The 55581-nt window shown below is 63.8% G+C and carries 56 protein-coding genes and 1 other RNA gene (1 of these 57 only partly in view); 17 read left to right on the top strand and 40 right to left on the bottom strand.

From position 1 onward, the window contains the following. Positions 1-161 carry the 3' portion of a hypothetical protein gene (locus JQ641_RS32415; RefSeq protein ID WP_212000208.1) on the top strand. It extends 34 nt beyond the left edge of the window, so only the last 161 of its 195 coding nucleotides appear in the window; the start codon falls outside the window, past its left edge; it ends in the stop codon at positions 159-161. A 26-nt stretch (positions 162-187) separates the two neighbouring features. Here JQ641_RS32415 and JQ641_RS38205 read toward each other — a convergent pair whose 3' ends face one another. Together JQ641_RS38205 and JQ641_RS32410 are read right to left on the bottom strand one after the other, a co-directional pair. Beyond that, positions 188-289, bottom strand: coding sequence for a Cir/Yir/Bir family protein (locus JQ641_RS38205; RefSeq protein ID WP_249150952.1), 102 nt, complete (start codon positions 287-289; stop codon positions 188-190). Positions 290-302: 13 nt separating this feature from the next. Continuing rightward, on the bottom strand, positions 303-527 hold the full coding sequence (locus tag JQ641_RS32410; protein ID WP_212000206.1) for a response regulator: 225 nt from the start codon (positions 525-527) through the stop codon (positions 303-305). A gap of 189 nt (positions 528-716) precedes the next feature. Between JQ641_RS32410 and JQ641_RS32405 the strand changes: the two genes are divergently transcribed. Continuing rightward, positions 717-1484, top strand: coding sequence for a Crp/Fnr family transcriptional regulator (locus tag JQ641_RS32405; RefSeq protein WP_249150950.1), 768 nt, complete (start codon positions 717-719; stop codon positions 1482-1484). A 50-nt stretch (positions 1485-1534) separates the two neighbouring features. On the opposite strand, the gene JQ641_RS32400 is transcribed toward JQ641_RS32405, so the two are convergent. The 3 genes from JQ641_RS32400 to JQ641_RS32390 all read right to left on the bottom strand — a co-directional run bounded on the left by JQ641_RS32400 (position 1535) and on the right by JQ641_RS32390 (position 2814). Then, the gene (locus tag JQ641_RS32400) at positions 1535-1777 is read right to left on the bottom strand and encodes a hypothetical protein (protein ID WP_212000205.1); all 243 of its coding nucleotides are present in this window, start codon (positions 1775-1777) and stop codon (positions 1535-1537) included. A gap of 11 nt (positions 1778-1788) precedes the next feature. Beyond that, positions 1789-1971, bottom strand: coding sequence for a hypothetical protein (locus JQ641_RS32395; protein ID WP_212000204.1), 183 nt, complete (start codon positions 1969-1971; stop codon positions 1789-1791). A 144-nt stretch (positions 1972-2115) separates the two neighbouring features. Further along, the gene (locus JQ641_RS32390; RefSeq protein ID WP_212000203.1) at positions 2116-2814 is read right to left on the bottom strand and encodes a TetR/AcrR family transcriptional regulator; all 699 of its coding nucleotides are present in this window, start codon (positions 2812-2814) and stop codon (positions 2116-2118) included. Between the two features lie 111 nt (positions 2815-2925). On the opposite strand from JQ641_RS32390, the gene JQ641_RS32385 reads away from it, so the two are divergent. After that, positions 2926-3549, top strand: coding sequence for a hypothetical protein (locus JQ641_RS32385; RefSeq protein WP_212000202.1), 624 nt, complete (start codon positions 2926-2928; stop codon positions 3547-3549). Between the two features lie 33 nt (positions 3550-3582). Here the strand turns inward: JQ641_RS32385 and JQ641_RS32380 are convergent, their stop codons facing one another. Together JQ641_RS32380 and JQ641_RS32375 are read right to left on the bottom strand one after the other, a co-directional pair. Beyond that, on the bottom strand, positions 3583-3822 hold the full coding sequence (locus JQ641_RS32380) for a hypothetical protein (RefSeq protein WP_212000201.1): 240 nt from the start codon (positions 3820-3822) through the stop codon (positions 3583-3585). 7 nt (positions 3823-3829) lie between these two features. Further along, a complete protein-coding gene (locus JQ641_RS32375) occupies positions 3830-4681 on the bottom strand; it encodes an SDR family oxidoreductase (protein WP_212000200.1) in 852 nt (283 codons plus the stop codon). 572 nt (positions 4682-5253) lie between these two features. Here JQ641_RS32375 and JQ641_RS32370 point away from each other — a divergent pair. Beyond that, positions 5254-6378, top strand: a complete 1125-nt coding sequence (locus JQ641_RS32370) for a DUF2336 domain-containing protein (protein ID WP_212000199.1) — start codon at positions 5254-5256, stop codon at positions 6376-6378. A gap of 101 nt (positions 6379-6479) precedes the next feature. On the opposite strand, the gene ilvC is transcribed toward JQ641_RS32370, so the two are convergent. From ilvC to miaA, 7 genes are all read right to left on the bottom strand, one after another. After that, complete coding sequence (gene ilvC, locus JQ641_RS32365) at positions 6480-7499, bottom strand: ketol-acid reductoisomerase (RefSeq protein ID WP_192737974.1); 1020 nt, start codon at positions 7497-7499, stop codon at positions 6480-6482. A 146-nt stretch (positions 7500-7645) separates the two neighbouring features. Further along, complete coding sequence (locus tag JQ641_RS32360; protein WP_192737975.1) at positions 7646-8248, bottom strand: LysE family translocator; 603 nt, start codon at positions 8246-8248, stop codon at positions 7646-7648. A gap of 104 nt (positions 8249-8352) precedes the next feature. Continuing rightward, entirely contained in the window at positions 8353-9051 is a 699-nt protein-coding gene (locus JQ641_RS32355) for a class I SAM-dependent methyltransferase (RefSeq protein ID WP_212000197.1), read from the bottom strand. 3 nt (positions 9052-9054) lie between these two features. Then, positions 9055-9597 (bottom strand): acetolactate synthase small subunit, encoded by a 543-nt coding sequence (gene ilvN, locus JQ641_RS32350; RefSeq protein WP_192737977.1) that lies wholly within the window; start codon positions 9595-9597, stop codon positions 9055-9057. 19 nt (positions 9598-9616) lie between these two features. Continuing rightward, complete coding sequence (locus JQ641_RS32345) at positions 9617-10603, bottom strand: threonine dehydratase (RefSeq protein WP_212000195.1); 987 nt, start codon at positions 10601-10603, stop codon at positions 9617-9619. Positions 10604-10756: 153 nt separating this feature from the next. Then, positions 10757-12532, bottom strand: a complete 1776-nt coding sequence (locus JQ641_RS32340) for an acetolactate synthase 3 large subunit (protein WP_192737978.1) — start codon at positions 12530-12532, stop codon at positions 10757-10759. A 427-nt stretch (positions 12533-12959) separates the two neighbouring features. Next, positions 12960-13889 carry a tRNA (adenosine(37)-N6)-dimethylallyltransferase MiaA gene (gene miaA / locus JQ641_RS32335; RefSeq protein WP_212000290.1) on the bottom strand — a complete coding sequence of 310 codons (930 nt, stop codon included), beginning with the start codon at positions 13887-13889 and terminating at the stop codon, positions 12960-12962. On the opposite strand from miaA, the gene serB reads away from it, so the two are divergent. Both serB and atzF read left to right on the top strand, forming a co-directional pair. Next, positions 13888-14781, top strand: a complete 894-nt coding sequence (gene serB / locus JQ641_RS32330) for a phosphoserine phosphatase SerB (protein WP_212000192.1) — start codon at positions 13888-13890, stop codon at positions 14779-14781. The genes miaA and serB overlap by 2 nt on opposite strands. 97 nt (positions 14782-14878) lie before the next feature. Next, positions 14879-16237: an allophanate hydrolase gene (atzF, locus tag JQ641_RS32325; protein WP_212000190.1), complete on the top strand. Its 1359-nt coding sequence runs from the start codon at positions 14879-14881 to the stop codon at positions 16235-16237. Positions 16238-16352: 115 nt separating this feature from the next. Here atzF and JQ641_RS32320 read toward each other — a convergent pair whose 3' ends face one another. The 4 genes from JQ641_RS32320 to JQ641_RS32305 are packed head-to-tail and all read right to left on the bottom strand — an operon-like array spanning position 16353 to position 20489. Then, positions 16353-17543: an ABC transporter permease gene (locus tag JQ641_RS32320; protein WP_212000188.1), complete on the bottom strand. Its 1191-nt coding sequence runs from the start codon at positions 17541-17543 to the stop codon at positions 16353-16355. A 2-nt stretch (positions 17544-17545) separates the two neighbouring features. After that, entirely contained in the window at positions 17546-18706 is a 1161-nt protein-coding gene (locus tag JQ641_RS32315) for an ABC transporter permease (RefSeq protein WP_212000186.1), read from the bottom strand. Continuing rightward, positions 18703-19383 (bottom strand): ABC transporter ATP-binding protein, encoded by a 681-nt coding sequence (locus tag JQ641_RS32310; RefSeq protein ID WP_212000288.1) that lies wholly within the window; start codon positions 19381-19383, stop codon positions 18703-18705. Before JQ641_RS32310 ends, JQ641_RS32315 begins: the two co-directional genes overlap by 4 nt. 50 nt (positions 19384-19433) lie before the next feature. Next, the gene (locus tag JQ641_RS32305) at positions 19434-20489 is read right to left on the bottom strand and encodes an efflux RND transporter periplasmic adaptor subunit (protein ID WP_212000184.1); all 1056 of its coding nucleotides are present in this window, start codon (positions 20487-20489) and stop codon (positions 19434-19436) included. A 228-nt stretch (positions 20490-20717) separates the two neighbouring features. Between JQ641_RS32305 and JQ641_RS32300 the strand changes: the two genes are divergently transcribed. Next, entirely contained in the window at positions 20718-20912 is a 195-nt protein-coding gene (locus JQ641_RS32300) for a hypothetical protein (protein ID WP_212000182.1), read from the top strand. Between the two features lie 229 nt (positions 20913-21141). Here JQ641_RS32300 and JQ641_RS32295 read toward each other — a convergent pair whose 3' ends face one another. The 16 genes from JQ641_RS32295 to JQ641_RS32220 form a co-directional block, all read right to left on the bottom strand. Then, entirely contained in the window at positions 21142-21867 is a 726-nt protein-coding gene (locus JQ641_RS32295) for a Crp/Fnr family transcriptional regulator (protein ID WP_212000180.1), read from the bottom strand. Between the two features lie 66 nt (positions 21868-21933). Beyond that, positions 21934-22806, bottom strand: a complete 873-nt coding sequence (locus JQ641_RS32290; RefSeq protein ID WP_249150933.1) for an ABC transporter ATP-binding protein — start codon at positions 22804-22806, stop codon at positions 21934-21936. Beyond that, a complete protein-coding gene (locus JQ641_RS32285; RefSeq protein WP_212000178.1) occupies positions 22803-23549 on the bottom strand; it encodes an ABC transporter permease in 747 nt (248 codons plus the stop codon). The genes JQ641_RS32290 and JQ641_RS32285 overlap by 4 nt, the downstream gene beginning before the upstream one ends. 3 nt (positions 23550-23552) lie before the next feature. Next, complete coding sequence (locus JQ641_RS32280) at positions 23553-24554, bottom strand: NrtA/SsuA/CpmA family ABC transporter substrate-binding protein (RefSeq protein ID WP_212000176.1); 1002 nt, start codon at positions 24552-24554, stop codon at positions 23553-23555. Positions 24555-24952: 398 nt separating this feature from the next. Beyond that, the gene (locus JQ641_RS32275) at positions 24953-26461 is read right to left on the bottom strand and encodes a Do family serine endopeptidase (RefSeq protein WP_192737987.1); all 1509 of its coding nucleotides are present in this window, start codon (positions 26459-26461) and stop codon (positions 24953-24955) included. 162 nt (positions 26462-26623) lie between these two features. Further along, entirely contained in the window at positions 26624-26824 is a 201-nt protein-coding gene (locus tag JQ641_RS32270) for a DUF2065 domain-containing protein (RefSeq protein WP_212000174.1), read from the bottom strand. Between the two features lie 91 nt (positions 26825-26915). Then, complete coding sequence (gene hflC / locus JQ641_RS32265; RefSeq protein ID WP_212000172.1) at positions 26916-27824, bottom strand: protease modulator HflC; 909 nt, start codon at positions 27822-27824, stop codon at positions 26916-26918. Then, a complete protein-coding gene (gene hflK, locus JQ641_RS32260) occupies positions 27821-28969 on the bottom strand; it encodes an FtsH protease activity modulator HflK (RefSeq protein ID WP_212000168.1) in 1149 nt (382 codons plus the stop codon). The genes hflC and hflK overlap by 4 nt, the downstream gene beginning before the upstream one ends. Positions 28970-29138: 169 nt before the next feature. After that, a complete protein-coding gene (locus JQ641_RS32255; RefSeq protein WP_212000166.1) occupies positions 29139-29666 on the bottom strand; it encodes a dihydrofolate reductase in 528 nt (175 codons plus the stop codon). Continuing rightward, positions 29666-30151: a GNAT family N-acetyltransferase gene (locus tag JQ641_RS32250; protein WP_212000165.1), complete on the bottom strand. Its 486-nt coding sequence runs from the start codon at positions 30149-30151 to the stop codon at positions 29666-29668. The genes JQ641_RS32255 and JQ641_RS32250 overlap by 1 nt, the downstream gene beginning before the upstream one ends. A gap of 8 nt (positions 30152-30159) precedes the next feature. After that, positions 30160-30954 carry a thymidylate synthase gene (locus tag JQ641_RS32245; RefSeq protein WP_192737993.1) on the bottom strand — a complete coding sequence of 265 codons (795 nt, stop codon included), beginning with the start codon at positions 30952-30954 and terminating at the stop codon, positions 30160-30162. 170 nt (positions 30955-31124) lie between these two features. After that, on the bottom strand, positions 31125-32111 hold the full coding sequence (locus tag JQ641_RS32240) for a tripartite tricarboxylate transporter substrate binding protein BugD (RefSeq protein ID WP_502755016.1): 987 nt from the start codon (positions 32109-32111) through the stop codon (positions 31125-31127). Between the two features lie 128 nt (positions 32112-32239). Beyond that, on the bottom strand, positions 32240-33805 hold the full coding sequence (locus JQ641_RS32235; RefSeq protein ID WP_212000164.1) for a tripartite tricarboxylate transporter permease: 1566 nt from the start codon (positions 33803-33805) through the stop codon (positions 32240-32242). 7 nt (positions 33806-33812) lie between these two features. Continuing rightward, positions 33813-34313, bottom strand: a complete 501-nt coding sequence (locus JQ641_RS32230) for a tripartite tricarboxylate transporter TctB family protein (protein WP_212000163.1) — start codon at positions 34311-34313, stop codon at positions 33813-33815. A 105-nt stretch (positions 34314-34418) separates the two neighbouring features. Then, positions 34419-34952 carry a chromate transporter gene (locus JQ641_RS32225; RefSeq protein ID WP_212000161.1) on the bottom strand — a complete coding sequence of 178 codons (534 nt, stop codon included), beginning with the start codon at positions 34950-34952 and terminating at the stop codon, positions 34419-34421. After that, positions 34949-35569, bottom strand: a complete 621-nt coding sequence (locus JQ641_RS32220) for a chromate transporter (protein ID WP_212000159.1) — start codon at positions 35567-35569, stop codon at positions 34949-34951. The genes JQ641_RS32225 and JQ641_RS32220 overlap by 4 nt, the downstream gene beginning before the upstream one ends. A 78-nt stretch (positions 35570-35647) precedes the next feature. On the opposite strand from JQ641_RS32220, the gene ssrA reads away from it, so the two are divergent. The 5 genes from ssrA to JQ641_RS32195 all read left to right on the top strand — a co-directional run bounded on the left by ssrA (position 35648) and on the right by JQ641_RS32195 (position 38976). Beyond that, positions 35648-36005: a transfer-messenger RNA gene (ssrA, locus tag JQ641_RS32215) on the top strand. 224 nt (positions 36006-36229) lie between these two features. Then, positions 36230-36757: an SspB family protein gene (locus tag JQ641_RS32210; RefSeq protein ID WP_212000157.1), complete on the top strand. Its 528-nt coding sequence runs from the start codon at positions 36230-36232 to the stop codon at positions 36755-36757. A gap of 79 nt (positions 36758-36836) precedes the next feature. Beyond that, a complete protein-coding gene (fumC, locus tag JQ641_RS32205) occupies positions 36837-38255 on the top strand; it encodes a class II fumarate hydratase (protein ID WP_212000155.1) in 1419 nt (472 codons plus the stop codon). Positions 38256-38530: 275 nt separating this feature from the next. Next, complete coding sequence (locus JQ641_RS32200) at positions 38531-38719, top strand: DUF4169 family protein (protein ID WP_212000153.1); 189 nt, start codon at positions 38531-38533, stop codon at positions 38717-38719. Then, a complete protein-coding gene (locus tag JQ641_RS32195) occupies positions 38716-38976 on the top strand; it encodes a ribbon-helix-helix domain-containing protein (RefSeq protein ID WP_192738002.1) in 261 nt (86 codons plus the stop codon). Before JQ641_RS32200 ends, JQ641_RS32195 begins: the two co-directional genes overlap by 4 nt. 78 nt (positions 38977-39054) lie before the next feature. Here the strand turns inward: JQ641_RS32195 and JQ641_RS32190 are convergent, their stop codons facing one another. Further along, a complete protein-coding gene (locus JQ641_RS32190) occupies positions 39055-39648 on the bottom strand; it encodes a tetratricopeptide repeat protein (protein ID WP_349628656.1) in 594 nt (197 codons plus the stop codon). A 245-nt stretch (positions 39649-39893) separates the two neighbouring features. On the opposite strand from JQ641_RS32190, the gene JQ641_RS32185 reads away from it, so the two are divergent. Continuing rightward, positions 39894-41468 carry an ABC-F family ATP-binding cassette domain-containing protein gene (locus JQ641_RS32185; RefSeq protein WP_212000151.1) on the top strand — a complete coding sequence of 525 codons (1575 nt, stop codon included), beginning with the start codon at positions 39894-39896 and terminating at the stop codon, positions 41466-41468. Here JQ641_RS32185 and JQ641_RS32180 read toward each other — a convergent pair. Both JQ641_RS32180 and JQ641_RS32175 read right to left on the bottom strand, forming a co-directional pair. After that, positions 41465-45190 (bottom strand): AsmA family protein, encoded by a 3726-nt coding sequence (locus tag JQ641_RS32180; RefSeq protein ID WP_212000145.1) that lies wholly within the window; start codon positions 45188-45190, stop codon positions 41465-41467. The two genes, JQ641_RS32185 and JQ641_RS32180, sit on opposite strands and share 4 nt — an antisense overlap. Before the next feature lie 170 nt (positions 45191-45360). Next, on the bottom strand, positions 45361-46593 hold the full coding sequence (locus tag JQ641_RS32175) for a cytochrome P450 (RefSeq protein WP_212000143.1): 1233 nt from the start codon (positions 46591-46593) through the stop codon (positions 45361-45363). Between the two features lie 141 nt (positions 46594-46734). Here JQ641_RS32175 and JQ641_RS32170 point away from each other — a divergent pair, with 141 nt between their 5' ends. Beyond that, the gene (locus JQ641_RS32170) at positions 46735-47355 is read left to right on the top strand and encodes a TetR/AcrR family transcriptional regulator (RefSeq protein ID WP_212000141.1); all 621 of its coding nucleotides are present in this window, start codon (positions 46735-46737) and stop codon (positions 47353-47355) included. A gap of 9 nt (positions 47356-47364) precedes the next feature. Here the strand turns inward: JQ641_RS32170 and JQ641_RS32165 are convergent, their stop codons facing one another. The 3 genes from JQ641_RS32165 to JQ641_RS32155 all read right to left on the bottom strand — a co-directional run bounded on the left by JQ641_RS32165 (position 47365) and on the right by JQ641_RS32155 (position 51766). Then, entirely contained in the window at positions 47365-48648 is a 1284-nt protein-coding gene (locus tag JQ641_RS32165; protein WP_212000137.1) for an MFS transporter, read from the bottom strand. A gap of 73 nt (positions 48649-48721) precedes the next feature. After that, complete coding sequence (locus JQ641_RS32160) at positions 48722-49699, bottom strand: NAD(P)-dependent oxidoreductase (RefSeq protein ID WP_212000135.1); 978 nt, start codon at positions 49697-49699, stop codon at positions 48722-48724. Between the two features lie 24 nt (positions 49700-49723). Continuing rightward, a complete protein-coding gene (locus tag JQ641_RS32155) occupies positions 49724-51766 on the bottom strand; it encodes an adenylate/guanylate cyclase domain-containing protein (RefSeq protein ID WP_212000130.1) in 2043 nt (680 codons plus the stop codon). Positions 51767-51975: 209 nt separating this feature from the next. Between JQ641_RS32155 and JQ641_RS32150 the strand changes: the two genes are divergently transcribed. From JQ641_RS32150 to JQ641_RS32140, 3 genes are all read left to right on the top strand, one after another. After that, complete coding sequence (locus JQ641_RS32150; protein ID WP_212000128.1) at positions 51976-52707, top strand: cytochrome c biogenesis CcdA family protein; 732 nt, start codon at positions 51976-51978, stop codon at positions 52705-52707. 147 nt (positions 52708-52854) lie between these two features. Next, positions 52855-53319, top strand: a complete 465-nt coding sequence (locus tag JQ641_RS32145; protein ID WP_212000127.1) for a DoxX family protein — start codon at positions 52855-52857, stop codon at positions 53317-53319. A 246-nt stretch (positions 53320-53565) separates the two neighbouring features. Next, the gene (locus JQ641_RS32140) at positions 53566-55359 is read left to right on the top strand and encodes a thioredoxin domain-containing protein (protein WP_212000126.1); all 1794 of its coding nucleotides are present in this window, start codon (positions 53566-53568) and stop codon (positions 55357-55359) included. The last annotated feature ends 222 nt before the right edge of the window (positions 55360-55581 follow it).

Here is a 55581-nt window from a genome sequence, read left to right as displayed (position 1 = left end):
TCGACCTCGAAACCGAAGCGCTGGCCGCGCTTGAAGCAGCCCGCACGATGGCTCCCGGCCCGGAGCGCATCGAAGCAATGAAGCGCGCCGGCATTCTGCAAAATGCCGTGGACATGCAGGGCATGCTGTTTGCGAAGCGGGGCCGGCCACCGAAGACCTGAGCCAAGCCAGACCGCCATGGAAGGCGTCAACCCGCCCCGAGGAAGAACAGGATCGCGAAGAATATCGAGACGGCGATCGCGACGGTCCACACAGAGGCGCCTGCGACCCGGATCGCGATCTCCGTCAAGCTCAGGTCTTCGTCAAACCGGCGGCCGGACATTGGTCGTCAGCCGCACGACGGCTTCCGATTTCAGCGGGTCGGCAACCGTCCTGGTCTCGATCGCGTTGCATTTCGGGCATTCGAACGTCCGCTCCTCCGACCCGTCAGGCAGCGGCGCGATACGCCCCAGCATCATCCGGGTGAGGCACCGACCGCAACGCGGCCGTTCGATCGAGGAAAGGGGGACGTCCGGTATTTTGGACATGATCCTTCCTTCATGCATATCTCGCCGGCTGGTTTGATCGGGCCCTGCTCGTCGCGGCGCGCCAAACGGCATCCTGCAAAATGGAGGTTCGTGAGCCCGTTGTAAGCCTGTCGGATCGTTCGCCGAATGAGTTCCGGCGTCTGTCCGATACCCGACATAGTGGGATTATTTTCTTGCTATGTCCGGTAGTTGACGTACCGTCCGGCAATTATCGGGTATCCCGCGAAGGCACCGATAGCTGAGAGTAGTTCGCGCTCCCGCCTGTCAGCAGGAACGCATTTCATGAACAATCAATTGCTCAGCCTTTTCCCGCCGTCCGACATGAAACTTCTCGGTCCGCATTTGAAGGCCGCGCAATTCGACCAGCACCGGGTGCTGTTCGAGGCGGACCAGCGAATCCGCCACGTCTACTTTCCGACCAGCGCCGTGGTGTCGCTCGTGATCACGCTGTCGACCGGCGAAATGGTCGAAGCGGCCATGATCGGCAAGGACGGTGTCGTGGGTGCTTCCGCAGCGCTTGACGGGAAGATAGCGGTGAGCCGCGGCATCATTCAGCTCAGCGGTGAAATCGTCGTATGCGACATCGAAGCCCTGAAATCGGTCGTAATACAAAGCCCGAAACTGCTTGCCCTGCTGATGCGGCACGAACAAACGGTCTACGCCCAGGCCCAGCAATCCGCGGCATGTTTTGCCACGCACCAGGTGGAAGCGCGGTTCTGCCGCTGGTTGCTGCGCGCGAGAGATTTGTCCGATAGTGACTACCTGCCATTCACGCAGGAATATCTCGGAGAGATGCTGGGTGTCAGACGAACGAGTGTGACCGCCGTGGCCAGGACATTGCAGGAGACGGGGCTGATCAAATATGCCCGCGGCAAGTCCAGATCGTGGATGCAGAAGCGCTGCAGGCGAGTGCCTGCGAATGCTACGGTTCGGTCAAGACGCATTATGAAAGGCTGATCGGACCTCTCAAGAAGTAACCGGCAGGCTGATGCGGTGCGGCTGCCGCTCTATTGGTTGCATGGCTTCAGCGTCCTGACGGCGGTTTCCGCCTCGGCCCGCGTTTTGTAGATCGTGTCGCTGGCCACCGTGATGTTGGGTGTATCGGTGCGAGGGGTCTTGTCGACCACCGTGCAGGTCTTCGTCAGCGAGTTCAGCACGATGTAGAATGCGGGGACGTTTCCCGCAGGCTGGGCCAGACCGGCTCCGTTCAGGGTCAGCACGAAGATCGCGCAGAACAGGCTTCGTTTCATGGCTGTCTCCGTTAGCCGCTTCCGAGGCGGACAAGGCTCAGGACGAGCACCAGCAGGATCGCGCCGATAAGCCCGCCAAAGAAGATCCACTTTCTGAGCGGCGTATTGAGGATCACCTCGGCGCCCCGCGCCTTGTCGGCGGGATAGGGTTCTTTTGGCGGTGGTGCGGGTTGCGCAGGACCTTCTCTGACCACGGGCGTCCTCCCGGTTCAGGATGCAGTCTTTAAATTGTGCAGCAGCGAACGGTGGCGGAACGCCTTGCCGCGTCTGTCAACGCGCGGCGAGATGGCCGGTTCCGGCTTCGCGGGTTACGCGCAGCGGAATGCTCCTCAAACGCATCAAGCGGATTTGCTGGGAACTTTGGCGATCCCTTCGATGAAGAGATCGAGGATACCTTCCGCGGTTCGCTCGGCGTCCGCGCCGGCGACGCCCCAGCGCGGAAAATGACCGTCGATATTCATCCGGGCGAAGCCATAGACCAGCGCCCGGCCGGCGATCTGCACCTGTTTCAGGTCCGCCGGGCGCAGTTGCCCCTGCGCAAACGCCTCCGCCAGCGTGCGCTCGGTAAGGTCGATCAATTCGGCATTGTCCTGCGAGACGCCGGCCGCCTTGTCGTGATCAAAGAAGCGGCGGCTGGAAATGATCTCGAAATGGGTCGGGTTCTTCATCGCCCAGCGCAGATAAGCGAGCCCCAGGCAGCGGAACCGGCCCAGAGGATTGTTGGCCGGTGCCTCGGCCAGCAACGCTTCGATCTCGGCCCGGAACCTGCGCTGCGCCTCTTCGGCAACCGCGTTCATCAGGGCGTCGCGGCTGGGAAAATGCCGGAACGGCGCCCCCGGCGACACCCCGGCGCGGCGGGCGGCCTCGCGGACACTGACCGCGTCAGAACCGCCCTCGCCGACCAGTTGCAGCGCGGCGTCGATCAGGACCCGGCGGAGATCGCCATGGTGATAGGGCTTTGGCGCCGGCGCGCGCGCCGCGCGGCGGCGCGGCTTGGCCGGCAGTGTGGCGGACGGAGGCTTGGCCGAGGAACGCATCGTCCCTCCTAACATCACCCCCTTGTGAATGTAAGCATCGATTACACGGATTGACGATGCGTAGCGCGCATATGTAACTGGTGATTACATTTACATGCAGGGGAGCGCGCGATGTCGGGAAGCCGTCAAAACTGGTTCGAAGGCTGGCGGCTGTTTGCCGTGCTGGTGCTGACCCTGCTCGCGCTTAGCATCTGGATCGCCGGCATGCGGCAATTCGAGGTCGATGGCGTGCGCATGGTGATCCGCTTCACGGCACGGACATCTCTGCTGTTCTTTTGTCTCGCCTTCAGCGCCGCCGCCCTGGCGCGGCTCTGGCCCAACGCCTGGACGCGATGGCAGCGCCGCAACCGCCGCACCCTCGGCGTGACCTTCGCGGCCTCGCACGGCATTCATGCGATTGCGATCGCCGCCTTCGCAATGATGGATCCGGCCGGCTATGCGGCCGCGACCTCGCTCGCCTCCTACATTTTCGGTGGCATCGGTTATGCCGTCATCATCGCAATGACGGCAACGTCATTCGACCGGTCAGCCAAGGCCCTCGGCGCGAGCGCCTGGCGCAGGCTGCATCTGATCGGCGGCTATTATCTGCTGTTTCAGTTCACGGTCTCGTTCGGCAAGCGAATTCCCGACATGCCGCTATACGCGCTGTTCCTGATCCCGCTGCTGGCGGTGTTCGCCTTGCGGATGATCAGCATGGCCGCGGCGCGAACGCCGCGCACGGTGCAGGCGGGATGACGGCCAAAACGCCTGCGCGCTCGTACGGTGATATCAGATCAGATGAAACGTGCGGCCCAATCGGCGATGAATCGTGATCACGGCGCGATCGACGTCGCTGATCAGGCTGTCGCCGAGCGCGACGCTCGGGATTTCCCAGTTGCGGCCGCCGCGGACGCCCGGCACCGGTTGAAGGCCGGTGATGCGCGCAGTTTCGCATCCCGGTTGATCGCCAAGCGCCTCGTTGACGAGTTCGGTCAGCTCCGCGTGGGTCTTGCCAATTGTTTCTGTCAATGCGTCGTCACACCTGTGGCGTCAGGCCGAGGCGCCTGGCGATGATCTTGTCGACGGTGCGCTTGGGCAGCAGCGCCGATACCGCCACCTGAAGCGGATCGGGCACGATCGAATAGCGAACCTTGGGGTTTGGCAGCGTCAGCGCCTCGAAGATCTTCGCGGCGATTTTCTCCGCGGGCAATCCGATCGAACCGAGCTGCAGCATGTAGGCGCGGACCTTTTGCAGCGCCGGAAAGAACGGCGAGTTCTTGTAACCGGATATGTCGACTTCCTCGGCCTTGCTCCAGATCGGCGTTTTTACCGCACCGGGCGCGATGATGACGACGTCGATCCCGAACAGCATCAATTCGCGGCGCAGGCTCTCCGACAGCCCCTCGATCGCGTGCTTGGAGGCGGCATAGGCCGACGTCATCGGGACGCCATTCTTGCCCGATACCGAGGAGATCATGACGACGCGCCCCTTTGGTCCCTTCAGGGCCGGATCGGCGCCGAGCAGCGGGCCGAACGCCTGGGTGGCGACAACTGGCCCGATCACATTGACCTCCATCTGGCGGCGGAATTCGTCGGCCGCGAGTTCAAGCACCGGGCCCGCCACCGCGATGCCGGCATTGTTGACGAGGCCGGCGAGCGTTTCGCCGTTCAACTGGCTGCGCACCTCGCGCGCGGCGGCCAGCACCGCGGCCTCGTCGGTGACGTCGAACCGCAACGGCGTGAAATTGGCACCGAACTCAACCCTGAGGCGGTCCGCGTCGGCCTGCTTGCGCACGCTGCCGAACACGCGAAAGCCACGATCGAGCAGCAGTTTCGCGGCAGCCCAGCCGATGCCGGTGGATGCACCGGTGATGACGACGGATCTCATGATTGTCTCCCCTCCGTGAGGCGGGGTTGATGTAATCCGGATCGAGAGAAGTGCAATGCGCGGCGGCGGCGGCCAAAATTCCCGTCACGACGGGTGCACGCGCCCGCCCCGTTCTTGCAGGATGGGTTAGGAACGCAAGTCCGGCAGCCTTAACAGAATTCATCGTGAAAGAATCCTTAGCGCCGCGCGTCATGGACCACCTCCTCGGCAGCGGACCACGCTCGATGGCCTGTTGTCGGAGCGCTTCGCCTGCGAGTTTTTTCCGCAAAGGTTTGGGGAGGATAGCTGCCGGTCAAAATACCGGAAACGGCGCAAATCATGCGAATGCCGGCGGTTAGGCGCTGGTCACGGCGCAATATAACGGCATGCAGCGTCGCGTGCGTGGTAAAGCAATCGGGAATGCAAAGCGGACAATGTTCTGCGGCGAATTCGCGACAATGGTTGCGAATTTCGCAATTGCCTGTTTTCGGTGCTGCCGTTCCGCATTTCTACGGGCTTTCGCCTTAACGCTCGCGAAAGACCACGTTCGCCATTGTGCGTGCTGAAGTTGAAACAACAAACAGGCCGCCACAATGGCGCAACAGCCGGCTCACTCGATCATCGCCGAACTCGAAGATGCCGTAAGGGGTGGATCCCCAGCCCGGCGCGTCGAAACCCTGCGTCAGGTCACCGATCTCTTCCTCAATGACGGCGAACGCCTCAGCGAAGACCAGGTCAAGGTGTTTGACGACGTGCTCTGCCTCTTGATCGCACGCGTCGAGACGCGGGCGAGAACCGAGCTCAGCAAGCGGCTGGCGCCGCTCGACTATGCGCCGTTCGAAGTCATCCAATACCTCGCATGGGACGACGAAATCGCGGTCGCCGGCGAGGTGCTCACCCATTCCAGCCGCATCAGCACCGAAGCGCTGGTCGAGATCGCCAGCAGCAAGGGGCAGGACCATCTGCTCGCGATTTCGGCGCGCGACAATTTGCCGGAGGCCGTCACCGACGTGATCGTCGATCGCGGCCAAACCAAGGTCATTCGCAGGCTTGCGAAGAACGCGACCGCGCGGTTCTCCGAAGCCGGCTATTCCGGCATGGTGGCCCATTCCGAAGCTGACGACGAACTGGTCGAGATCCTCGGCCTGCGCCTCGATCTTCCCGTCAAGTTCCTGCGCGACCTGCTGCGCCGCGCCAAGGACGCCGTTCGCGCGAGGCTTCTGGCCCTTGCGCCCCCCGCACTCCAGGAAGAGATCCGGCGGGTGATCGAAGACATCGTGCGCGAGGGACCCCCGTCCGGACGCGACTTCCGCGTGGCCGAAGAACTGGTCAGGCTGATGATGGAATTGAAAGAGCTGGACGACGCGGCGGTCTATGGTTTCGCCGAGAGCAAAAAGTTCGACGAGGTCATGGTCTCGCTCGCGGTCCTCAACGACGTGCCGGCCGAAATGATGGCGCGGCTGATCGAAGGGCCGCGCGCCGACCTCATTCTGATCCCGTGCCGCTCGGCGCGCCTGAACTGGCCGACGGTCGAAAGCATCCTGCGCAACCGGCCGGCGCGCGTGAAGATCGACGACCAGACGCTGGCTGTCGCCGAGCGCGATTACAGGAAACTGTCGATGGAGACCGCCCAGCGCACCGTGCGCTTCTGGCAGCTTCACAACAGGATCGAGAAGCAGCCGCACGTACCGCCCGCACCGGATGGCGCGCGTCCGTGATCGAAAATGGTGGGCACGCTTGCGCTTTGCCTACCCTACCGATCCTGCGAATGAAAAAGGGCCGCGCAACGCGCGGCCCTAATTCGTTTGACTTTGAACGATCAGTTCTTGGTCTTGTCGACCAGCGCGCCCTTCTTGATCCACGGCATCATGTCGCGGAGCTTGGCGCCGACTTCCTCGATCGGATGCTCGGCGAGCTTGGCGCGGGTGGCCTTGAACGAGGTCTGGTTGACCTTGTTCTCCAGCATCCAGTCGCGGGCGAACTTGCCGCCCTGGATGTCGGCGAGCACGCGCTTCATCTCGGCCTTGGTCTCGGCGGTGACGATGCGCGGGCCGGTGACGTATTCGCCGTATTCTGCGGTGTTGGAGATCGAGTAGTTCATGTTGGCGATGCCGCCTTCATAGATCAGGTCGACGATCAGCTTCACTTCGTGCAGGCACTCGAAATAGGCCATCTCCGGCGCGTAGCCGGCTTCCACCAGCGTCTCGTAGCCGCCCTTGATCAGTTCGACCAGGCCGCCGCAGAGCACCACCTGCTCGCCGAACAAATCGGTCTCGCACTCTTCCTTGAACGTGGTCTCGATGATGCCGGCCCGGCCGCCGCCGATCGCCGACGCGTAGCTGAGGCCGAGGTCGTGGGCATTGCCGGAAACGTCCTTTGAAATCGCGATCAGGCAGGGCACGCCGCCGCCGCGCTGATACTCCGAACGCACGGTGTGGCCGGGGCCCTTCGGCGCGATCATCAGCACGTCGAGATCGGCGCGCGGGTCGAGCAGGTTGAAATGCACGTTGAGGCCGTGCGCGAACACCAGCGCCGCACCCTTCTTCATGTTGTCGTGCAGATGCTCGCGGTAGATGTCGCCCTGCAGTTCGTCGGGGGTGAGCATCATGACGAGGTCGGCCCATTTGGCGGCTTCGGCGACTTCCATCACCTTGAAGCCAGCGGCCTCCGCCTTCTTGGCCGAAGCCGAGCCCTTGCGCAACGCAATGGCCACTTCCTTGACGCCGGAATCCTTCAGGTTCAGCGCATGAGCGTGGCCCTGGCTGCCGTAGCCGACGATGACGACTTTCTTGCCCTTGATCAGGTTCAGGTCGGCATCACGATCGTAATAAACTCGCATAGTCGTTTCCTCATCGGTGGCCAGAATGGGCCGGTTAATCAGGCATTTGGGTTAAGATGGAGCGCCGGTCGCCCGCGAATTTCCGGCGTTGTCTAGAGCATTTTCCGCTTCAGGGGAAACCCGTTTCTGCATGGCGCGGTGCGGCATCATGCGTCCATGAAGACCGGGTAGAGCGAGGCCAGCAGCAGCACCGCCATCACGATATTGAAGGCCCGCACGGCCCTCGGCGAGGTCAGGACCGGCCGCAGCGCGCTGCCGAACAAGGCCCAGGCGGTGCACGAAAGCACCCCCAGCAACAGGCTCAGGACGACCTGGATCGCAATGTTCCAGGGATAGGCAGCGATCGCCGCATAGGCTGTGATGGTGCCGATCACCATAACCCAGCCCTTGGCGTTGACCCATTGGAACATGGCCGCGCCCCAGAAGGTCATCGGCCCGCGGCGGTTGTCCTGGTCGGCCGAAACCGGCCCGGACATCGCGATCGCGGCGGCAAGATAGATCAGGTAGACGACGCCGGCATATTTCAGGATCGTCTGCAGCACCGGATAGGCGATGAAGATGGTGCCAAGGCCAAGCCCGACCGCGCCGACCATGAAGGCAAAGCCGACCGTGATCCCGGCGATATGCGGGATGGTCGGACGGAACCCGTAAGTCAGCCCCGAGGACAGCAGCATGATGTTGTTCGGCCCCGGCGTGAAGAACATCACGGTGGCGAACAGGACGAAGGCGATCAGCAGCGAATGTGACATGGTGGCCTCACGCGATCTTTGGCAGAACTGTTCTTTGAGGAGGCTTGCGAACGCTTCGCCAGCGGCATCACGGCGATGCAGACATCAGCCGGTTTCATTTTTTTCTAGCTCTGTTGGTGGTCCGGCTTCGGTTTGCGCAAAAGATAAGTGCCGTGCAGCGGCGCGTGGTAGTCGACCGATTCCAGCGTGAAGCCGACATCGGTCAACATGCGTTCGATCACCCAGCCGAAGGTCGAGTACTCGTCGCGCATATGGGTGACCACGCTCTCGCGCTCGAAATCGTGGTTCTTGATCGAGAAATCCGCCCACGCCTCGACGTCGCGATCAACGCCGTCGGGCATGCTGACGAAGACGATGTCGCGTAGGTAGAAATTCGCACCCGGCTTCAGCGCGGCAAAAATCCGCGCCAGCGCCACCGCCTTCCAGAAATCCGGCAGATGATGCAGCGTGAACTCGCTGACGATCAGGTCGTAGGAATTCGGCTGATAGGCGAAGCTCAGCATGCCCGCCGGCTGGGTGCGGACCGCGACCTTGCGGTCGCGCGCCTGGATGTTGGCGAGCGCCAGCATTGCGGGCGAGATGTCGATGGCATCGACCTCGGCGCCCATCAGCGCCGCCTCGACCGCCAATACGCCGTTGCCGCAGCCGATGTCGGCCACCCGCCAGCCGTTTTGGACGCCAAGCATGGTCAGCGCCGCGCGGGCGCGGATGTCGCTGTCGTCATGCCGGTCGTAGATCGAGGCGACGGCGGAATCGAGCCCGAGTTGCCGCCGTTGATTGTAATACCAGTCGCGCGCCAGCATGGTTCACATCCCCTCAGGCCCGCGTCCGATCGCGGCAACGCCGGTGCGCGACACTTCGACAAGGCCGATCGGTCGCATCAGGTCGATGAATTGACTGACCTTGGCGGAATTGCCGGTGATCTCGAACACGAAGCTTTCGGTGGTGGCGTCGATCACGCGGGCGCGGAACGCGTCAGCCAGCCGCAGCGCCTCGACACGGTTGTCGCCGCCGCCGCGCACCTTCACCATGGCGAGCTCGCGCTCGATGGAGCGGCCGGTCAGCGTCATATCGACGACGCGATAGACCGGAACCATGCGGTCGAGCTGGTGCTTGATCTGCTCGATCACCATCGGCGTGCCCGTCGTGACGATGGTGATACGGGAGAGATGTTTCTGGCTCTCGGTCTCCGAGACGGTGAGGCTTTCGATGTTGTAGCCGCGGCCGGAGAACAGCCCGATCACGCGCGCGAGCACGCCCGGCTCGTTCTGCACGAGCACCGAGAGCGTGTGCGACTCGGTCGGATCGTGGCGCTCTTCGAGGAAATAGGCGGATGCGGGCTGGTTCATTGTCGTTCCCAAATCTTGGCTACGCCAGTGCCTTGGCGGCGGTGACATTTTCGTTGCGGGCGATCCATTTCCAGAACAGATCGAAATCGATATTGCCGCCGGACAGGATCAGCCCGACCCGCTTGCCGCGGAGCTTCGGCTTCTCCTGCAGGGCTGCGGCGAGCGCTGCGGCGCCGGCGCCCTCGGCGAGATTGTGGGTATCGGTCCAGTAGGCCCGCACCGCGTCGGCGATTTCGTCGTCGGTCACCTGCACGATGTGCGAGGCACCCTTGCGAATGATCGCCAGCGCCTCGGCGTCGGGGACGCGGGTCGCCATGCCGTCGGCCAGCGTATTGCTGCTGTTGGTCTTCACCACGGTGCCAGCCGCAAACGACAGCGCATAGGACGGCGCCTCCGTCGACTGCACCCCGACGATTTCGGTCTTTAGCCCGAGCAGATCACGCGCCAGGATGCAGCCGCAGATGCCGGAGCCCTGCCCGATCGGCACATAGAGCACATCGATATCATCAGCAGCGCGCAGCAATTCCAGCGCGTAGGTGGCAACGCCCATCACGAGGTCGCGGTGGAACGACGGCACCAGCTCGAGGCCCTCGCGTTCGGCGTGACGCACGCATTCCTCGCGGGCGGACTGAAAATCCTCGCCATGCTCGATGAGGTTGGCGCCGAGAGCGCGCATCGACTGGTTTTTCTCGACCGAATTGCCGTGCGGCACATAGATGGTCGCCGGCACGCCGAAACGACGTGCGGCGAAGGCGAGACTCTGGCCGTGGTTGCCGCGGGTCGCCGAGATAATTCCTGAGGTCTGCGCCCGCTCGCGTTGCAGCCGCTCGACATAGACCAGCCCGCCCCGCACCTTGAAGGCGCCGATCGGGGTGTGGTTCTCGTGCTTGACGACCACGTCAGCGCCGAGCCGCAGCGCCAGCAGCGGCCAGGCATGCGCTGGCGTCGGCGGCATCGCTGCCCCGACGATCCTGTGCGCGTGCTCGAGTTGCCCGAGATCAAACATTTGAGCGTCCTGTCGCCCTACTCGCACCCTCGTCATCCCCGCGAAGGCGGGGACCCAGTATTCCAGAGACGCCAGACAGCAATCGAGAGGCCGCGGCGTACTGGATCGCCCGGTCAAGCCGGGCGATGACAGCGGAATTTGTGTGTCTCATCCTCACACCAGCGCCTTGCCGCCGGCAAAGGCCGCCGCGGTCGCTTCGTCGGTCGCTTCCGCCGGCAACAGCATTTCATTGTGCGCCTTGCCGGACGGAATCATCGGGAAGCAGTTTTCCAGCGCCGCGACGCGGCAATCGAACAGCACCGGGCGCTTGATCGAGATCATTTCCTTGAGCGCGCCGTCGAGATCGCCGGGCTTGATCGCCTGCAGGCCGACGCAGCCAAACGCGTCCGCCAGCTTGACGAAATCCGGCAGCGCCTCCGAATAGGAATGCGACAGCCGGTTGCCGTGCAGCAGCTGCTGCCACTGCCGCACCATGCCCATATACTGGTTGTTCAGGATGAAGATCTTGATCGGCAGTTCAAACTGCACCGCCGTCGACATCTCCTGCATCGTCATCTGCACCGAGGCATCGCCCGCGATGTCGATCACGAGGCTGTCCCGGTGCGCGACCTGCACGCCGAGCGCGGCCGGCAGCCCGTAGCCCATGGTGCCAAGGCCGCCCGAGGTCATCCAGCGGTGCGGCTCCTCGAAGCCGAAGAACTGCGCCGCCCACATCTGGTGCTGACCGACTTCGGTCGTGATGTAGGTGTCGTGCCCGCGCGTCGCCTCGAACAGGCGCTCGATGGCGTATTGCGGCAGGATGACTTCGCTGTTCTTCCGGTAGGCCAGCGAATTGCGCGCCCGCCACACGGCGATCTCCTGCCACCACGCCTTGATGTCAGGCTTTTTCGCTTCCGCCTTGAACACCTGCAACAGGTCGCCGAGCACGTTGCCGCAGTCGCCGATGATCGGCACGTCGACGTGGATGTTCTTGTTGATCGAGGACGGGTCGATGTCGATGTGGATCTTCTTCGAGCCCGGCGAGAACGCGTCGGTGCGGCCGGTGATGCGGTCGTCGAAGCGCGCGCCGACGCACAGCATGACGTCGCAATCATGCATCGCCATGTTGGATTCATACGTGCCGTGCATGCCGAGCATGCCGAGCCAGTTCTTGCCGGTCGCAGGATAGGCGCCGAGGCCCATCAGGGTCGAAGTGATCGGAAAGCCGGTGACTTCGACCAGTTCGCGCAGCAGTTTCGAGGCTTCGCGTCCGGAATTGATGACGCCACCGCCGCTATAGATCACCGGGCGCTTTGCGCCGGCAAGCAGCGCCACGGCTTTGCGGATCTGCGTCGCATCGCCCTTGACCCGCGGCGTGTAGGAAACATGCACGTCGGATTTGCGCGGCGGATGATAGGTGCCGGTCGCGAACTGCACGTCCTTTGGCACGTCGACCACGACGGGGCCGGGACGGCCGGTCGTGGCGACGTAAAACGCCTCGTGCAACACTTTCGCGAGATCGTTGACGTCGCGCACCAGCCAATTGTGCTTGGTGCAGGGCCGCGTGATCCCGACGGTGTCGCATTCCTGGAACGCATCATTGCCGATCAAATGCGTCGGCACCTGCCCGGTGATGCAGACCAGCGGAATCGAATCCATCAGCGCGTCCGTCAGCGGCGTCACCATGTTGGTGGCGCCGGGGCCGGAAGTCACCAGCACGACGCCCGGCTTGCCGGTCGAGCGCGCATAGCCTTCGGCCGCGTGGCCGGCGCCCTGCTCGTGCCGCACCAGGATGTGCTCGACCTCGCTCTGCTGGAAGATCTCGTCATAAATGGGCAGCACCGCACCGCCGGGATAGCCGAACAAATGCTGGACGCCATGATCGATGAGCGCGCGCACGATCATCGCGGCACCGGTCATCTGGTTCGGATCGTGGCTCTTGTCGGTCATGACGTTTTCCTTGGCTTGCTCCGGATGCGCTGTGTCTGCGCGGCTTCGTCGGCTTGGATTCGGGAAATAAAAAAGGGCCCCAGAGGCCCTATGCACACCGCCTGCAACTGGATGGCCTCAGCCATCCCGGGCGGTGCGCCAGGGTACGACTACGATAAGGAGTTTGGTAATAATATTACGCATCGGACGGTCCAGACTTCCCGAAGATTACGCGGGTTATAGCGACCGGACCCCGGAAGTCAAGGGAATGACGCTTTCAGCCCGATTAAGGCAGTGTAACGGGGTTCCGGCCGTTCGGCGAGTGCGAATTTACTGGTTGCTGCCATGCAAACCACTCCTCGTCATGCCCGGCCTTGTGCCGGGCATCCACGTCTTGCTTCCTTGCGGCAAAGACGTGGATGGCCGGGACAAGCCCGGCCATGACAGCCTAGAGAGGGATCTGCTCGAGCCACCCCCGCGCCGCCTCCGGCGCCACCCACTCAAACTCCGGCAATTGGTGCCGGAACCAGGTGAACTGCCGCTTGGCGTAGTGGCGGGTGTCCGCACGGCTGGTTTCGGCGGCCTCCGCTTGGCCGATCTCGCCCTTCAAATGCCGGATCAGCGCCGGCACGCCATGGGCCTTCATCGCCGGCAGCAGCGGGTCGAGGTGTCGGACGGCCAGTGCGGCTACCTCCTCCAGTGCGCCTGCCGCCAGCATGGCGTCGAACCGCGCGTCGATCCGGGCATAGAGCTGGTCGCGCTCCGGTGCCAGAAATAGCGCGTGAAACTCGCCTTGCGGCAGCAGCGACGGCAGACCTTCGCGGTGCCAGTCGGTCAGCGCGCGGCCGGTGGCCTCGACCACCTCGAGCGCCCGCGCGATGCGGGCGCGGTCACGCGGCTTCAGGCGTTCCGCCGTTGCCGGGTCGCGCAGCGCCAGTTCGGCGTGCAGCGCTTCGACGCCATCGCGGTCCAGCCGCGCCCGCACGCTGTCGCGCACTTCGGCCGGGATCGGCGGCACCGCCGACAGGCCGCGCGTCAGCGCCTTGAAATAGAGCCCGGAACCGCCGACGAAGATCGGCAGGCGTTTTGCGGCCTGTGCTTCCGACAGCATTTTGGCGGCGTCCGCGACCCACGCGCCGGCGGAAAAGTTCACGGCGGCATCGACATGGCCATAGAGCCAATGCGGCGCCTGCGCCTCTTCGGCCGGCGTCGGGCGGGCCGTGATGACGCGGAGATCGCGATAGACCTGCATGGAATCGGTGTTGATGACGACGCCGCCGGTCTTTTGCGCCAGCTCAAGGGCCAGCGCCGACTTGCCGCTGGCGGTCGGCCCTGCGATAAGCACGGCCTTACTCCCCAAACGCGAATTCGCCTGCATGTCCCTCGTCGCCACGCTCATCTGCAATCCCGTCAACCCCGCGCTCGACTCCACCATCGTCGACGGCGCGCTGGCCGTCCTGCCCTCGCCCGGCACGGCCCAATGGCTGTTCGACGAAGTCGCGGTCGATATCCCCTTCACCGGCAGCGAGGATATCAAGGCGATCGAGGCCCGCTTGCGCCAGGCGCGCGGCGACCTGCCGATCGACATTGTGGTGCAGCCTGCCGCCTTCCGGCGCAAGAAGCTTTTTCTCGCCGACATGGATTCCACCATGATCGGCCAGGAATGCATCGACGAACTGGCCGATTTTGCCGGACTGAAGGCGCACGTCGCCGCCATCACCGAGCGCGCGATGCGCGGCGAGATCGAGTTCGAGCCGGCGCTGCGCGAGCGCGTCGCGCTGCTCAAGGACATGCCGGTCGGCGTGGTCGATGAGGTCCTGAAAAAGCGCATCACGGCGACACCGGGCGGCCGCGAACTGGTCATGACCATGCGCGCCAACGGCGCCTACACCTGCCTGATCTCGGGCGGCTTTACGCTGTTCACCAACGCGGTCGCAGCTCAGATCGGGTTCCAGGAAAACCGCGCCAATGAATTGAAGGTGTCAGGCGGCAAGCTCACGGGCGAAGTCACCGAGCCGATCCTCGGCCGCGCCACCAAACTCGCGACGCTGATCGAACTCACCGAATCCTTTGATCTCGACGACATCGACACGCTGGTGACCGGCGACGGCGCCAACGATCTCGGCATGATCGAGGCCGCGGGCCTTGGCGTCGCCTATCACGCCAAGCCGGCGGTGGCGGCGGCGGCCGCCGCCCGGATCGACCACGGCGATCTCACCGCCTTGCTGTATGCGCAAGGCTATCGGCGCGATGAATTCGTGACGGCGTGAACGACCGCGGCACCTGAACACGAAGCATTTAATTGCTTGTTCGTGACGACCCACTCGCCCAGTTTTGCCGAAAGCAGCGCGGGTGGAGTTCTTTCAGGTGAACCAAATCAATCTACGATTCGCAACGTCCTCCCCTGCCGGGAGTGACCCGCGGCAGGCCATCGAGACGGCCTATCGGCGGATCGAGACCGAGCGTGACCGGAACTGCTGGATCCATGTCCGCCCGATCGCGGAAACGCGGGATCATTGCCGCACGCTGATGACACGCGCCGCTTCCGGCGAAACCTTCCCCCTGCTCGGTGTCCTGTTCGGCGTCAAAGACAATATCGACGTTGCGGGCATGCCGACGACGGCCGCCGTCCCCGCGTTCAGCTACATGCCGGCACGTTCGGCCGAAAGCGTCGAACGCTTGATTGCGGCCGGCGCGATCTGCATCGGCAAGACCAATCTCGACCAGCTCGCCACCGGCCTCTCCGGCGCGCGCTCGCCCTACGGCTCCTGCGCCAGCGTCGCAGACCCGCGCTATGTCTCGGGCGGCTCCAGTTCGGGCTCGGCGGTCGCGGTCGCCGCCGGCCACGTCACGTTCGCGCTTGGCACCGATACCGGCGGGTCGGGCCGCATTCCCGCCGGGTTCAACGACATCGTCGGCATCAAGCCGACGGTCGGACTGGTGTCGTCGCGCGGCCTGGTGCCGAATTGCCCGACGCTGGATTGCGTCTCGATCTTCTGCAATTCGGTACAGGAAGGCGCCGCGATCCTGGACGTCATGGAAGGCTTCGATCCCGAGGATCCGTACAGCCGGCCCGCGCCGGCCTCCGTCAGCACCCGCGCCGCCGGCAAGTTCAGGTTCGGCCGCCTCATGGCCAAGGATCTCGAATTCTTCGGCATGCCCGAATGCGGCGCGCTCTATGAACAGGCCTGCGAGCGATTTTCCGCTCTCGGCGGCACCGCGGTCGAGATCGACTTTGCGCCGTTCGCCGAGGCCGGCGCGATGATGTTCGCTGGCCCCTGGGTCGCGGAACGGCGCGCGTCGATATCGTCGCTGATGGAGGTCGATACCGATCGCCTGCTCGATGTTACAAAAACCGTGCTTCGGACGGCCACCAGCTATTCGGCGATCGACGCTTTCACCGCGATGCACCGGTTGTTGCGGCTGCGCCGGCAAACGCAAGGCCTCCTCGCCGGCGTCGATGCGTTGGTGGTGCCCACGGCGCCGCGCCCATTCCTGCTGGATGAGATGCACAGCGATCCGATCACACTGAACAACCGCCTCGGCCACTACTCGTACTTTGCCAACTTGCTCGACCTGTGCGCGGTGGCGATCCCGAACGGCGAGCTGCCGAACGGTATCCCCATGGGCGTGACGCTGCTGGCGCCGGCCTGGTCCGACCGGGCGTTGATCACGCTGGCGGGGCGGCTCGACACAAAATCGCGAAAACAACCCCATGCAAAGTAAGAATGGGGCCGGGCCTAGAGCCTTTTCTGTTCCGATGGAATCGGAACGGGCTCTGGATTCCTGATTTGACGCGTCTTCTTGACGCGAACCGGTTTCCACTTTGCTGGAAAACGCTCTAATGCGCGTACAGGCCTTCGACGATCGGTAATCGCGCGGCCCGCAGGGCCGGAAACAGTCCGCCGATCAGGCCCACGATCAGCGCCAGCCCAACCCCCTCGGCGATCAGCCAGGGACTGAGCTTGAAGTCGAACACCACCTGGGTGAAGTTCCCGCCAAGGGTGGACGCCGTGACGCCATCGAAAATCAGATAAGTGGCGGCGGCGCCGAGCAAGCCGCCTATGACGGCGAGCACCAGCGATTCGGCGAGCGTCCCGACGAACGCAGGAAAACCGCCGAAGCCGATGGCGCGCAGCGTTGCTATTTCCGTCGCGCGGCTGGCAACCGACGAATACATCGTGTTGAGCGCGCCGGCGACCGCGCCCAGCGCCATCGCGATCGCCAGCGGCCAGCCAAGTTTCTGAATCAAATCGGAGGTCTGCGAGGCCTGTTCCGCGAAGTAAGCTGCTTCGGATTTGACATCGAGCTTCAGCCGCGGATCGTTGTCGCTATAGCTTTTGAGCTCATTGAGGGCGGCCGGCCCGGCGAGGCGCGCGCGCACGATCTGTACGATATTGTTGCGATTGAACAGGCTCTGCACCACGTTGAGATCGGCCCAAATCTCGGATTCGAACACGCTGCCGCCGGCCTCGAACACGCCGACCACGGTCCAGCGCGTGGCGCCGAAGGCCACGGTGCTGCCGAGGTCGAATCCCTCGAATTCCCGCAGCAGGGCCTTGCCGACCACCACCTCGTTGCTGCCCCGATTGAACATGCGGCCTGCGGTGATGGTGATGCCGTTGCGCAGCGCGGCGCCCTGTTCCCCGATCCCGCGCAGCGGCAAATTGGCCTTGGTCCCGGTCGAGCGTTTGATGCCGTCGACCACCAGATAGAGTTCCGGCGAGATCAGGGGCTTGCCGTCGCTGCCACGCGCGATGCCAGGACCGTCCTCGATCAGTCGTACCTGGTCGCGGCTCACGGTACTGTTGATTTCGGCCTGCGAGCCGGCCCGCAGCACGATCGCGATGTCATCAGCACCGGATCCCGCGATGGTGCGCTGGAATCCGTTGGCCATCGCCAGGAATGCGAGCAGGACGATCACCACCAGCGCGATCGCGATCACCGTCGAGAGCGAGAGCCAGCGCCGCTGTGCTATGCTCCTGAGGTTGATGGCGGTGACGGCGGCCACCTGAAGCCAGAGCGAACGCATGTCTATCCCCGTCCAAGCGCGGTTGCAATTTTGAGCCGCATGGCGTTGAGCGCCGGAATGATCCCCGTGATCAGCCCCAGCGCGATCATCAACGCCAGGCCTTGCATGATGATGGTCGGCGACACGGCAAAAGCGGGCGCGATGTTGGAGAGGCTTGTGCGCAGGGCCATGGCGATCAGCGCTGCAATCGCCAGCCCGGGAATTCCGCCGAGCAGCGCCAGCAGTACGGATTCGCCGAGCACCATCCCAAGGATCCGCGGCCCGGAAAAGCCGAGCGTCTTCAGCACACCGATCTCGCGGGTGCGCTCCCGGATCGACAGCGCCATGGTATTGCCGACGATCATCAGGATGGTGACGAAGGCGGCGCCGACAACCAGCAATACAATCAGCGCGATGTTGCCGAACTGGGCCGCGAACGCCTTGCCGAACGCCTTTTCGGTGTCGGTCGAGGTCTCGGCGGTGGAATTGGCGAACATCGCGTCGATCGTCTTGGCGACGCGCGGGTTGCTTTCGGGAGAGGTGGTCTGAAGGATCATCCAGCCGATAGTGTCCTTGCCGAACGAGCGGGTCTCGTCGAAATAGGCGTACTGAAACAGCAGGAAGTTGGTGTCGACGTGCTCGGCCTTGCCCTTGACGATGCCGGCAATGGTGAGATCCCAGGTATGCCCGCCGCTCTTCTGGCTGAATATATTGCTCGCAACCGGGATGCGATCGCCGATCTTCCAGCCCCACTTCTGCGCCAGGCTTTCGCCGACCACCGCGCTGCCGCGATCTCGCATGAAGGCTTGAAGCTGTTCGGGCGGAACTTCGAATTCGCTGCGGTAGACGTCGAAATAGGTGCTCGGCTCGATCGCCAGCGACATCAGGAAATTCTTCGGGTCCTGATAGTAGCCGCCGAACCAGTTGGCGAAGGTCACCTGCCGCACGCCTTCCACCGCTCGCACCCGATTATAGTAGGCGATCGGCAGCGGCTGGGTGAAGTTTATCTTGTTGACGGTGATCATGCGGTCCGCGGCGGCGGCATCTTCGCCGGCGGTGAAGGCGCGGTAGAATCCAGCGAGCACGCCGAAGATCATGAAGGCGATCAGGATCGACACGATCATCAGCGCGGCGCGCAGTTTGCGGCGGAACAGATTTTTCCGGACCAGGTCGAAGTCGTTCACGCGGCGAGCTCCCGTTCGACGAAGCGGCCCTTGTCGAGATGCAGGACGCGCTTGGCATAGTTTGCCGCCGCCGGATCATGCGTTACCATCACGATGGTCTTGCCCAGTTCGCCATTGAGCAATTGCAGGATTGAAAGGATCTCGTCGGCGGATTGCCGGTCGAGGTCGCCGGTCGGTTCGTCGCAAAGCAACAGGTTTGGGTCCGAGACAATGGCGCGCGCAATCGCCACGCGCTGCTGCTGGCCGCCCGACATTTCGCGCGGACGGTGCTTGACGCGGTCGGCTAGGCCAACCACGGAAAGTGCGGTGTGAACGCGCGCGGCGCGATCCTTGCGGTTCAACCTGGTGAGCAACAGCGGCAGCTCCACGTTCTGCGCCGCGGTCAGCATCGGCATCAGATTGTAGAACTGGAAGATGAAGCCGACATTGGCCGCCCGCCAGGCGGCAAGTTCACCTTCGGAGAGACCGTCGATGCGCTGGTCCGCAACCGAAATTTCGCCGGCGTCGACGCGATCGATACCCCCAAGCAGATTGAGCAGCGTCGTCTTGCCCGAACCGGACGGTCCCATGACGGCGATGAAGTCACCGCGCGGAATCGCAAGGTCGAGATGATCGAAGATCGAGATTGTTTCCTTGCCCTTGGTGAAACGCTTGGCTACGCCGGTAAGGCGAACCATCGGATGCTCGGCTGTCACGCTTTTCTCCTCTCAAGGTTTCCGGCCGGAAGCTAGTTCGCGGCGGTGGTCTTGGTGGCGTCCTTTACATCGGCCAGGAAATTCACTTTCACCGCCATGTCGGGCAGGATGCGCGGATCCTTCTTGTCGAAGCGGATTCGCACCTTCACCGTGGCCTTCTCGCGGTTCGCCGTCGGCACGATGGCAATCACCGAGGCGGGAATCGTCCAGTCCGGATACGCATCCAGCATCGCGTTCACGGCGCCTCCGGCGACGACCCGGCCGATGAAGGCCTCATTGACGTCGACTTCGATCTCGATCGAATCCATGTCGACGATGGTGCAGATGCCGGTGCGCGTGTAGCCGCCCACCGACATCGGCGAAATCATCTCGCCGGGCTGTGCGCTGCGGTCGATGACGACACCGGCGAACGGCGCCCTGATCTGATGCTTGTCGAGCATCGAGGCGCTGCGCCTGGCGTCGATCTTGGCGGTCTCGAATTGCGACTGCGCCTGGCGCATTTGCGCGTTGAGCACGCCGACCCGGGCCTGCGCCTTGGTCAGATCGGCTTCGGTCGCAAAATTCTTCTGCGAGAGTGTTTGCACGCGCGTCATGATCCGGGTCGCGTCCTCCAGATCGGCGGCGATCGCGGCGATCGCCGCATTGGCCGTCTCGGCGCGCGAGCGGGCCAGCTCATAGTCCCTTTCAGCAAGCACGCTGTCGAGCCGCGCGACGACCTGCCCCTCGGTCACCGTCATGCCTTCGTCGATGAACACTTCGACCACCTTGCCGGTGATCTCGGCGGCAACGGTTGCCTTGCGGCGCGCCACCACATAGCCGGAGGCCGCCAGGCTGCCGGTCGCCTTGCTATTCGTTGGCGGCTGCTGTGGCGCCTGCGGTTGTGCGGCGGGCTGCTGCGCGGTGTGCGATGCGGTCTCTTTGGTCGGGCTCTGCCTGCGGAACTCGAATGCGGCAAAGGCGGCCAATCCGACGACGCAGATGATAATCACCGCCGAGATCGGCAACCAACGGCTGCCCGATCGCTCCGCCTTGCCGGCGCTGCGATCGATCGTAAGCGATCTCAGCAGTTTGCTCTTGTCTTCGGTCATTATTCATTTCCATCCACCTGCTCGCTGCCGTTCCTGCTCGGGCGGCATCGTTCTCGCGCCAGTGGTCTCGCTCACAGCCGGTCTACGCGTCGCGTCATCGTTGGGGCGAGCCCTGCGCTTTCGGCGAGGCGGCAACCCCGGCTCGGTTGTAAATCCCCGTTCAGCTCGCGCGAGCGCCAGGCGGCGCCCGTTTTTTCGACGAAGCGAATAGCCAGAATTTAAAGCTTAATGGCAGCGGAAGCAATTGCTGGAAGACCAAGAGTTGCATGTGGCCAGATGCTGCCATTTTTGGTAAGCGGCGATTCATCCAATGGCGATCGCCACTTTGCCGAAATGCGCGCCGCTCTCCATAAGGGCGAACGCAATGGTCTTGTCGATTACCGGTTCCAGCGATTGGCCGAGATGGCATCCGCCATGCCTTGATGTCCTCGACCGATCAGCCGTCGGGTCTTCTTTGGCGCGGTCTGGGCGTTTGGCGTGCCTGTGATGATTGGTTCCACGGTCTTCGCCAGCAACCCGCGCCAGCGCCCGTTCGCGAATGTCATCCGAATAGGATCGCATGATCGATGCTGGCCCCCCGTCTCCAGCATGGAGTTTGAATCAGAAAATCGCCCAACTTGGAATCCCGATTCCGGGAAAACGACGACGTGCTTTAGACCACTTCAAGGTCCAGCGCCGGCATGTTCAGGATCGAGATCAGCCCGCGGTGATAGCGGATGATGCCGCGCTGCTGCATGCGTGCGAGCTGGACGGTGACCCATTGCCGGGTTGAGCCGATCAGATTGGCGAGGTCGCCATGCGTAAACGGCACCGCGATGGTGGTTTCGCGGCCGCTCCGGATGCCGTGTATCCGCGACAGGAAGATCAGCAGGCGATGCAGCCGCTCGGTGACCGAGCGCGTCCCCAGCATCTGCGCCATCGCCGAATAGCACCGCGCCTTGAACGCAAGCGCATCCAGCAGCGCCACCGCCAGTGCGGCGGACTCCAGCGCGACTTTCTTCAGCGCCGGTCCCGGCAGAAATGTCAGTTCGCTCGCCTCGACCGCCATCGATGTCCACATATGCGGTCCGGTGCCGAACAAATCCGGGCCGCCGACGAAGTTGCCCGGAAACCAGTAGGCCAGCGTCACCTCGCGCCCTGACGGCGCGACGTAGTAGCTGCGAATGCGGCCGGATCGGATCAAATAGATTCCGGTCTGACCATCGCCCTGCTGCCAGACGAACTGGCCGGTTTCGAGAGGCTTGTCGCGGCCTATACCGCGCAGGCGCCGCTGATCCGCCTCGCACAGTTCGTCCAGCAGGCCCGGCAGCGGGCGGACGAGGCTGTCCGATTCCGCCAGCATGATTCCGGCCGCGGCTCTCGCATGTGCTGCTGTCATGGTCGCCTCCTTGAATTGAGCTAATCAATTCAAGACTCGTGCCAACAAGGCCGCAATTTGGCGCCGTTAGCCGGCACTCGACTGATCGAAGGCGCGACGGCCTTCGGACCGGATCAGGTCGAGACAATCCTTCTTCAGCGCGAGGTAGGCGGGATCGAGCATGATGGCGTTGGAACGCGGCCGCGGCAGATCGACGCCGAGATCGCGCAGGATACGCCCGGGCCCCGCGCTCATGATCAGGACCCGGTCCGCCAGCAGAATGGCCTCGTCGATGTCGTGGGTGACGAACACGACCGTGGCATCGATGCGCTCGCGCAATTCGAGCAGGCTGTCCTGCATCACGCTGCGGGTCTGGGCGTCGAGCGCCCCGAACGGCTCGTCCATCAAAAGCACGCGCGGCTGGTTGGCAAGCGCGCGCGCAATCGCAACGCGCTGCTGCATGCCGCCGGAGAGCGTGTGCGGATAGGCGTCAGCGAAACGATTGAGCCCGATCATCTCGATCAACCCATCGGCAATCGCCCGGGCCTCGCTCCGCGACTTGCCCAGCATGCGCGGACCATGGGCGATGTTCTTGCGGACGGATTTCCAGGGAAACAGGTGCGGCTGCTGGAACACCATGCCGACGTCGGGGCGCGGACGCTGCATCGGCCTGCCGTCCACGGTCACCGCGCCGCTGTACGGCGTCTCCAGGCCTGCGATGGTGTTGAGCACCGTCGACTTGCCGCATCCGGATGGTCCCACGATGCAGACGAACTCGCCGTGAGCCACGCTGAACGTCACCCGATCGACGGCAATCACCTGCCCCTGCGGCGTGTCGAACACGATGCTGAGATCGGCGACGCTGATGATGGTGCGGGCCGCAGCGCGCTCTCCTTCAAGGGACGGCTGCGGATGTGCAAGCGCCAGCGCCGGCTCGGACCGATGTACCATCTGCTTCATCGCCACCACACCGTACGTTCCGCGACCGCCGCAAACAGGCGGTCGGCGACAAAGGACATCAATCCGAGCGCTGCCAATCCGCCCATCACCTGGCCGGTCTGCAGATTCTGCTGCGCGATCTCGATCCGGTAGACGATGCCGGCAAAGGCCCCCGCCAGTTCGGCCGCCACCAGCGTGTAGAACGAAATGCTGATCGCGGTTCGAAGCCCGACCACGATGTAGGGCAAGGCGCCGAGCAGCACGATCTCCTGCAGCATCTGGCGCCGCGGCGTCCCGAGCATCTGCGCCGCCCGGATCAGGCCGCGGTCGACCTTCTGCACGCCGATATGCGTGGACAGCCACACCGTGAAGAAGACGCCCCAGACCACCAGGAACAGCTTGCCGGTTTCAGACAGGCCGAACCAGAGGATCACGATCGGAACGAACGCGATCGGCGGTATCGGCCGCAGGATATGAAACAGCGGCGACAGCAGGCTTGATACCAGCGCAAACTGCCCGGTGAGAACGCCGAGCGCTATGCCCAGCGCCGCCCCCACCACGAACCCGGTCACGACGCGATAGAGGCTCGCCCCGAGATCGAGGAAGAACTGCCCGCTTCGCACCCACTCGACCAAGGCGACCGCGACGACCGACGGCGGCGGAAACAGCACGGCGTTGACGATTCCCGACCGCGCGATCACTTCCCACGCCACGACAAAGAGCGGGATCGAGAGCGCGCCGACCAGGATATTGATCCGCTTCATCTGCTATTTGGCCGAGACGGTCACGCGGCCCGCGTCGATGCCGCGTAGCGGCTCGAGCGCAAGCACCTTGGCGAAGTCAGGCATCGTCGCGCCCGGCGGGTGGTTGCCGCTCTCCAGCCGCCACGCCGCATGCAGCTTGAGAATGCCGAGCAGCTGGTCGTCGATACGGACGCGGTAGACGTAGTCCTGCCAGATGGCAGCGAGTTCGTCGCGCTTCATGCCGACGATATCGGCGATGGTCGTGATCGCCTCGTCCGGGTTCGCCTTCAGCCAGGCCTCGGCGTCCAGCAAGGCCCGCAAGAATTTCTGCACGACCGCACCGTTGGCGTCGAGATAGGGCCGCGTCACCACGATGTTGAAGGTCTCGGAGTACAGACCCTTGGTGTCCAGCAGCACCGCGTTCTCGCCGAGGGCCTTCCTGGCGTTGGCGATATGCGGCTCCCAGGTATCGAACGCGTCGATGCTGCCGGCCGCCATCGCCGGCAGCATTTCCTGCGGCCGCAGGTTGACCAGCGTCACGTCGCCCGGCGTCAGGCCCGCGGCCTTCAGCAGCGTCGCGGTGTAGACCTCGCTGCCGGTGCCCGCGGTGAAGCCGATCTTCTTGCCGCGCAGATCGGCCTTGGTCCTGATCCCGGCCTTTGCCGCCGTCATGGTCTTGAGATCGGAGTATTCCATGCCGGCGACGAACGCGATCGGCTGGTTGGCCATCGCCGCGGCGGTCACCGGCGCTTCGGCCGTGGTCGCAAAATCGGCGCCGCCGCCGAGCACGGTATCCAGGCATTGCTTGCCCGAGGTGAAGTTGGCGACGGTAATGTCGAGCCCCTGCTTTTCGAACATTCCCTTCGCCTTGGCGACGATGACGAGGCCCGATATCGGACCGAGATTCTGCGCCAGCCGCGCTTTCACAAGATCCTGTGCCGCCGCCATCGTGGGCGCGACGATCGACCAGCAGAGCACGGCACATGCCGCAAACGCGGCGGCGGGGATGGATGTGGTGCGCGGCATGAGTGATCTCCATGGGCCGCCAGGGGTTCTGACGGCATGCTTGGTGACAATGATGGTGCCGGCCCCTGACCGGTCCCACCCGCAAACCCCGCGCCCTCCCTTTGGACCTCCCGGTCAGCCTGTTGGGACCGTTGAGGTGATCCCGCTGTTTTCCGAGATGCAGATCGTCGGCCATGGCCCCCGTCCAAGGAAGCAATTAATCGACATTGGACGCGGGCAGGCGCGACGTGACGCAGGGGTGCTTGCGCACCCCTGCCACGAGGTCGGGTCATCGCTTGATTGGATTTGGCTTGATTGGGTTGCGGTCAGGCGGCCGGTCGAAACGCCGTCCGCCAACACAGCCGGCCCAGGAAAGGCGGCGGGAAAGGCGGCGAAAAGCGCCGCCGCTTCCAAGCTTCTTACTGCACGAGCAGCGGCACGAAGCGCAGTTCGCCTTCGCCGTTGGCAACCATCAGCAGGACCGACTTGCGCCCGTCCTTCTTGATCTGATCGACCCGCTTCTTGACGTCGGCGGTGTTCGTCACCGCCTCCTGCGCCACCTCGACGATGACGTCGCCGGCGGACAGCCGCTTCTCGGCGGCATCGGATGCATTGTCGACGCCGGTGATGACCACGCCCTTGACGCTGTCCTTGATCTTGTACTTGCCACGCAAATCCTTGCTCAGCGCGGCCAGATCGAGACCGAGCACCTTCTGCGTCACCGGCTTCTCGGCGGCCGGCTCGTCCTTCTTGGCGGCGGCCTGCTGCACCTTCTCGTTATCCTCGAGCCGGCCGAGCGTCACCTTCTTGGTTTCCTCCGCGCCCTTGCGGATGACGACGACTTCGACTTCCTTGCCGACCGCGGTGTCGGCGACCACGCGCGACAGGTCCTTCGGATCCTTGACGTCCTTGCCGTCGAACTTGACCACGACGTCGCCTGGCTCGATCCCGGCGGGCTTGGCCGGTCCCTTGTCGTCGATGCCGGCGACCAGCGCGCCGCGCGCCGGCTTGATGTTGAGGCTTTCGGCGATCTCGTCGGTGACCTGCTGGATGCGGACGCCGAGCCAGCCGCGGCGCAGTTCGCCGAACTCCCGGAGCTGATTGACCACGCCGATCACGGTCTTCGAAGGCACCGCGAAGCCGAGACCGATCGAACCGCCGGTCGGCGAGATGATCAGCGTGTTGACGCCGACCACTTCACCCTCGAGGTTGAACAGCGGACCGCCGGAATTGCCGCGGTTGATGGAGGCGTCGGTCTGGATGTAGCTGTCGTAGGGCCCCTGGCTGATGTCGCGGTTGCGCGCCGAGACGATGCCGGCCGTCACCGAGCCGCCGAGGCTGAAGGGATTGCCGATCGCGATCACCCATTCGCCGAGACGCAGCTTGTCGGACTCGCCGAACTTGACCGCGACCAGCGGCTTCACCGGCTTGAATTTCAACACCGCGATATCGGTCTTCTTGTCGACGCCGACCAGTTCGGCCCTGATCTTGGTGCCGTCGTTCATGATGATGTTGATCTCGTCGGCATCGGCGATGACATGATTATTGGTGACGACGACGCCAGCGGTATCGATGATGAAACCGGAGCCGAGCGAATTGGTCTTGCGCGGCTGCATCTCGCTTCGCTCGCCGCCCTTGGGAGCGCCGCCGCGCCGGTTCTTGAAGAAGTCGTCGAAGAATTCCTCGAACGGCGAACCCGGCGGCAATTGCGGCGTGGCCTGCCGCTCGCCGCCACCACCCTTGGCCTCGACGTTCTGCGAGGTCGAGATATTGACGACGGCGTCGATCACCTTTTCGGCGATGTCGGCAATGCCATCCGGGCCCCGCGCAAAAGCCGGCGCTGAAGCCAGAGCGCCGGCGGCGCCGAGTGAAATCGCAGCCCCCATCATGCGCAGGCGACGGCTCAAAGCGGGTCTGGCTCCGGTCATGTCAGCTTCTCTCCAGCGGGTCGATTTGGGGTCCACAGTGCGCCCGAACGGGTCTGAGGCGCAAGCATTTGAACCGGGCATTTCGGCGAAAAACCGGCCATCGGCGCCTCACGATTTCGTTGATTCCGCAGGCGATTTGCCAAGATCGGCACGGCCGGCGCGCTAGCGGCGAACCAGCCAGATCAGGAGCAGGCCCACGACCGCCGATCCGATGCCCACCACGCGCAGAATGTTGTCCGGCGTCGTCATCGCGCTCTTCATCGCCCGGCGCATCCAGGCCGGGCTTGCCGCGAACATCAGGCCTTCCAGCACAAACAGGATTCCCAGGCCGATGAGGAAGTCGGCAAACGCTATGGACCTCATCGGATGGCAACCTCCCGCTGAACGCAGTTCTTGCTTTTGTCGCAGGCGAAGCGGGGTCCGCTTCGCCTGATATGGTGTGGCCGGCCGAGAGCTATTGCTTCGGCGCGGCTGGCGCGGCGGCGGCCGGCGGGTGGCCGGCCGAATTGGCGAAGAAGCGGAAGAACTCCGAATCCGGCCGCAGCAGGAAGCGGGTGTCGTTGCTGCGAAGCCCGGTCTCATAGGCCGACATCGAGCGATAGAACGCGAAGAAGTCGGGATCCTTGCCATAGGCCTCGGCGAACAGCCGGTTGCGCTCGGCGTCGCCGGCACCACGCGTCTGTTCGGCCGTCGAATTGGCTTCCGCGATGATGACGGTCGCCTCACGATCGGCCTTCGACCTGATTTCCTGCGCCTTCTGTCCGCCCTGGGCGCGGAACTCGGCGGCTTCACGCGCACGTTCGGTCTGCATGCGCTGGTAGACCGCCTGGCTGTTTTGCTCGGGAAGATCGGCGCGGCGGATTCGCACGTCGACCACCTGGATGCCGTAACCGTCGGCTTCCTTGTCGAGCTGTTCGCGAATACGCAGCATCAAGGCTTCGCGCTCGTCGCGCACCACCGTGATGAAGGTGACCTCGCCCAGCACGCGGCGCAGCGCCGCGTTCAACAACGTCGTGAGCTGGACGTTGGCGGCCTGGATCGAGCCGATGCTCTGGTAGAAGCGCAGCGCGTTCTTGATGCGGTAGCGGGCGAAGGCGTCGACCACCAGCCGCTTCTGGTCCGAAGCGATCACTTCCTGCGACGGATTTTCCAGATCGAGGATGCGCTTGTCGATCGAGATGACGGTGTCGATGAACGGCGCCTTGAAGTTCAGGCCCGGTTCAGTGACGACGCGGATGGGTTCACCGAGCCGCACCACCAGCACTTGCTGGGTCTGGTCAACGGTGAAGACGGAGCTGTAGCCGAGGATGACGACGATAAACAGCGTGATCAGGAGGACAATGCCTGTGACGGGAGACCTCATCGGTTGCCTCCCTGCTGCTGCTGCTGACCGGTGGCGGGCGGCGCCGGCGTTCGCCGCGGCGACAACTCGTTGAGCGGCAGATACGGCACCATGTTCTGCGCATTCGGACCGCCGTCATAGACGAGCTTCTCGGCGTTGGCGAGGATACGCTCCATCGTCTCAAGATAAATTCGCTGCCGCGTCACGTCTTTCGCCTTGTTGTATTCGTCATAGACTTTGAGAAAGCGCGCGCTCTGGCCCTTGGCCTCGGCGACCGCCTGTTCCTTGTAACCTTCGGCGACCTGCAGGATCTGCGCGGCACGGCCGCGCGCGTCCGGAATGACCCGGTTGGCGTAGGTCTGCGCTTCGTTCTGCAGACGCTCAAGGTCGGCGCGGGCGGCCTGCACGTCGCGGAACGCGTCGATCACCTGCGCGGGCGGATCGACCTTCTGCATCTGCACCTGTGTGATCTGAACCCCCGAACCATAGCTGTCGAGCGTCTTCTGCATCAGCTCCTGCACGCCCGCCTCGTTGAGGGTGCGGGCGCCGGTCAGGATCGGCTGGATGTTGGAGCGGCCGATCACTTCGCGCATCGCGCTTTCGGCAACCGCCTTCACGGTGCCTTCGGGGTTCTGGATGTTGAAGAGGAAATTGCCGACGCCGTCGGGCTTGATCCGCCACAGCACCGTGAAATCGACGTCGACGATGTTCTCGTCGCCGGTCAGCATCAGGCTTTCTTCCGGCACGTCGCGCATGGTGCGGCCGCGTCCGCTCGGATCGCTGATCAGCGTCATGCCGATCGAGATGGTGGAAACGCGCAGCGCCTTCGGCAGCAGCACGGTCTCGATCGGATACGGCAGATGGTAGTTCAGGCCGGGCTGCACCGTCTTGATGTGCTTGCCGAAGCGCAGGATCACACCGAGTTCTTCCGACTGAACGCGGAAGAAGCCCGACAGGAACCAGATCGCCAGCGCGCCGATCAGAACCAGCGCGATGCCCATGCCGCTGAAATGGCCGCCCGGCAGGAGGTTCTGCAGCTTGTCCTGGCCGCGACGCAGAAGGTCCTCAAGATCGGGCGGGCGCGGCCCAACCGATTGAGGTCCGTTGCCCCACGGTCCCTTCGGACCCGAGCCCCACGGGCCCCCGCCTTGATTCTTCCACGGCATATAAAAGTCTCCTCCGCGGGCCCGGGTCCGCCTGATTGGGCAAAATGCCCGGCCTCGCACATCCGACCGGCTTTATAGGGGACCGCCCGGGCCCTTACAACGCAAGCTTATGGTCTGAAGCAGCTATGATTGGGGCCATAATTGTCAATGCAAACATTGGCTAGCGAGGTTAATGCGACAATTGACACGGGCCGCGCCGACGATATGTCACATAGGAGAAGTCGGTGCTGTCGTCGGGACCGGCCGGATTCCGCACGCGCGCGACCTCTTCCCAATCGGAAGCCGCAATTGCGGCGAAATGCGTATCGCCGTCGGGCCGGGCATGCACCTCGGTGATTTCGAGGCGATCGGCACTCGCCATCCATTGCGCATAGATTTCAGAGCCGCCGATGATCGCAATCTCAGTGGCGAAACGTCGCAGCGCGTCGCCGATGGCAATCGCCCGGGCGTCGGCAACAGACGTGGTGACCACGGCGCCGGCCGCACGCCAGGCGGCGTCGCGCGTAACCACGATATTGGTCCGTCCGGGAAGCGGTCCGCGAGGAAACGACTCGAAGGTCTTGCGGCCCATCACGATCGGCTTTCCCATTGTCAGCGCCTTTAACCGCTGCATGTCGGATTTCAGCCGCCACGGGATGGCTCCGCCAGCGCCGATCACGCCGTTCTCGGCAACCGCGACAATGAGCACAATCTCCATCAGCGCGCTCCCTGCGCCAGCGCCGTCAGCGCCGGACCGCTCACCCGGCATACCGTCCACTCGTCCATCATGACTGCACCCAGCGATTTGTAGAATTCGATCGACGGCGTGTTCCAGTCCAGTACCGACCATTGCAAGCGCGACCAGCCGTTGGCCACACATTGCTTCGCAAGCTGCGACAGCAGCGCCTTGCCGATGCCTTTGCCGCGCTGCGCCGGACGGACGAACAGATCCTCAAGATAGATACCGGACCGGCCGCTGAACGTTGAGAAATTGACGAACCAGACCGCGAAGCCGACCGGCTCCCCTTCCCACTCCGCAATCTCGCAAAACAGCCGCGGATCGCTGCCGAACAACGCGGCGTCGATGTCAGATTCGGTGGCCTCGACCTCGTGGAGCAGCTTTTCGTACTCGGCGAGTTCGCGAACCAGGGACAAGACAAGCCCGGCTTCATCGGGGCGCGCGCGGCGGATAGCAAGGGCCATTCAATCGCTCACACCGCGACCGCAGCCTTGATATGCGGGTGCGGATCGTAGCCTTCCAGCACGAAGTCCTCGTAACGGAACGCGAAGATGTCCTTGACGTCAGGATTGATCTTCATGACCGGCAGCGGCCGCGTCGGTCGCGTCAGTTGCAGCCGGGCCTGTTCGAGATGGTTGGAATACAGATGCGCATCGCCGAGCGAGTGCACGAAATCGCCCGCCTTCAATCCCGTCACTTGCGCCACCATCATCGTCAGCAACGCGTAGGACGCGATGTTGAAGGGCACGCCGAGGAACACGTCGGCCGAGCGCTGATAGAGCTGGCACGACAGCTTGCCATTGGCGACATAGAACTGGAACAGGCAGTGACAGGGCGGCAGCGCCATCTTGTCGACGTCGGCCGGATTCCACGCGCTCACGATCAGGCGGCGCGAATCCGGGTTGCGCTTGATCATGTCGATCAGATTGGAAATCTGGTCGATGCGGCGGCCATCGGGCGCCGGCCAGGATCGCCATTGCGAGCCATAGACCGGGCCGAGATCGCCATTGGCGTCGGCCCATTCGTCCCAGATCGAAACGCCATTATCCCTGAGATATTTGATGTTGGTGTCGCCGGCCAGAAACCACAGCAATTCGTGCACGATCGCCTTCAGCGGCAGCCGCTTGGTAGTCAGCATCGGAAACCCGGCGCTCAAGTTGAAGCGCATCTGGTGACCGAAGATCGACAGCGTACCGGTGCCGGTACGGTCGTGCTTCTCCGCGCCGTCGCTGAGGATCCGTTCGAGCAGGTCGTGGTACTGATTCATGGCGTTGGTCTGTGCCTTTCGAGGAAGGCGAATTTAGCGGCCGGAGCCGGCAATCGACAGCATCGATTCGGCCAGCCCGTGATTATACCCCGAAAAATGATGATCATCGCCTAAACGACAAGGGGCGGAACCTGCGTTCCGCCCCTCACCTATCTACCTGATCGGATTGATTAACCCGCCGGCTTGAGGACCGGCGTCCACTTCGCGATCTCGCTCTTCACCAGTGCGGCCAGCGCTTCCGGCGTGCGGTCCGCGGGGCCCGGGATCACGCTGCCGAGTTCGAGCAGGCGCTTTTTGACGTTGTCGTCGTTGAGCGCCTTGACGATCGCCTCGTTCAGCTTGGCGACGATCGGGGCCGGCGTTCCCTTGGGCGCGAAAATCGCATTCCACGCCTGGGCCTGGAAGGCCGGCAGGCCGGCCTCCGCGGTGGTCGGAACATCGGGCAGCGACGGATTGCGCTCGGCAGTTGCAATCGCATAGGCCTTGATGGTGCCGCCGTTGATCTGCGGCACGGCGTTGACGATCTGGTCGCACATGTAGTCGACCTGTCCGGCCACCAGCGCGTTCATCGCAGGACCGGTGCCGTTGAAGGGCACGCCAACCGGCTTGACCCCCAGCACCGAGTTCAGCAGTTCGCACGACACGTTCGAAACCGACCCGACGCCGGCATGCGCCGCGTTGACCTTGGTTTCGTTCGCCTTGACGTAAGCGATGAATTCCTTGAGGTCCTTGGGCGCGAAATCCTTGCGCGCCAGGATCAGGATCGGCGTGCCGGCGAGCAGCCCGACCGGCTCAAAATCCTTCTCGGGATGATAGGCGAGTTTGGGATAGAGCGGCACCGACGCCGCATGCGTGCCCATGTGCCCGGTGATCAGCGTATAGCCGTCATTGGCGGCCTTCGACGCGCGGGTCGTGGCGGTGGTGCCGCCGGCGCCGACCACGTTCTCGATGATGATGGCCTGGCCGAGCGTCTGCGCGATATGGCCGGTGACGATGCGCGCGATCACGTCGGTCGGACCGCCCGCCGCAAACGGCACGATCATGGTGATGCTGCGCGTCGGATAGTTTTGCGCCTGGGCCGGCGCGGCAAGCGCGACCAGCCCGGCAAGGATGGCCAGGCAACCACCCGCCACAGAGCGACGACCATACAGTTTCATCTAATTCTCCCAGCTAAAGCCATTGAAGCAAATGCCGGCCCGACCGGCCGGCATTTCCATGTCACGAAATAACGAGCGAAGTCGAGTCGACTTCGGGCTGTGGCGAGCCGACGCAGGTCAGTTCCAGGTCAGTTCTCGGACTCCACGAACACCTGATCGCGTTTCTTGCGGAGCGATGGCAGCACCGCCAGCACCAGCAGGCCTGCCGCGATGGCCATCAACACCGCCGACAACGGACGCGTCAGGAATACTGACCAGTCACCGCGCGAGATCAGAAGCGCCCGGCGCAGGTTCTCCTCCATCAGCGGTCCGAGCACCATTCCGAGCAGCAGCGGCGCCGGCTCGAAATCATGCTTGATCAGCCAGTATCCGACCAGCCCGAACACGCCGGCGAGCACCACGTCCGTCGGCGCATTGTTCACCGAATAGATGCCGATCGCGCAGAACACCACGATCGAGGGGAACATCAGCCGATAGGGCACGCGCAACAGCCGCACCCAGATTCCGACCAGCGGCAGGTTGATGATCAGCAGCATCAAATTGCCGACCCACATCGAAGCGATCATGCCCCAGACGAGGTCGGGCTGCTTCTGCATCACCTGCGGTCCCGGCACGATGCCGTGAATGGTCATCGCGCCGACCATCAACGCCATGACGGCGTTCGGCGGGATGCCGAGCGTCAATAGCGGGATGAACGACGTCTGGGCCGCCGCGTTGTTCGCGCTTTCAGGCGCCGCGACACCTTCGATCACGCCGTGACCGAATTTCTGCGGATGCTTCGATACCTTCTTTTCCAGGGTATAGGCGGCGAAGGATGCGATGACCGCGCCGCCGCCCGGCAGAATGCCGAGGATCGATCCCAGCACCGTGCCACGCAGGATCGCCGGCGTGGAATCCAGCAGGTCTTTCTTGGTCGGCATCAGGCCGGTGACCTTCTGCTGCACCAGCTGGCGGTCTTGTTCACCGCCGGAATCGAGATTGCGGATGATCTCGGCGAAGCCGAACAAGCCCATTGCGACGGTGGCAAAGCCGAGGCCGTCCGCGAGTTCGGGGATGTTGAAAGCCATCCGCGATGCGCCGGTCTCGATGTCGGACCCGACCATCGACAGCAGCAGGCCGAACACGATCATCGCGATCGCCTTCAGCACCGAGCCCTTGGCGAGCACCACCGCGAAGATCAGGCCGAGCACCATCAGCGAGAAATATTCGGCCGGCCCGAACGCCAGCGCGAGTTTTGTGAGTGGCGCACCCAACACGGCGATCAGGACGGTCGCGACGCAGCCGGCAAAGAACGAGCCGATTGCCGCGATCGCCAGTGCCGGACCTGCGCGTCCCTTCTTGGCCATCTGAAAACCGTCGAGCGCGGTCACCACGGAGCCCGCCTCGCCTGGAATGTTGACCAGGATCGAGGTGGTCGAACCGCCATATTGCGCACCGTAGTAGATGCCGGCGAGCATGATCAGCGCGCCGACCGGCGGCAGGCCGAAGGTGATCGGCAGCAGCATGGCGACCGTGGCGATGGTGCCGATGCCCGGCAGCACGCCGACCAGCGTTCCGACCAGTGCACCAATCAGGCACAGCAGAATGTTGACGGGAATGGGAATGGACACGCCGCCGAGAAAAGCGGGGGTCCACTGCACCAGCTGGAATACGACGCCGAAGCCGAGGCCAAGGTTTGAAAAAACGTCACCCATCACACCCTCACCGGATCATAAATTTGGGCAGCATCTGCAAGGGCAGACCCAGCGCGTAGGGAAACAACAGGCTGCAGAACGCCGTCAGGCACACGGCGACGATGATGGTTTCCGTCCATTTCGTTTCCGGCGTGCCCAATGCCGCGATCAGGAAGCTCGAGAACGCCGTGACGATCAGGCCCATCGGGCGGATCATGAGCGCAAAGGACAGGATCGCCAGCGATACGAACAGCGGGCCGCGCCAGTGGTATTTCGCCAGGTGCGTGCCCTCGGTGAGGAGGCCGACGACCATCACCGCAACGCCGAGGCCAAGCAACAGATAGGCGAACATCCGCGGCGCGGTTCCGGCCCCGAACGAGAACCCACGCATGCCCTGCAAATCGCTCGACGCCCACAGGGCGAACAGCGCGATCGCGATCAGCGCGACACCGCCGACGAAGTCCTGCGGGCCGCGAACCCATTTCGGCATGATCGATTTGACCGGCCCGTGGCTCGGCGTATCACTCATCGATATCTCTCCCCCCGACAGGGCTTCCCGCCCGTTCTGATTGGATGGCGTTTCTGATTGGATGGCGTTTGTGCACAGTCCCAAGGTCTTGCCTAGCGATTTTCCTCAGATAACGCCAGCAAAACCCAAAGCACCTCCGGCCAGCAATATCCAGACCGGATTGAGCCGCGTCGCAAAGGCCAGAACCGCGGCGGCCGCCGTAATCAGGCCGGCCACCCAGCCAAGGTCCGAACTCAGCGCCAAAATCAGGCCACTGGCGCCCATCAGGCCGATCGAAAGCGGAACAAGGGCCGCCTGGATAATGGCGGGCCAGCGGGATTGGCTCGACCGCTGCAAAATGCGGCTTACATAATAGGCAAGGACGGCAGTCGGGCCGCACATCGCCAGGGTCGCCGCCAGCGCACCGGCCACCCCGGCGACGGAATAGCCGATCAGGGTCACGATCAGCACGTTCGGCCCCGGCGAGAGCTGGGAGATGGCGAAGATGTCGGCGAATTGCTTGTCATTCATCCAGTGGTGAACGTCGACCGCGATCCGGTGCATCTCGGGTATGGCCGAATTCGCGCCACCAACCGCAAATAGCGACATCAAACCGAAAGTCCAAACGAGCGTTGAAATCGGATTGCCGTCCGAATTCATGCGGCCACCCGCTGGCGCAGAAAATAGGTGATGCCGAGGCTGAGCGGGACCGCCACCAGCAGCACCGTCTGCAGCGGCAGCCGCAGCAGGCCGATGGCAATGAAAACCGCGAGCAGGATCACGAGCCCGACCAGGTCGCGCTTTTTGATCAGCGGCATCATCATCTTGAAGACGACCGCCATCAGAAGCCCGACCGCTGCGCAGGAGACGCCGGCCAGGATCCGCCGCAGCGCGTCGATTTCGCCGTAGCGCGCATACAGCGCCGCGAGGATCGTGGCGATCACCATGGGCGGGCCGACCAGCCCGGCAAAGGCCGCGATGCCACCGGCAACGCCACGAAAGCGCGAGCCGAACACGACCGACAGGTTGACGATATTGGGCCCTGGCAGAAAATGGCACAGCGCAAAGGTCTCGTTGAATTCTTCCGCCGTCATCCAGCGGTGCTGGTCGACGATGCCGCGCCGGGCCCAGACCAGCACCCCGCCGAAGCCGGCCAGCGACATTTTGGCGAACGCCACGAACAGCTCGAGCAGGCCGGGCTGGTTTGGCGGGTGCGATGCAGGAAGATCCGGCGCCGGAACGGCGGCCGGCGGGGATTCCGAAGCCGGGGATTTCATGGCCCAAAACCTAGAACGGCGGCACCGCCAGGGCCAATCCCAATTCGGCCGGTTCCCGCGCTTTCCACGCCTATCCCGGCACTATTTTTCTCTCTCTTTGCCCCCTATATTAGGGGTGCCGGTTCGCCGGCTATGGAAATAAATTGCCGTCGCAATAAACCATTCGGACCCGGGGGCAGTACCCGGCGCCTCCACCCAAGCCCACCCCTTGAAGGCGGGTTTCGGCGGGGGCGAAACAGGATCGACGAGGGCGTAAAGGGCGTGTTTTTTCTCGGTATGGTTCCGCCGTTATCGGGCTATGCAATAGTTGCAAACGACAACTATGCTCCGGTTGCTCAGGCTGCGTAACGCAGTTTGAAAGACCAAGTCTAAAGTCCTAGTGGGTTAAGCTCCGCTAGGCGGGGTTCGGAGGCACCTGGCAACAGAAGCCTCCACTTTATTTGCTCCCGCTTTTCCTGCGAGATTTCTTCTAAGTTTTCTTGCCGGTTTTCTTGCCGGTTTTCTTGCCGGTTTCTTGCGATTTGCCGCTCGGCGGAACGCTGCTGCCGGAAATTCGATCCATGACGCCTGCTGACCTGCGGCCCACGCCGGAGTAGCATGGGTCAAAATGGCGAGTCGGGCGACCGGCAGTGCCACCCATCTCAACCTGACAGGACCACCATGGCGACCGACCACATCCGTTATGACGTGCTGGCGCGCGACGCGCTGCGCGGGGTGCTGCGCCGCGTGCTGACCGACGCCGCCGAACACGGCCTGCCCGGCGAGCATCATTTCTTCATCACCTTCCTGTCCACCGCCGACGGCGTCAAACTGTCGCCGCGGCTGCTGGCGCAATATCCGGAAGAGATGACCATCATCCTGCAGCACCAGTTCTGGGATCTGGTGGTGAGCGAGGATCGCTTCGAGGTCGGCCTGTCGTTCGGCGGCATCCCCGAGCGGCTGGTCGTTCCGTTCGCGGCGATCAAGAGCTTCCTCGATCCCTCGGTGAAGTTCGGGCTGCAATTCGAGCCATCCGACGAGGCTGCCGAAACGCCCACCGCCAACCTGCCCGCCGTTCCCGCGGCCCCCAGCCTGTCCGTTCCTGCACCGGCCACAGCGGCCGAAAGCAAGGACGAGAGCACGGATGAACCGGCCAAGCCGAGCGAGGGCGCGGAAGTGGTGCGGCTGGATCGTTTCCGCAAGAAATAACTGGAGACAATCTACGCGCGGGAAAATCCGCGGCGCGCTAGAATGACCGTTCCGCATCCAAGCGTAACGGAATTCATTGATGGCCCGACCAGCGACACCCAAGCGATCCAAATCCACCCGCAGCGAAACCGACAGTTTTGGGCCCATCGACGTCCCCGCCGATCGCTATTGGGGCGCGCAGACCGAGCGCTCGCGGCAGAATTTCCGCATCGGCCATGACCGCATGCCGACCGCGCTCGTCCATGCGCTCGGCATCGTCAAGCTCGCCGCCGCGCAGACCAACCGCGACCTCGGCCTGCTCGACGCGCGCCGCACCACCGCCATCACCCGCGCCGCGCGCGAAGTGATCGAGGGCAAGCTCGACGATCATTTTCCGCTGGTGGTCTGGCAAACCGGTTCGGGCACCCAGTCCAACATGAATCTCAACGAGGTGATCGGCAACCGCGCCAACCAGATGCTCGGCGGCGAACTCGGCGCCAAGAAGCCGGTTCATCCCAACGATCACGTTAATATGAGCCAGTCGTCGAATGATTCATTCCCGACTGCGATGCATATCGCCGCCGCCGGACGCATCATTGACGATCTGATCCCGGCCCTGAGCGAACTGCATCGCGAACTGCGCAAGAAGGAAAAGGCGTTCGCCAGGATCGTCAAGATCGGCCGCACCCATACCCAGGATGCGACGCCGCTGACGCTGGGTCAGGAATTTTCCGGCTACGCCGCACAGGTGGAAAGTGGCATCGCACGGCTACGCGTGGCGGTGAAGGATCTGTTCCCGCTGGCGCAAGGTGGCACCGCTGTGGGCACCGGCCTCAACTCGAAACCGAAATTCGCGAGGACCTTCGCAAGGCACGTCGCCAAGATTACAAAACTGCCGTTCACGAGTGCCGCCAACAAGTTCGAGGCGCTGGCTTCCAACGACGCCTATGTGCTGGTGCATGGCGCGATCAACTCGGTGGCGACCGGCCTGTTCAAGATCGCCAACGATATTCGCCTCTTGGGATCGGGCCCGCGCTCCGGCCTCGGCGAATTGATCCTGCCCGAAAACGAACCGGGGTCGTCGATCATGCCGGGCAAGGTCAACCCGACCCAATGCGAAGCGCTGACGATGGTTTGCTGCCAGGTGTTCGGCAACCAGACCGCCGTGACCGTCGCCGGCAGCCAGGGCCATTTCGAGCTGAACGTGTACAAGCCCGTGCTGGCATATTGTATGTTGAATTCCATCCAACTGTTGTCGGACGTGGTTCGCTCCTTCACCGAGCACTGCGTGGTGGGAATACGCGCCGACGAAAAGCGCATCCGCGATCTGATGGAGCGTTCACTGATGCTGGTGACGGCGCTCGCGCCCAAGATCGGTTACGACAACGCCGCCAAGGTCGCCAAATCGGCGCATGCGCGCGGAACCACGTTGAAAGAAGAGGCTGTGCGGCTTGGGTTCGTAACGGCGGCCGAGTTCGATCGCCTGGTTCAGCCTGACAAGATGACACACCCGGGCTAATGGTCTCGCGCCCCCCCGGTAAACTACGGACATGCATGACTTGATATAGATCATAACTTCAAAGAATGAGTTTGCTCATCTATCGCCATCTCGCGGACACATGGTACGAGCACAAGATATTTAGTTTTCGCAGAGCGAAGCTTATTTATTGATGCTATCAGAGAGCGCTACACGGGGATTCTGATGACTATCGATTTTGCACGCGCGCGGCGTGATCACGTTTGCATACGTAATGGATTTTCACACCTTCAAGTCGCCGGATGATGGAGGCGAGCATGGGGGACGTGGTCAACCTGAAGCGCTTCAAGAAGCGCAACGAGCGCGAAGCCTCGGCCAAGCAGGCCGACGCCAACCGGGCACGGTTCGGCCGTACCAAAGCCGAACGCGCGCTCGACGAGCAGGCAAAGGATCGCGCCGGGAATTTGCTGGATCAACATCGCATCGACGGCGGAGATGCATCATGAAGTCGCCGGTCGTCAAACGCTCGATCGTGGTCGCCGGCCACAAGACCAGCGTCAGCCTCGAAGAGGCGTTCTGGAACGGCATGAAGGAAATCTCGGGCCTGCGGAACATGACGCTGTCCGAACTGGTCGGCGAGATCGACAGCAACCGCCAGCAGGGCAATTTGTCCTCGGCGATACGTCTGTTCGTGCTGGACTATTTCCGCACCCGCGCGATGCCGGCGGCCGCAGTTGCTCCTGAGGCCAGACCGCAGAGCTAGAACGCATTTCGTCGGGCTCAAACTAGCCGCAGGCGCTTCTCGCAAGCGAATACGCCCGCGGCGATCATCTCGCACACCTCAGTAGACGAGGCTCGAACCGGGCGGCTTCTCAAGCGCGGCCGCGAGCGAACGATACTCCGTGCAATCCGTGCCGCAGATCGCAGCAATCCGGCTCAAATGATATTGCGCAGAATCACGGTTGCCCTGCTCGATCTGCCAGAGGCCGTAGTACTGCCAGGTCAGCACGTGGTTCGGATCCGCCTTGAGCGCGCGCTCGTACCAGGCTTGCGACAGTTTGTAGTCGCCGAGCTTGCGATAGGAGTAGCCGATCAGATTGGCCACGTTGGGATGATCGTCGTGGCCGAGCGCCTTCAGCTGCTCGATGGCGCCGGCGTATTCGTAGCGGTCATAGATCGTCGCATAGGCTGCGCGATAGCCCTGGATAAACGCGGGGTCGCCGAGGCTGGTTTCCTTGGCTTTCTTCTTGGCCTTCTGGGTGCTGCTTCTGGCGGGCCGCGGCGCCGACCTGGTTTCCGGCGGTGGGGTCGTCGCCATCGGTGAATCGGCGCCGCCGCCACCTCCGGCGGCAAAGGCTGGAACCGGCGGTGATGCAACGGCCAGCGCCGTCAACGACATTGCCAGTGTTACTAACCTGATCACGGATTTGATCACGCGCGCCTCCTGCTCTCGAGGGTAGGAATTCCTCCAGCCGTATCCTTCAACCCCGCTTTGCACCGTCCATTCCCCAGGCTTCGTCGGGGCCTCCTCACAAATCGGAGAGACCGGCGAGGACACCCTTGCCTTGGGGCCGGCAAGTTTCTAGGAAATGCCGATCCAGCCATACGGACCCATGGAGAGAGCAATGGACATCGCAATGCACACCGCGCCGCGATCCCTGTCCATTTCGGAAGCTCTTCATGCCCGCCTTTCTCATTCTGGATTCGATTTCTCTCAATACACCTGACGGCCGGCCACTGTTCGACGGACTGACGCTGGCGCTTGGGCGCGAGCGGACGGCGCTCGTCGGCCGCAACGGCTCCGGCAAATCCACACTGCTGCGCCTGATCGCGGGCGAGAGCGAACCTGCCGGCGGATCCGTGCAACGCATCGGCTCGATCGGTATGCTCGCGCAGCTGGCGGATGACCGGCAGACGGTCGCGCAAGCGCTCGGTGTTGCCGGCGCCCTCGCCCGCCTGCGCCGTCTCGAACGCGGCGAGGGTTCGCTCCACGATGCCGCGGATGCCGACTGGACGCTGGAAGCGAGATTGCAGACCGCGCTGGTCGAAACCGGCCTGCCCGCGATGCCGCTCGATCGCGGGGTCGCCTCGCTGAGCGGCGGTGAACGAACGCGCGTCGCGCTGGCGCGCCTCTTGATCGAGGCGCCGGACCTGCTGTTGCTCGATGAGCCCACCAACAATCTCGACGCCGATGGACGGCAGGCGGTGGCGCAACTGCTCGAACGGTGGCAGGGCGGCGCGCTCGTCGCCAGCCATGACCGCGCGCTGCTGGAGCGCGTCGACCGCATCGTCGAACTGACGCCGGTCGGCATTACCGTGTTTGGCGGCGCGTGGTCCAGCTTCGCCGAGGCGCGCGATGCCGCCCGGGCACGCGCGGGAGCCGAGCTGGAGCGCGCGTCGGGCGCGCTACGCGACACCGAACGCTCGATCCAGAAGGCACGCGAGAAGAAGGCACGCCGCGACAGCGTCGGCCGCGCCTACGCACGCTCGGGCAGCCAGGCGAGGATATTGTTGGGTGCCCAAAAGCAGATCGCGGAAGCGAGCAGCGCCCGCGAGGGTCGTCTTGCCGATCGCCTGCTCGGCGACCGCACCGACGCGCTTGAAGCGGCCCGCGCTAAAGTGGAAGTCCTGACGCCGCTCGCGATCGACCTGCCCGAAACCAACCTGCCCGGCGGGCGTGAGCTCATCGCCTTCAGGGACGTGATGATGTCCTTTGAAGGCCGCGCTTTGTTCGGCCCGCTGTCATTCGAGGCGCGCGGGCCCGAGCGGATCGCGATCCGCGGCGCCAACGGCTCCGGCAAGACCACGCTGTTGCGCCTGATCACAGGCGAACTGACCGCGGTGAGCGGCGACATAACCCGCCTGACCGATCGCATCGCCGCGCTCGACCAGCATGTTGGGCTGCTCGATCCGGCTTCATCGATCCTTGACAATCTGCGCCGCCTCAATCCGGAGCTGACCGCGAATGAAGCGCACGCCGCCCTCGCCCGCTTTGCCTTCCGCAACCGCGCGGCGCTGCAGATCGCCGGCACGCTGTCCGGCGGCGAGCGGCTGCGCGCGGGAATGGCCTGCGTGTTCGCAAGACCTCAACCGCCCTTCATGCTGCTGCTGGATGAGCCGACCAATCACCTCGATCTCGCCTCGATCGAGGAACTGGAAGATGCGTTGAAGGGTTTCGACGGCGCGCTGATCGTGATCAGCCACGACCAGGCGTTCCTGCAGTCGATCGGAATCCAACGCGAGATCGTGCTCTAGTTATTCTGCAGCGCCGGCCGCTGCGGCGGTGGATTGGCGACCTGCGGCGTCAGCGACAGCGGCGGCTTCGGCCTCGGCTTGGCTACCGGCGCCGCACCGGGCGCCGGCCTGACTTCGATCGGCGGCGGCAGCGGTGCAACCTGTTGCTGGGTCGTGACCGGTGCGGGCGCGGGCGCAGGTGCCGTCGCAATCGGCGCCGGCGGGCGCGGCGGTGTGGCGGCCTTTGGCTTCGCTGCCGGCGGCCGGCGCGGATCGCGGCCGGGCACCGGCACTGGCGACAGCGCCTCGCTCGGCGACGCCGCTTCCGGCGCTAACGGCACCGCCGCATCCGGCGGCAACGATATCGGCGCCGGCATCGGCGGCGGCGGTTCACCACGCTCGATCGCATCCAGCCTTCGTGTTTCGTGGTCGATCGTCCGCACCGCCAGCCAGGACGACAACGCCGTCACGTCGACGCTGCGGTTGAGCGCATCGGGCGTGCCCACGGCAAACAATTGAATTTCGGGGCGGCCGGTCGCGGGTCCCACCATCGTCAGCGCCAGCGCGGCGCGGATGTCGGCCTGGTCGGCCGGAATGTCATAGCCGCCGGAGACGGTGGCGCGCACACCATTGGCGTCGAGCGTAGTGGCGCCGACGCGCAGCCGGCCATCCCTTATGTTGAACGGGATTTGCGCCGAGCCGACCGCCAATGCGCCGGCCAGCAGCGCCGGTTCGACGATTTGCTTCAGCCGCGCATCGTCCTTGGCCTGGCCGCCATCGCTGGCGCGAACCGCCACCTCAAAGGCGCGCGGATCGAGCCCGGCAATCCTTGCGGCTTCCAGCGTCACGGTTCCGCTGCCGGACAGTGCGCCGGTCAGCGCCGCCGCGCTGCGGCCCTGGCTTGCCAACGCCATCTGCAGCGACGCGCGGCCCGCGGGCATCGCGAGATTGCGATAGCGCAGCGCCGTGCCATCGACGCTAACGAGCTGCACGCTCGCGTTCAGCGCAATGCCATTTGGGCCCTGCCTGGCGTCGATCGTGGCCGTGGCCTCGCCGCCGCCGATCTTCCCCTTGATGGAATCGAAGGTCAGCGACTGGCCGTCGCCCTTCACAATCCCGCTCACCGGCTGCAATTCGCTGCCGCCCGGCAGCAAGCCACGCAATGCCTGGAACGCGATCTTGCCGCGCCAGCCCTTGACCAGCCCCGCGGTCAGCGGCTCCGCCGCATCGTGTCCGGCAGCCCCCATTGCCAACGAAAAGGCCGGCGCCAGCGCGATTTGGTCGAGGCCGATTTCACCTTCGATATTTTTTTCATCGCCGAGGGTAATCGCGACGTGTCCGCGCAGCCGTGAACCGGCAATGCTGCTGTCGAGGTCGTCGAACGTAAGCTTGTTGCCTGCGAGCGACACGCGCGAGGACAGCCCGATATTCTGTGCCAGCGTGTCCGTCGGCTTGAGGTCGAGCAGCGGCCCGAAATCGGCGCTGCGAACTTTCAGGGAGAAACTGCCCTTCGCCTCCTGCGCCCATGGCTCCGCCGTACCGTCGGCATCGGCGTCCAGACCCTTCCCGGAAATCTTCGCCTTGAGCCGCAGCGATCCACCCCAAGTCCCCGTCGCCGAGCCTTCGAATTGCGCCGGGCCGTCGGCGGCGGTCATCGCGCGATCCAGCCCCAGCAGCGCCAGCAAGGCACGGCCCTGCCCCGACGACATCTTCGACTCGATGCCGACCTCGCTGCGCCCGAGCGCCTGCAGATCGATGCCCTGGATCGCCGTCACTGCCGGCTTTGCGGTGATCGTGGTGATACCCTTGAGCTGCGGCGACTCGATGTCGAGCACCGCGCGCGCGTTGGCAAGATCGGCCTGCCCGGCGCTCTTGTTGAGTTCGAGCGCAAATTTGACGCGCGCTGGTCCGGGACTCGCTCCCATCGCGTTGAGCCGCGCGGCCAGCGACGGCGCAAACGGTGCCACCAGCGCGGTGATCTGGCCAAACGACGACGCCGTCGAATGAAGTTCCAGCTTCCCAATCGAAGCGAAGCGATCGAAACGGCCGATGCCTTCCAACGCGACCTTGTCAGGCTGGCCAATATTCAACTGGTCGAGCGAGAACGCTTTCGGTCCATAACCAAACCTGGCCACCAGCGGCCGCAACTCCTGGCCGGCGGAAATGGCGCGGCCGATATCCAGTGACAGCCGCCCTTCGTCCGGCCATTCGGCCTGCGGACCGGCTAGCGAGCGCGCCAAGGCCGTGGCCGCATCGAGGTCGAGGCGCTCGGCCTTCAACTCTGCCGTGATCTTCGAGCCGCTGCCTGGCTGCCGGTGTGACACCGCGATGCGGCCTTCAACGGCGCCGCCATCGATCTCGGCCTTCATCGCATCGATGGCAAATCCATCCGGCGCGATGGTGACGTCGCCGCGCAGCCGCAACGGCTTCTGGCTGCGAAAGCCGATGTCGCCGCGGCCCTGCAGCCAGGTCATCAACGCGTCGGGATCCGACGATTCGACGTTGAGCGCGGCCTTGAACTGATCCGGCGACGCGCCTTTTGCGATCGCCTCGCTCAGCGAGACCCGCGTCGTGCCCGGCGCGCGAAACTCCAGCTTGCGTACGCTCCAGGATTTCGCATCGCCATGCAGTTCGGCCGCGATGTCCTGCAACGGACGGCCGCCCAGCATCACCTGCTCGGAGGCCAATCCGATCTGCGCCGCGATCGGGACCTGCGGAAGGCCCGACATCAGCGCGCGCACCGCCGGCAGCACGCTGACCGGCTCGGTGGCGCCGACGCCCTTGCTGTCCTTGGCGAAGAATCGGTCGGCATCAAGCTGGCGCGCGACGAGCGAAGCCCGCAGCAGCGGCGAGCCGCCGAAGCGCATGTCGCCATTGCCCGCGAGTTTCAGCGCGCCCTCGTCCGCGCCATACGTCACTTCGAGCGCATCAAGCCGCGCGGTTGAGTAATCGGCCTTGACGCGGGAGCTGACACGCCAGGATGGCGGAGACGTATCGAAGTCGCCGGCCTTGGGTCGGGGCGGACTCGCCAATACCATCGTGCCGTCGAAACGCGGCGCCCGCGTCTCGAAAGACAATATGCCGTCGAGATCGGCCGAGAGCGTGTTCGGGCCGGGATCGATGTTCAGATGGACACGGGTGCCGTTGCCGTCGGCGGTCTGGCCGGAAGAAACCCGAAACGGATAGCGCGTGCCCGACAGCACGAAATTGCCGTCGCCCCGGATCGAGCCCGCCAGCGAACGCACGTCGCCGGAAAAGGCGATGTCGTTCAGTTCGAGAGTGCTGCGGCTGGCGGCGTCGTGCAGCGCGATCCGGCCGGTGAGATTGAGCCGATCGATCGCCAGCGAGCCCGGATTGAGCGTTCCGGTCGACGCCGGCCAGTCGATCCGGCCCTTTGGATCGAGCCCGAGATCGAGCGACATGCCGTTGATGGAAAGCTCGGTGGCGCGGACTTCGCCGCGCATCAGCGAACCCAGGCTGAATTCGACGTCGAGCTTGTCGGCGCGCACCTTGCCAAGGTCGTTGGCGCCGCCGACCGTCACCGCGCGCAGTTGCAACGACGGCGCCGGCAGCAGCCGCGCGTCGAGCTTGCCGCCGACGCGCACCGGCGCGCCGATGATCCGGCTCGCCTCGGCCTCAAATTGCGGCCGGAATTGATTCCAGTCGATGAAATACGGCCCGACAAGCGCGGCCACCAGCGCAATAATAAAGGCGATTGCCAGGCCGAGCAGCGTCGTCTGCACGGTGTCTCCCCATGAACCGCTCCGGCACAGACCGCGCCACGCGAACTCAGGGCCGGAGCAGCCCAATATATAGAGTGAAGTATGGCGAAGTCACAGCGCCATCAGCGCCATAGCCCCTCCGGTTCCGATTTATTCAGAACCTGAGGGCTCGTCGATGTCGTGCGATATGGTTACCAGCTCGCCGGCAGATGCTTCAGGCCGCGGAGCACGAAGGTCGGCCGCCATTCCGGGTTCACCGCGTCATCCAGCCGCAGGTCGGGAATCCGGCGCAGCAGGGTGGAAAGCGCGATCTCGGCCTCGATGCGCGCCAACTGGGCGCCGAGACAGAAGTGGATGCCGCCGCCAAAGGACAGCGGCCTCACATTGGGCCTTGTAATATCGAGACGCTCGGGGTGATCAGGATAGACCGCCGGATCATGATTGGCCGACCCCAGCAGGCAAAGCACGGTCTCGCCTTTTGGAATCCGCTTGCCGCCGAGGTCGTCGATGTCTTCCAGCGCCACCCGGCCGGTCAGCTGCACGGAGGAATCATAGCGCAGGAACTCTTCGACCGCATTGGTCATGAGCTCGGGCCTGGCCTTGAGCAGCGCCAATTGGTCCGGATTGCGATGCAACGCCAGCAGGCCGTTGCCGATCAGGTTGACGGTCGTCTCATGGCCGGCGCCGAACAGCAGGATGATGTTGGCCGTCAGTTCCTCATTGGAGAGCTTGTGACCGTCTTCCTCGGCCTGCACCAGCTGAGTGGTTAGGTCGTTGCCGGGATTCTTTCGCCGCAACTCGAACAATTGCTGGAAATACATCTCGGAAATCATTGTGCCTTCGTTGGCTTGCTTGATCTCCTCCGGCGACAACGGCACGGGATCGAGAATGCGGCCACCCGCGCGCGCCCTGGTGTAGAACGCCTCGCGATGCTCTTCGGGGATGCCGAGCATGTCGCAGATGACGGTCACCGGGAGACGGAAGGCGAAATCCTCGATCAGATCCATCTTCCCTTGCGGGATGATCCGGTCGAGCGTCTCGTCGACGATTTGCTGGATGCGCGGACGCATGTCCTCGACCCGGCGCGCGGTGAAAGCCTGCACCACCAGCCCGCGCAGGCGGGTGTGGTCGGGCGGATCCTGCTGCAGCATCATCAGGCCCAGGCTGCGAAAGGCCGGCTCCTCCATGATGTTGGGCCCATAGCGCCGGATGGTGCGTTCGACATGCTGCTTGCCAAAGCGCTTGTCGCGGATCACCAGACTGGCCTCGGCGTGCCGGCTGGCGACATAGAGGCCGAGGGGCGTCAGGTGCACGGGATCGGTGGCGCGCATCCGCGCGTAATGCGGATAGGGATTGCGGATGAATTCCGGTGACAACGGATTGAAAAGCGGTTCGCTCGTCGCAGCCTGAACGTGCTCGTTCATGATGACCTCGATTGGTTTCCACGCCGCAGTTTTTATTAGTCTATCAGCGCATCGCGTCCGCTGATGCCGGATCTTGCCATCCGGGCCTCTGCAACTCGATACACTGTTGTATTGAGTTGCATTCTCACCTAAAATGGACCGATGTCAAGAGTTCGAACCAGACCGACAAGGGATGATACCCGGGACAAGCTGTTCGAGGCGGCGGCGCGCGTGTTCGAGGAACAGGGCATCGGCGGCGCCAGTATCGAGACCATCGCAGCGGCCGGCGGCTTCACCCGAGGCGCGTTCTATTCAAATTTCACGAGCAAGGATGAGTTGATCATCGCCATGCTCGAGAATCATGTCGAGCAATCGATCCGGCTGATTCACGACCTGCTCGCCGATCACAAGGATCCGGCGGACTTCATCGAAGCGCTGAAGACAGTGGACCGCAGCCGACAGGATGCGCTGGGCCGGTCGCCGCTTCTGCACATGGAGATGATCCTGTTTGTGGCGCGCGCCGAAAAGCGCCGGCCCGAACTCGCCAAGCGGCTGCGCGCGCGGCGCAAGCTGATCGTCGATATCATCGAGGTCGTGTCGAAGAACAGCGGGATGAGCGAGCGCTTAAGTCCGATGTGGAACGGTGCGATCCTGCTCGCGCTGGAGGACGGCTTTCGTCTCCACCGCCTGATCGATCCGGAGACGACGCCGGCCGACAGTTTTCTGCGCACCGTCAGCGATCTGCAGAAATGGGAATCCTGCCGCCCCGAGCCTAAATCCTGATCCTGCCCGCTACGGCACCGTGTGCAGTTGGCCCGCGACCGCGCGAATCTTGCGCGGTGATGCCTGCCAGATCGCGATCGCCGACAGCACACTGACCGCAATGCCGATCGCAAAGGCCAGCGTGTAGCTGCCGTAAAGGTCGTACAGAAATCCGGTCGCCCATGGACCGGCGGCACCACCGGCCAGAGCGGCCAGCATGATCGTGCCGAAGATGCTGCCGTACTGCTTGCCCTGGAAGATTTCGAGCACGATCGCTCCCATCACCGAGGTCAGGCCGTAGCCGAGCACGCCTTGCGTCACGATCATCAAATAGACCAGCGGCAGGCTAGGTGCATACTTCAAGCCGATCAGCGCGGCAAAGCAGATCGCGAAGCCGAGGCAACTGATTGCCCAGATCCATTCGCGCCCGATGCGATCTGAGAGATGTCCGAGCCAGACCTGGCCGGGAATGCCGAGCAGGCTAACCACGCCCAGCGCCCACACCGCGACATTGGCGGAGAAGCCGATATCAAGCAGGAATTTGGTCTGGTGCACCTGCACCGCGTACCAGATGTACAACCCGCCGAAATAACCCAGGCAGATCCACCAGAACCGAGCGGTGCCCAGCGCGCGGCCTAAGGTCCAGTCGGTGGCGGCCCAGACGGGATCGACGACGTTGGAAATCTGTTTCGCCGATGTCTCCGTCGGCGCTGCGTCGCCATCCGGCAGCAGCCCGATATCCTCGGGGCGCTTTCGCAACAGCAGATTGATCGGCGCCAGCACGACGAAGACGATAATGCCCATCGCGGTGCAGGCGGTGCGCCAGCCGGTCTGCTCGATCATGTGCTGCACCCACGGCAGCAGCGTCACCGAGCCGATGCCAACGCCGGCGAACGCCAGCCCGATCGCGAGGCCGCGGCGGCGGATGAACCAGTTCGGCAGGAACAGCGATTGGCCGGAATAGCCGAGGCAGACGCTCCCCGCCCCGACCAGCACGCCGATCGTGAGGTAAAGATGCCAGGGCTGCGAGGTCAACGGCGCGAGCAACAGGCCCGAGCCCATCAGGGCGACGCCGAGTTCCATCACCCCGCGCGGGCCATAGCGGTCCATCAGGCGGCCGATCAGCGGGCTCACGCCGGCCGACACCACGAATCCGAAAGAGAACGCACCCGCGGTGACGCCGCGCTCCCAGCCGAACTCGGAGACGATCGGCGGAAAGAACAGCGAGAACGCGGTCCGCGCATTGACGCCGATCGCCATGGTGACAAACGTCACCGCGACAATCATCCAGCCGTAAAAGAAGGGAAGACGCATCAGCCTGCGTATCGTTTCATTCGCAACTGTTCAAGCGCCGAGGCGTCTGGTCAGCCATGAATGGTGCAGAGCATCAAGGACGTCGCGTCCAGCTGATGGCATTGACGGCGCCGACCGGAATCTCGCCGGCGATGATCCTCTCGACCTGCCGCACCGTTTCCAGCGACTGGCTTTCGATCGCCGGCGGCGTCAGCCCGCCGATATGCGGTGTTGCGATCACATCAGGCCGTTGTGCCAGTTCCGGCGTCGGCATCTGGTCCAGCGCGCGGCCGACATCCATCGCGGCGCCCGCAATCCGCCTCTCGCGCAGGGCAGCGGTCAGCGCCGCCTCGTCGACGAGATTGCCGCGCGACAGATTGATGAAGAACGCATGCGGCTGCATCCGCGCCAGCGCCGCCTGCCCGATCAAATTCTCCGTCGCCTCATTGGCGACCGCGAGACAAACGACAAAGTCCGAACGCGCGAGCAGATCGTCGAGCGGCAGATGCCGGATGTCAGGCTCGCTCACGCTCGCAAAGGGATCGGCGACCAGAACTTCCATGCCCAGCACTTTGGCAATCCCGGCAAGGTAGCGGCCGATGCTGCCATATCCGATGATGCCGATGCGGCTGCCGGCTAGTTGCCGGCCCATGATCACTTTGGGCTTCCGCCCGGCATGATAGTCGGCGCTGGCACGCGAGACGCCGCGCGACAGGTCGACCATAAATCCCACAGCGAGTTCGGCCACCGACTGGACGAAACCGGGTCCGGCCTGGGTGACCAGCACGCCCGCGCGCGAAGCCTGCTCGACGTCGATGTTGCGGATGTCGACGGCGCAGCGAACGAAGGCGCGCAGCTTTGGCAGCCGCGCAAATATCTCGCCGGGTCCGGCGGTGAGCCGGTCGGCTACGATAATTTCGACGTCACGCGCGGCGTTGATCAGGCCGAACGCATCCAGCGCATCGTCGCCCGCGTGCCGTTGCACCTGTGCGATGGCCTGCAATCCGCTCAGGCTGCGCTCGCCGTAATACTGCGCTCGCGCTTGCGGCGTATGGGTGAGCAGGACTTTCAAATCAACATCTCCGCCTGTTGGCGCCTACTTGGATTTGGCGACGGTCGTGCCGTCCCAATCCTGGTCGCTCGGATTCTCGAGTTGCTCCCTGCAGCGCGCGATCATCACCGATGCCGCCGCATCATCCTTGATCTTCTTCACCTGTTCGAACGCCGCGATCGCGGCCGTGAATTCGCGCGCCCGCCAGGATGCGAGGCCGGCTTCATAGGCCTTCACCCAGTCGATCGCACCGCCGGCCTCGTCCGCCATCGCAAGCAATTCGTAGATTTGCAAGCCCCCGGCGCGGCCGTAGACCGCGAGGCGATCGAGTTCGCGCACCACGATGCGGTCGCCGGCAAGACGCCTCGTTTCGGGGCCGATGATGATGGTGGAGCCGTAGACCTTGTTGGTGCTCTCGAGCCGGCTCGCAATGTTCACGGCGTCGCCGATCACGGTGTAGTTCAGCCGCACTTCGGACCCGATATTGCCGACCAGCATGTCGCCGGAATTGATACCGATGCGGATCTTGACCGGCTGGCCATGGTCGTCGACCAGACCGATCTCTGCCATCGCGCGCTGGCAGGCCAAAGCTGCGCGGCAGCAATCGACGGCATGGTCAGAATTAGGCGCCGGCGCACCCCAGAACGCCATCACGGCGTCGCCGATGAATTTGTCGATGGTGCCGCCCTGCGCCTGGATCTGCACCGAGACGGAATCGAAATAACGCGACAGCAGCGGGATGATGCGGTCGCCGAGCCGCTCCGAGATGCCGGTGAAGCCGGCGAGATCGATGAACATCACGCTCATCGGCCGCACCGCGCCGCCGAGGCGCGCGCCATTGCCGTCGCTGATCAGCCGCTTCACCAGGTCAGCCGGAATGTATTTGCGGAACGCCGCCAGCCCCTGCGCCATATCGCCGATGGCGCCGGAGAGGTTCTCGATCTCGGTCAGCCGGGACGGATGGCGCTCGACCTTGTCCAGATCGAAGCGCTCGACATGCCTGATCTCGCCCACCACCTTGATCAGCGGCCCGGCGATCAGGCGCTGCGCAAGCCATGCCGACAGCAGCCCGGCAAACACGATCAACACAGCAAGCCCGATCAGCAGGTTCCGGATCGTCATCTGCACGGGGCCCAGAAATTCCGACTCCGGCACCACTGTCACCAGCGACCAGCCCGGAAACGAGATCGGCGTCAGCACTGCCTGATAGACCTTGCCGTCCCGCGTCACCTGGCGCTTCAGCGGCTCGCCTTCGCCGGGATTGTAGGCGCTGCCGGCATTCTTCATCGCATCCACCGCGACCGCAAACAGTGGGTGATCGGTCTTCAGCGGCGTCACTTCGCTGGCGTCGGGATCAGGCGCCGCGACCACGCCGCCCTCGCGATCGAGGATGAAAGCGCCGGCGGATTTGCCGACCGTCAGCTGCGACAGGAAGTTCGAGACCCGCGTCAGTTCGATGATGATGGCGATGACGCCGGCGGGTTTTTGATCGATCTGGATCGGCGCCGAGAACGCGGCCGCCAGGCGTTCGCCGTTGGGATGCTTCGTCAGCGTCGACCAGTTTTCGTCGTTGGAGGCGACCACTTCGCGGAACCATTCCTGGTCGGTGAAGGAATAATTGGTGTCCTCGACGCGGCTGGACTTGAGCAGCGTGTCGCCACCTCCGAACTCATAACGGTTGATCTTTGCCTTTCGATCGCCCGCGATCTCGATCATTTCGATGACGCCATTGCCAAGCTTGTGCCCGGCAAAGAACGTCCCGTCCGGCCATCCGAACGCCACCCAGGAAATGGTCGGTTGCGACCGCAACTGCGAGCGGATCACCACCTCGCGCATCTCGGCGTCGCGCGCCTCGAACACTTTTCCGAGCAACAAGGTGCGCACCGCTGACATGGACGACCGCGCTTCCGAGGTGATCGATTGCAGTTCGTCGCCGACTGCCGACACGATCTGGTCGTTGATGGTGTCGGCAAGGGTCTGGCTGACCTGATGGGCGGTCCGCCACCACAACAAATGCACGCCGACGGCGCTGACGACGATCGACGTCAGCACGAGGGCCGAGATGGCGTTGCGAATGCCGATGCGCATTGCGGGTCCTGGTTCGCGGGGTCGGTTACCGCAATACGGAACGATACTAACGTCTGTTTCACCGGCGAAGCTATCCCGGCGCCTTTGATATGCCTTGGACACGGCTCTGTGACCAGAGTTGAGCCGGAAGCCGACGAAACTTACCGATTGCCTGTTCCGTATAAGCCAAGACGGCGCTATGCCTTGCGGCAGTTCTCGAAGGTCATGCAATGCACGATGTTTCCATCCCGGCGGCCCTGATTGCCGGTCTTGTCAGCTTCCTGTCGCCCTGCGTGCTGCCGCTGGTGCCTCCGTATCTGATCTACCTGACCGGCGCGACCATCGAGCAGGTCAACAATGACGGGGCGACGAAGGCCTCGAAACGCGCGGTGATGACTGCTGCGCTGATGTTCGTGCTCGGCTTTACCACCGTGTTCGTGGCGCTCGGCGCCAGCGCTTCCATCATCGGCGGCCTGATCCGGGCCTGGTCGGCGGAACTGTCGATCCTCGCCGGCATCGTCATCATCATTATGGGCCTGCATTTCCTGGGGCTGACCCGCATTGGGCTGTTGATGCGCGAGGGACGGATGACCGCGCCGAAGCCGGTCGGGCTGTGGGGCGCCTATGTCATGGGGCTTGCGTTTGCGTTCGGCTGGACCCCCTGCATCGGGCCGATACTCGCGGCGATCCTGTCGATCGCGGCCGCCGAAGCCACGGTGACCAAGGGTGCGGGCCTGCTCGCGGTCTATTCCCTCGGACTCGGCATCCCGTTCCTGCTGGCGGCCTTCATGATCGAACAATTTTCCGAGCTGTTCGCGCGGATGAAGCGGCATCTCACCACCGTCGAGCGCGCCATGGGCGTGTTGATGGTCATTACCGGCATCGGTTTCCTGACCGGTGCCGTCACCAGCGTCAGCATCTGGCTGCTGGAAACCTTCCCCGCACTGCAAAATTTCGGCTAGCGCCCCGTAACAAGCGGGCTATCCGTTGCGAAACTCCTGCCATGACCAGATTGCCGCCCTGCGCGGCCGCAGCGTTTTGCGCGCGCACTTGATTTGAGAGGCCGCCGGTGCGGCCTCGCGTCACGATAATAATTGGAGGGGGCCCGCATGAATTTCATCGTCAATCTTCTGATCCTGTTGCCGGCGCAGATCGCCTCATATTTCTCCTGGGCCGGCCCGCTCATCATGCGGCTGGTCGTCGGCTACACCTTCATGCTGGCCGGCTGGGGCAAGCTCACCAATTTGCCGCAGGTCACCGAGAATTTCATCGGCTGGGGCATCCCGTTTCCGAAAATCCTCACCCCTTTCGTATCAAGCGTCGAGTGCTTTGGCGGCGCCATGCTGATCCTCGGCCTGTTCACCCGGATCCCCGCCGCGATGCTGGCGGTGGTCATGCTGGTCGCGATCAAGTCGGCCAAATGGGGCGACGTCGATTCGCTGCAAACGCTGCTCGGCTTCGAGGAAATGACCTACTTCGCCGCCTTCACATGGCTCGCGATCGCAGGCCCTGGTGCCGCCTCCCTCGACCGGCTGCTGATCAATGCGGCCGGGCACACCGACGCATCGACGTGAGAGCCTGACTCAAACAAACCCATGACGTAGCGCGTTATGTCTACCCCCGTCATGGCCGGGCTTGTCCCGGCCATCCACGTCTTCCTTGCTGCCTGACTGCAAAGACGTGGATGCCCGGCACAAGGCCGGGCATGACGAAAACCCCTTCCCCCACGGTCTCACAATGCCGTGACATCGCGGATAAGTCTGAGCCCGGATTTTGGCACGTGCGTAGCTATCGAGACACCAGCGCTTCCGGGAGCCGCCATGAAACTTGTTCGCATCGCCGCCTTCGCCATTGCCGTGCTCGCGGCGGGCTCGGCCCACGCATCCGATGGCGTCAAATGGAGCGAATGGAGCGACGACCTTTTCACCCGCGCCGCCGCCGAAAAGCGTTTTGTCATTCTCGACCTCGAGGCGGTGTGGTGCCACTGGTGCCACGTCATGGAAAAGACCACCTATGCCGATCCGCAGGTCAAGGATCTGCTGGCGTCGAACTATCTGCCGGTACGTGTCGACCAGGACGCCAATCCGGACCTGTCGAGCCGCTATGGCGATTGGGGCTGGCCGGCGACGATCGTGTTCGGACCCGATGGAACCGAGATCGCCAAGCTCCGGGGCTATATCGAGCCGGAACGGATGCAGGCGCTGCTCAAGGCCATCATCGACGATCCCTCGCCCGGGCCTTCGGTCGGCGAGGCCTTTGAAGTCAAACCTTCAGCCTCGGCCTTCCTCAGCAAGCAGCAGCGCGCGGACCTGACGAAAAATTACGACGAGTCCTACGACGAAAAGCTCGGCGGCTGGGGCGAGAACCAGAAATTCATCGACGCCGACAGCCTGGATCTTGCGATCACCCGCGCCGAGACCGGCGATGCCATTGCGATCAAGCGCGCGCGGCAGACGCTGGACGCCGCAATCGCACTGATCGATCCGGTGTGGGGCGGCGTGTATCAATATTCCGAAGCCGGCTCCTGGAGCAAACAGCATTTCGAAAAGATCATGTCGTTCCAGGCGCAGTATTTGCGGCAGTACAGCCAGGCCTATGCGCTGTGGAAGGACCCGAAATATCTCAAGGCGGCCCGCGATATCGAGCGCTATCTCGCGACCTTTCTCTCAGGTCCCGAGGGCGCGTTCTATGTCAGCCAGGATGCCGATCTCGATCACGACACCGACGGCCACAAATATTATGCGCTAGGCGATGCCGGGCGCCGCAAACTCGGCCTGCCCCGTATCGACAAGAATCTGTATGCGCGGGAGAACGGCTGGGCGATCTCGGGTCTCGCCGCCTGGTACAACGTCACCAACGACGCAAAAGCGCTGGCGATGGCCGAGCGCGCGGCGAAATGGGTCAACGCCAACCGCGCGCTGCCGGGCGGTGGATTCCGCCATGGCGAGAGGGATCGCGGCGGCCCCTTCCTCGGCGACACGCTGGCGATGGGCCAGGCCTTCCTCGATCTCTACGCCGCCACCGGCAACCGCGAGTGGCTCACATCAGCGGCCAAGGCCGGCGATTTCGTCGCGACATTTCGCGACGCGGCCGGTGGCTTCGTGACGTCGAGGACAGCGGAAGGCAAAACCGGCGTATTGGCAAAACCGGCAAAACTGCTTGACGACCAGGTGCAGGTCGCGCGCTTCATGAACCTGCTCAACCGCTATTACGGCGACGAAACCTATCGCGAGCACGCCTCACACGCCATGCGCTATGCGAGCAGCGCCTCGGCCGAGATGATGCGCCCGCTGCCCGGCGTGCTGCTCGCCGACGAAGAACTCGCGATCGAGCCGACCCATATGACGATCGTCGGCCACAAGGACGCGCCCCGCGCGCAATCCCTGCATACCCTCGCGCGGGCGCTGCCGGCCCGCTACAAGCGCCTGGAGTGGCTCGACCTGCGCGAGGGCAAGCTGCCCAACCCCGACGTCGAGTATCCCGATCTCGGCGAGCCCGCGGCGTTCGCCTGCAGCAACCGGATCTGCTCGTTCCCCTCGTTCAATGCCGAGGAACTGCAGGCCACGGTGAAACAGATGGCAAAGCTGAAACCTGCGCGGGCGTCGTTGAACTAGGGCGCGATGAAGCCAAGTTGAATCGGTCAAGCGGCATACTCGCTGCACGTCTCCCGCTTGCGGGGGAGGTCGGATCACATCGCAGATGTGATCCGGGTGGGGGCTCTATCCACTCGACGACTCGCGGAGAGAGCCCCCACCTCAACCCTCCCCCGCAAGCGCAGGGGAATCGCATATGGATTTGGCTCTGCTATTGCATTGAAGGGTAAGACGGATTCTGAA

Origin of the sequence: Bradyrhizobium sp. JYMT SZCCT0180, from assembly GCF_018130165.1 — a bacterium.
In the GTDB taxonomy this organism is placed as follows: domain Bacteria; phylum Pseudomonadota; class Alphaproteobacteria; order Rhizobiales; family Xanthobacteraceae; genus Bradyrhizobium.
This window is presented reverse-complemented; position numbering and strand designations above follow the sequence as displayed.

What these genes read in the sequence shown, in the direction of transcription:
- JQ641_RS32410 (WP_212000206.1), bottom strand. Translation starts at nt 527, where the DNA reads ATGTCCAAAATACCGGACGTCCCCCTTTCCTCGATCGAACGGCCGCGT.
- JQ641_RS32400 (WP_212000205.1), bottom strand. Translation starts at nt 1,777, where the DNA reads ATGAAACGAAGCCTGTTCTGCGCGATCTTCGTGCTGACCCTGAACGGA.
- JQ641_RS32390 (WP_212000203.1), bottom strand. Translation starts at nt 2,814, where the DNA reads ATGCGTTCCTCGGCCAAGCCTCCGTCCGCCACACTGCCGGCCAAGCCG.
- JQ641_RS32385 (WP_212000202.1), top strand. Translation starts at nt 2,926, where the DNA reads ATGTCGGGAAGCCGTCAAAACTGGTTCGAAGGCTGGCGGCTGTTTGCC.
- JQ641_RS32375 (WP_212000200.1), bottom strand. Translation starts at nt 4,681, where the DNA reads ATGAGATCCGTCGTCATCACCGGTGCATCCACCGGCATCGGCTGGGCT.
- JQ641_RS32370 (WP_212000199.1), top strand. Translation starts at nt 5,254, where the DNA reads ATGGCGCAACAGCCGGCTCACTCGATCATCGCCGAACTCGAAGATGCC.
- ilvC (WP_192737974.1), bottom strand. Translation starts at nt 7,499, where the DNA reads ATGCGAGTTTATTACGATCGTGATGCCGACCTGAACCTGATCAAGGGC.
- JQ641_RS32360 (WP_192737975.1), bottom strand. Translation starts at nt 8,248, where the DNA reads ATGTCACATTCGCTGCTGATCGCCTTCGTCCTGTTCGCCACCGTGATG.
- JQ641_RS32355 (WP_212000197.1), bottom strand. Translation starts at nt 9,051, where the DNA reads ATGCTGGCGCGCGACTGGTATTACAATCAACGGCGGCAACTCGGGCTC.
- ilvN (WP_192737977.1), bottom strand. Translation starts at nt 9,597, where the DNA reads ATGAACCAGCCCGCATCCGCCTATTTCCTCGAAGAGCGCCACGATCCG.
- JQ641_RS32345 (WP_212000195.1), bottom strand. Translation starts at nt 10,603, where the DNA reads ATGTTTGATCTCGGGCAACTCGAGCACGCGCACAGGATCGTCGGGGCA.
- JQ641_RS32340 (WP_192737978.1), bottom strand. Translation starts at nt 12,532, where the DNA reads ATGACCGACAAGAGCCACGATCCGAACCAGATGACCGGTGCCGCGATG.
- serB (WP_212000192.1), top strand. Translation starts at nt 13,888, where the DNA reads ATGTCCCTCGTCGCCACGCTCATCTGCAATCCCGTCAACCCCGCGCTC.
- miaA (WP_212000290.1), bottom strand. Translation starts at nt 13,889, where the DNA reads ATGCAGGCGAATTCGCGTTTGGGGAGTAAGGCCGTGCTTATCGCAGGG.
- JQ641_RS32320 (WP_212000188.1), bottom strand. Translation starts at nt 17,543, where the DNA reads ATGCGTTCGCTCTGGCTTCAGGTGGCCGCCGTCACCGCCATCAACCTC.
- JQ641_RS32310 (WP_212000288.1), bottom strand. Translation starts at nt 19,383, where the DNA reads ATGGTTCGCCTTACCGGCGTAGCCAAGCGTTTCACCAAGGGCAAGGAA.
- JQ641_RS32305 (WP_212000184.1), bottom strand. Translation starts at nt 20,489, where the DNA reads ATGACCGAAGACAAGAGCAAACTGCTGAGATCGCTTACGATCGATCGC.
- JQ641_RS32300 (WP_212000182.1), top strand. Translation starts at nt 20,718, where the DNA reads ATGGCAGCGGAAGCAATTGCTGGAAGACCAAGAGTTGCATGTGGCCAG.
- JQ641_RS32295 (WP_212000180.1), bottom strand. Translation starts at nt 21,867, where the DNA reads ATGACAGCAGCACATGCGAGAGCCGCGGCCGGAATCATGCTGGCGGAA.
- JQ641_RS32290 (WP_249150933.1), bottom strand. Translation starts at nt 22,806, where the DNA reads ATGAAGCAGATGGTACATCGGTCCGAGCCGGCGCTGGCGCTTGCACAT.
- JQ641_RS32285 (WP_212000178.1), bottom strand. Translation starts at nt 23,549, where the DNA reads ATGAAGCGGATCAATATCCTGGTCGGCGCGCTCTCGATCCCGCTCTTT.
- JQ641_RS32280 (WP_212000176.1), bottom strand. Translation starts at nt 24,554, where the DNA reads ATGCCGCGCACCACATCCATCCCCGCCGCCGCGTTTGCGGCATGTGCC.
- JQ641_RS32275 (WP_192737987.1), bottom strand. Translation starts at nt 26,461, where the DNA reads ATGACCGGAGCCAGACCCGCTTTGAGCCGTCGCCTGCGCATGATGGGG.
- JQ641_RS32270 (WP_212000174.1), bottom strand. Translation starts at nt 26,824, where the DNA reads ATGAGGTCCATAGCGTTTGCCGACTTCCTCATCGGCCTGGGAATCCTG.
- hflC (WP_212000172.1), bottom strand. Translation starts at nt 27,824, where the DNA reads ATGAGGTCTCCCGTCACAGGCATTGTCCTCCTGATCACGCTGTTTATC.
- hflK (WP_212000168.1), bottom strand. Translation starts at nt 28,969, where the DNA reads ATGCCGTGGAAGAATCAAGGCGGGGGCCCGTGGGGCTCGGGTCCGAAG.
- JQ641_RS32255 (WP_212000166.1), bottom strand. Translation starts at nt 29,666, where the DNA reads ATGGAGATTGTGCTCATTGTCGCGGTTGCCGAGAACGGCGTGATCGGC.
- JQ641_RS32250 (WP_212000165.1), bottom strand. Translation starts at nt 30,151, where the DNA reads ATGGCCCTTGCTATCCGCCGCGCGCGCCCCGATGAAGCCGGGCTTGTC.
- JQ641_RS32245 (WP_192737993.1), bottom strand. Translation starts at nt 30,954, where the DNA reads ATGAATCAGTACCACGACCTGCTCGAACGGATCCTCAGCGACGGCGCG.
- JQ641_RS32240 (WP_502755016.1), bottom strand. Translation starts at nt 32,111, where the DNA reads ATGAAACTGTATGGTCGTCGCTCTGTGGCGGGTGGTTGCCTGGCCATC.
- JQ641_RS32235 (WP_212000164.1), bottom strand. Translation starts at nt 33,805, where the DNA reads ATGGGTGACGTTTTTTCAAACCTTGGCCTCGGCTTCGGCGTCGTATTC.
- JQ641_RS32230 (WP_212000163.1), bottom strand. Translation starts at nt 34,313, where the DNA reads ATGAGTGATACGCCGAGCCACGGGCCGGTCAAATCGATCATGCCGAAA.
- JQ641_RS32225 (WP_212000161.1), bottom strand. Translation starts at nt 34,952, where the DNA reads ATGAATTCGGACGGCAATCCGATTTCAACGCTCGTTTGGACTTTCGGT.
- JQ641_RS32220 (WP_212000159.1), bottom strand. Translation starts at nt 35,569, where the DNA reads ATGAAATCCCCGGCTTCGGAATCCCCGCCGGCCGCCGTTCCGGCGCCG.
- JQ641_RS32210 (WP_212000157.1), top strand. Translation starts at nt 36,230, where the DNA reads ATGGCGACCGACCACATCCGTTATGACGTGCTGGCGCGCGACGCGCTG.
- fumC (WP_212000155.1), top strand. Translation starts at nt 36,837, where the DNA reads ATGGCCCGACCAGCGACACCCAAGCGATCCAAATCCACCCGCAGCGAA.
- JQ641_RS32200 (WP_212000153.1), top strand. Translation starts at nt 38,531, where the DNA reads ATGGGGGACGTGGTCAACCTGAAGCGCTTCAAGAAGCGCAACGAGCGC.
- JQ641_RS32195 (WP_192738002.1), top strand. Translation starts at nt 38,716, where the DNA reads ATGAAGTCGCCGGTCGTCAAACGCTCGATCGTGGTCGCCGGCCACAAG.
- JQ641_RS32185 (WP_212000151.1), top strand. Translation starts at nt 39,894, where the DNA reads ATGCCCGCCTTTCTCATTCTGGATTCGATTTCTCTCAATACACCTGAC.
- JQ641_RS32175 (WP_212000143.1), bottom strand. Translation starts at nt 46,593, where the DNA reads ATGAACGAGCACGTTCAGGCTGCGACGAGCGAACCGCTTTTCAATCCG.
- JQ641_RS32170 (WP_212000141.1), top strand. Translation starts at nt 46,735, where the DNA reads ATGTCAAGAGTTCGAACCAGACCGACAAGGGATGATACCCGGGACAAG.
- JQ641_RS32165 (WP_212000137.1), bottom strand. Translation starts at nt 48,648, where the DNA reads ATGCGTCTTCCCTTCTTTTACGGCTGGATGATTGTCGCGGTGACGTTT.
- JQ641_RS32155 (WP_212000130.1), bottom strand. Translation starts at nt 51,766, where the DNA reads ATGCGCATCGGCATTCGCAACGCCATCTCGGCCCTCGTGCTGACGTCG.
- JQ641_RS32150 (WP_212000128.1), top strand. Translation starts at nt 51,976, where the DNA reads ATGCACGATGTTTCCATCCCGGCGGCCCTGATTGCCGGTCTTGTCAGC.
- JQ641_RS32145 (WP_212000127.1), top strand. Translation starts at nt 52,855, where the DNA reads ATGAATTTCATCGTCAATCTTCTGATCCTGTTGCCGGCGCAGATCGCC.
- JQ641_RS32140 (WP_212000126.1), top strand. Translation starts at nt 53,566, where the DNA reads ATGAAACTTGTTCGCATCGCCGCCTTCGCCATTGCCGTGCTCGCGGCG.